The organism is Shimazuella sp. NTD250 (assembly GCF_059510375.1).
On the sequence record NZ_JCAJZS010000007.1, the window covers coordinates 1 to 57,671 of the forward strand.

The window sequence follows — 57,671 nt, forward strand, 5'->3', positions numbered from 1 at the left end:
GTGCGATTGGTTCCAAGTGAAACCGGCTGGAAGCAATACTACCGAGCAGAAGGGGAAGCAGAACTGGAAGTAGTGGACCTGCGAAGAGAAGAAAATCCCATCGAGTGGTTGGAACAGAGAACAGAAAAAGCCCAAGCGAGCTTACATCTAACGGAGGGACCAGTATTCCGGGCGATCTGGTTCCGCTTCTCGGAAACGGAAGGAAGATTGTTCCTCCTTGCTCATCATATGGTGATGGATGGCGTGTCTTGGCGAATTCTAATAGAAGACATCGAGATGATCTACCAACAACTTGCAGCTGGAAAACCAGTACAGTTACCCCAGAAAACCAGTTCCTATCGTCAGTGGGCGGAGTATCTTCAAAAATTAGCAGCTGCGGAGGAAATCGAAAATCAAAGGGAACAGTGGCAACAAGTAAAGGATACAGTGATCCCACAAGATAGGTATGGGAGAAATACGGAAGACTCTGTGGAACAAGTACAATTACTGTTAACAGCTTCTGAAACAGAGCAATTGTTATCCAAAACAACTGCTAGAACTCATGCAACGGTAGAAGAACTATTGTTGACGGCACTTGTCCAATCTCTACAAAAGTGGACCGGGGAAAACACTCATACCATCCATTTAGAAGGACATGGGAGAGAGGAACAAGAAGAACTAGATTTATCTCGGACAGTTGGTTGGTTTACTTCCCTCTATCCTGTGATGTTCCTACTACCATCATCAAGCATGGGAGAAGCAATACAAGTTGTCAAAGAAGCTCTACGTGATCGCAGCAAAGAAGCATTAAGCTATGGATTATTGGCTCACTTGCATCTATCTCCTCTTAAAAAAGTAGAGGCAGCAATCAGCTTTAATTATTTGGGGCAATTTACTCCGGTGCAGAAAAGTGAAATCTCAAGCCTTCTAGAAGGGATAGCTACAGAAACTACAGGTAGAATGAGTGCTCTTGAGGCTGTTCGCCCTCATCTCATCGATATTGTAGCAGTAGTAAATGAAGGGAAAATGCGGATTACATGGTTGTATAGCCAAAATATCCACAATAAAACGAGTATGGAGTTGTTCAAGCAATACTTCCATTCCAAACTACAAAATCTGATTTCAGGAAATGAAAAAAATGTTGGAATGACAACATCTGATTTTCCAGAGGCAAATCTTTCTAAAAAAGATATGCAGAAAGTACTTCAACTTCTTCAAAAAAAATCGAAGGGGAGATAAAGGTTGGAAGAAAACGATATATCTTTAAATCTTGAAGATATGTATACTCTCACACCACTACAACACGGAATGTTACTGCATTCCGACATGGCAACGAGCGATGGTATGTACATCGCTCAACTATCTTTTTCGATTCAAGGAGAGTTTCAGCTCCCCGCCTTTCTTCAAGCATGGCAAGAGGTAATCGATCGTCATGCTATTTTGCGAACTGCTTTTTTGTGGGGAGAAAATGTAGAGCCTCAGCAGCTTGTATTTTCGGGGGTTTCGACACCATTCCTCCAAGTAGATTTGAGTCATTTGTCCAGAGAGGAACAGGCAGTTGAAATAGAAGAGACAAAAAAACGTGATCGTAAGCAAAAGTTTTTATTAGATGAACCTCCATTGATGCGCTTTACCTTTTTACAAACGGATCATGATGCTGTTACATGTATTTGGAGCTACCATCATGTTCTAATGGATGGTTGGAGTCTGCCCATCATACTTGGAGAGGTATTTCAATATTACGAAGCTATCTCTAATGGTGACTCCTTACATCTTCCAACACCTAAAGCCTATCGGGATTATATTGCATGGTTAAAAAGACAAGATCATTCGAAAGCAAAAGCATTTTGGCAAGAAATGCTCAAAGGTTATGATACGCCCCTGTCTTTGCGTTTTGATCGTAAAGAGACAGACGAACAAGGTTATCAATCTATCACGAAGATGTTATCAAAGGAAACGACAAATCTTATCCAAGAGATGGGCAAAAAATATGGGCTAACCATAAGCACGATACTTCAAGGTGCATGGGGATTGTTGCTAGGAAGGACACATCATACAGAGGATGTGTTGTTTGGAGCTACCTCATCTGGAAGGCCTACTGAGTTAGCAGGCTCAGAAAATATGGTGGGATTGTTCATTAATACGGCACCAGTTCGAGTTGCCTTAACATCCGAAACGATCTTGACATGGCTTTTAAATCTTCAAGCCAAACAAGTAGAGGCCAGAGAATATTCTTTCTCATCGTTAATAGATATACAGAATTGGAGTGAGATTCCAAGAGGTTCTCATCTGTTTGAAAGTATTGTCGTCGTCGAAAATTACCCAATTCGCCAACAGGCAGCAAATGAATCTGCAAAATGGGGTATAACAGATGTTGATGGGAGGGAAGAAACTAACTATCCCATTACCTTAGTTTGTACGCCTGGCGAAACAACGCAATTAAAAATCATGTACCAAGCTGATCGATTTGCTCCATCTACTATCGAAGATATTTTATTTCGTTTGGTTATTATTTTAGAACAGATGATTTGTCATCCTGAGCAAAGGGTTGATCAAATCTCAATTCTTACCAAACCAGAAGCAAAATTGATGCTAGAAGATTGGAACCAAACTACTGTTGCAACAGAATCCAAGTTCATTCACCAATGGTTTGAAGAACAAGTGAAACGAACTCCTCATCAGATTGCCGTTACTTGGGGACAGGATTCACTCACATACGAACAATTAAATCAAAAATCCAATCAATTAGCTCATTATTTGATCTCAGCAGGGATTAGTCAGGAAAAAATCGTCGCTGTTCTGCTGCCTCGATCCACTGATTTGCTTGTCAGTTTGCTTGCAATTTTAAAAGCAGGCGGAGCATATGTACCATTTGATCCAAAATATCCAAAGGATCGTATCACCTATATGCTAGAAGATTCTAAGGCTCAGATGGTGCTGACAACAGAGCAATTATCTTCCCTCCTAACCACCAATATGAATCCATGTTGTATGGATAGACTAGATTTAAGAAGTTATGCAACTGACAATCCTAATCTAGACAGCAGTACAAAACAACTCGCTTATATCATTTATACTTCAGGATCAACAGGAAAACCAAAAGGTGTCATGGTTGAGCATCATAGTGTTTCCATGTTATTTAGTTGGGCACATAGACAGTATCACCCTGACGAATATAGTGGAGTTCTCGCATCTACGTCTATCTGCTTTGATTTATCTGTGTTTGAGTTGTTTTTTCCACTGAGCTGTGGAGGAACAGTTGTCGGCGTGGAGAATGCACTGTATCTTACCATCGCCTCTGATCTGGTTCCTATCACCTTGATAAATACAGTTCCATCTGTTGCAAGCGAATTGATCCGAATGAATGTTATACCTGATACGGTAATTACGATAAATCTGGCAGGTGAACCTTTGTCCAGAAATCTAGTGGATGAATTTTATTTGTTGCCACAGATCGAGAAAGTATATAACTTATATGGTCCAACTGAGGATACCACTTATTCTACATTTGCCTTAATAGAAAGAGAGAGTGGACAGACTCCATCTATTGGCGGGCCAATAGATCATACAACCGTATTTGTTCTTGATTCACAAGGACAAGCAGTCCCAGCAGGAATTCCCGGTGAACTCTATTTAGGTGGAGAAGGTTTAACAAGGGGATATCTCCATCGCCCTGATTTAACAGATGAAAAGTATGTTCCTCATCCTAATGATAAAGAAAAACGTGTCTATCGAACGGGTGACTTGGTCAAGTATGAAACAGATGGTACCCTGCAATATATTGGCAGGGTGGATTATCAAGTGAAAATAAGAGGATACCGAATCGAACTAGGGGAGATTGAAGCTGCTTTACATGCTCATCCTTATATCGAAAAGGCGATCGTAGTGGAAAAAGATAGCCGACTTATCGCTTATGTCATTACGACAGATCGATCAACGGATTATGAGACATATCTCAAGCGATATATTCCAGTTTACATGATCCCTAGTCAATTTGTTTTCTTGGATGTTTTTCCGTTAACTCCTAATGGCAAAGTAGATCGAAGTAATTTACCAGCACCTAGTCAGAGCAGTTCTCCTGCACGAAAACAAGAATTATCTCCATCTGAAGAGATCGTAGCTGGAGTTTGGGAACAAGTTTTAGGAGAAAAACCTATTCAAGCTGATGATAACTTCTTTCAGGTAGGTGGGCATTCCTTACTAGCAACACAAGTTATTTCAAAACTAACGGAAATATGGAACAAAAAAATACCTTTGACTTATATATTTGAGTTTCCTACTGTTAGAGAGCTTGCAGCCAAAATAGAAGGAACACAAAGGGAACAGTCAGAACTTACTGCTATACCGGTATACGACCGTTCGAATCAATTCGCGCCAGTTTCTTATGGACAGCGAAGATTGTGGTTTCTTGATCAAATTCTCGATGATCGTTCTACGTATCATCTTCCCTACTCGATAAGGATAGATGGAAGTTTTGACATATTAGCATTTCGGAGATCGTTGCAAGCAATAGCGATTCGTCATGAAAGTTTACGTACTACATTTACTGAACGCGAAGGAATTCCAATTCAAGTCATCCATCAAGTTCCACCTATCGACTTTTCTTTTACGGATGTCAGGCAGGAAGAAGAATCACTGGAAAAATTGATCAACCATGCTTATCACCAGCCATTTTCTCTCACTACAGGTCCTTTGTGGAGAGTACATCTCTATCAAGAAACAGAAGATAAGTGGGTATTGCTGTTTACGTTTCATCATATTATCATGGATGGCTGGTCACTTGGAATTTTTGGAAACGAGTTATTTCGATTATACGAAGCCAATAGCAGAGGGAACTCGGTTGAAATCGATGCTTTACCATTGCAATACCGAGACTATAGCGCTTGGCAACAAGATTACATCCAAAGTGATGATTTAAAAACTCACCTTCATTACTGGAAAGACAAGCTAGCGGATGTTCCTGTGCTTGATTTGCCAACTGATAAAACAAGACCAGCAGAACAAACCTTTTACGGAAGAACGAAATCTTTTGAGATTCCGCTTTCCTTGTCAGAAGGTTTAAAACAGCTGAGCAAAGAAGAAGGTGTTACTTTATACATGAGTTTGCTCGCATCTTGGCAGACTTGGTTATCTCGTTACAGTGGACAAGAAGACATTGCAGTAGGCAGTCCAATCGCAGGAAGAACAAGATCAGAGCTAGAAAATATCGTTGGTTTTTTTGTCAATACACTTGTATTTCGAACAGATTTAATCGGTAACCCTAGTTTTCAAGAAATACTTGGTCGGGTACGGAAAACTTCGATGGAAGCTTATGCAAATCAGCATGTTCCATTTGAAAAAATGGTGGATGAATTGTCTCCAGATAGAAATTTACAACATTCGCCTTTGTTTCAAGTGATGTTCGTCTTACAAAATATGCCTGTTCAAACAGAAGGATCGATAGATCTAAATTTGTCCCCTTTTCCATTAGAGCACGAAACAGCAAAGTATGATTTAACCTTAACTTTCATGGATACCCCACAAGGTTTGCAAGGAGCCTGGGAGTATAATGCTGACTTATTTTGTGAAGTAACAATAGATCGTATGATCAAACAATATGTCCAAGTATTAACAACTGTAGTAGCAGATCGGACGATACCCATCCGAGAAATCTCATTGCTCACCAAGGAAGATGAACGATTTTTGGCAGAACAAAATCAATTGGTATCAAATTGTCCAGAAAAATCTATTGCGACATTGTTTGAAGAGCAGGTAGCTCTTTATCCTGCAAAAATTGCGTTGCAATCAGCAACCGTCTCCTTAACTTATGAAGAAGTCAATCAACAAGCAAATCAGTTGGCTTACTTTTTACAGAAAAAAGGGTTAAAACCTGATACAAAAGTAGGGGTATGTCTTGATCGATCTATCGAACTTATTCTCACAATGTTAGCAATCGTCAAAACAGGTGCAGCGTACGTACCATTTGACGTTTCTTATCCAACAGAGCGATTTCAGTACCTTGTAACGGACTCAGCGGTGTCTTTTGTAGTGACAACACAAAAATGGGCAAATCGATTTCAACATAAGCAAATGGATTGTTGTATGTTGGATGAGGTAGAGAGGATGATTAGGCAAGAATCAACATCTAATTTAGTCACCCAAGTTACGACAGATTCTCTTGCCTACGTAATGTATACGTCTGGTTCGACAGGCAAGCCAAAAGGGGTAGAGATTCCCCAAAAAGGTATTATTCGATTGGTGAAAAATCCAGACTATGCAACTTTTTCAGCAGATGATGTATTTTTGCAATTGGCACCTGTAGCTTTTGATGCTGCTACCTTTGAAATTTGGGGAGCGCTTTTGAGTGGAGCCAAACTGGCAATCATGCCAGCAGCTCTCCCCTCTCTCTCTGAATTGGGAGAAGCTGTCCAATCCTTTGAAGTTACTACCTTATGGCTGACAGCGGGATTATTCCGTTTAATGGTGGATCACCAATTGCCTGCTTTAAAAGGATTAAAACAATTACTGACAGGTGGAGATGTGGTATCCCCTGTACATGTCCAAAAAGTGCTCCGTATGGGCGGTGTCCAAGTGATCAATGGATATGGTCCTACGGAAAATACTACTTTTAGCTGTTGTTACCAAGTGCCGCCAGATTGGTCTGGCGATGTTTTGCCTATTGGGAAATCGATAGCAGGAACAACTGCATATGTTCTAGATGATATGCATCAACAAGTGCCGATCGGTATAGTTGGGGAGTTATATGTTGGTGGAGATGGTTTGGCGAAAGGTTATGCAAATCAACCGCTACTGACGCGAGAAAGGTTTATCGAGCATGAAGAGTTTGGACGACTGTATCGTACAGGAGATCTTGTCCGCTATTTGTATGATGGGACAATGATGTTTTTAGGTAGAAAAGATCATCAAATAAAAATTCGCGGCTTTCGTGTTGAACTAGGGGAAATCGAAACGACTCTGGCTCAGTTTCCGAAAGTAAAGGATGCAATTGTAATTCAAAAGGAAGGAAGGCTGATTGCGTATCTTACTTCCATGTCCCCGATTAATGCGAATGAATTAAGAGATCAATTAGTACATGTTTTACCTGATTATATGGTACCCTCTTCTTTTGTTTTACTTGATGAACTACCATTGACCGAGAATGGGAAAGTGAATCGAAATGCCCTGCCAGCCCCTGCTGCGATTCATGTCTTAAAAGAAATGCCCAAAGGTGAAATAGAACCAAAAATCGCTGCGATTTGGCAAGAAGTACTAGGTGTTTCGATGATCAACCGCAACGATAATTTCTTCCGTCTTGGTGGAGATTCCATTCTCAGTTTGCAGGTAATTGCCAAAGCAGCACAGCAAGGTATCAGGGTCACTCCAAAGCAAATATTTCAATTTCAGACGATTGAAGAGCTGGCTAAAGTAGCGATTCAAAAAGATGTCTTAGAAGTTGAACAAGGAGTAATCAAAGGTAAGATAAACTTGACACCGATTCAATCTTGGTTTTTTGCCCAAAAACCGGCTAATGTTCATCATTTTAACCAAGCAGTAATGGTGCAAATAAACATTTCCCTTTCTCCAGTCCAAATGGAAGAAGCCTGGCGCAAATTGCATGAGCATCATGATTCCCTTCGTCTGCAATTTCAAAGGATGGAAGATAGCTGGCAAGCTAGTTATGGAGATGAAACAAATATCGTTTCGATGAAAGTACATGATATTTCCAACTTCGATGAACAAGAACAAATGATGGAGATGGAACGATTTGCTGATTACTATCAGCGCAGTCTCGATCTTGCTCATGGTCCTATTACGAGGCTGGTCTATTTTCATCTAGGAGTAGAACGCAAACCTCGCCTATTGATCATTGCTCATCATTTGGTAGTAGATGGTGTATCATGGCGGATCATTTTAGAAGATTTAGCGACACTGATCCAGCAATTAGCCGGAAAACAAGCGATGGTATTGCCAGCTAAAACGATCTCCTATCAGCGTTGGGCACAGTTGATCCAGCATGAGGGACAGCTTAATCAAGTTCACAAACAGATAGATTTTGAAATACCAGTTGATCAAACTGGAGAAAATACAGAGAAATCTAGTCAGTTGGCAACTTATGCTTTTAGCAAGGAAGAGACGGAAAAATTAGTAAAGTCATCGGTAAAAGCAGAAGATATTTTACTCACTGCTTTTGTACGTACATTGGTGAAGTGGACTGCAAACAGCAATATATTCGTCGATTTAGAAGGACATGGGCGAGATATGCTAGGAGATGACATCGATGTTTCAAGAACGGTGGGATGGTTTACAAAACTGTATTCAGCTTCTTTCCAAGTAAAAGAAAATGTAACTGCTTTGGAAGCACTACGATTAGTAAAAGATCAACGATATACAGCATTTCATCAAACCAAGTTTGGTCAAACAAAGAGCATTAGTCCCGTCAATTTCAATTATCTAGGACAATTCCGCGAGCTCAACGAAGATACTGGCGTCCTGATTGGATCAGAAGAAACAGTGGGAGATACAGTGTATCCTAACATGATTCGAGCCTACATCCTAGAAGGGTTTGGAGTTATTTCAAAAGATCAACTCTCCTTGACTCTGCGTTATAGTAAAAATATTCACCGAAAAGAGACGATTGATGAGTTACTCTATCAAGTATGCCAAGAGATTCGCATTTTAGTTTCCAAATTAGTTGAAACTTCCGAACAAATCTATACTCCAGCTGATTTTCCACTAGCTTCTCTTTCCACACATGAGTTTAACTTGATTCCATCTAGAGGAGTGGAAGATATATATCCCTTGTCACCGCTGCAAAAAGGAATGGTGTTTCATTCTCAATATGCGAAGACAAAAGGAGAGTATATAACGCAGCTCGCGATGACGTTAGAAGGACAGTGGTATCCAGATAGATGGACAAATGCTTGGAAGCAATTGATAGCCCGCCATGAAATTTTGCGAACTAGTTTTTGGAGTAAAGGGTTAAAAGAAGCACATCAGGTCGTACATGACAGGGTTTCATTAGAGGTTAAACATATCGATTGGCAGCAAATAGCACTAGATGAGCAGGAAACATGTCTGGATAATTGGCTCAAAAGTGATCAAGAAGAAGCCTTTGATCTTTCATCCGCTCCACCGATGCGCATTGTCTTTATTCGGTTAACTCCAGAAAAAGTCATCATGGTGTGGACACATCATCATATTTTGTTGGATGGATGGAGTATTCCGATGGTTCTGCAAGAACTTATGCAACTCTATCATCAGCAAAAATTACCTAAATCCGCTCCGCCTTACCGTCGATATATCGAGTGGTTGAGGCAGCAGTCAACTGAAGAAGCAGAGCGATATTGGAAAACACAGTTGAAAGGAATTTCAGCAGCGACGTTGACGAGAAAAACAGATGGAATTCCCTCCGCTCATAGTGTAAAACGATTTGTAAACAAACAATTGACAGAATCGATTCAGCAATTTGCCAGAGAACATCAATTGACGATGAGTACCGTAGTTCAAGGCGCATGGGCAGTGCTTCTTAGGCAAATGACTCAGGAAACTGATCTGTTATATGGGACGACAAGTTCAGGTAGACCAGCAGAATTAACAGATATTGACAAGATGGTAGGTCTGTTCATCCAATCTCTGCCAACAAGAGTGAACTTGGACACAGACCAAAATGTAGCAGAATGGTTGCAAACCTTGCAACTACAGCAGCTAGAACAGCGCAAATATGAATATGTATCGCTTGTCGATATGCAAGGATGGAGTGATATTCCAAGAGGTACACCACTGTTTGGAACATTATTTGTATTTGAAAATTATCCGACTGTTGGATCAGAAGAAGAGTCTTCACAGGAAATTCGTATTACCGATTTGGTAGTTCAAGATCAAAGTAATGTTCCGCTGGTGCTGATTTCCGGTCCTGGAGAACAGTTATTACTGAAATTCCAATATTTATCTCCTTGTTTCACCAAAACAGAAGTAGTGAGATTTTTAGATGAATTGGTTTTTTTACTAGAAAAAATGATTGCTATGCCAAGCAGACCTGTAAAGCGGCTGTGCCATATAGGTGATGCAAAAGAAGCAGAAAGCCCATCCTTACAAAAGTACCGTCCTATCTCAAAGAATAAAAAATTGCTCATAGGGATGACAAAAATTTGGGAAGAAGTATTGTCGCAGGCACCTATTGGGCTTGACCAGAGCTTTTTTGAACTCGGTGGTCATTCCTTTGATGCCCTAGCTATCGCATCAAAAGTAGAACAAGATTTGAGTTATCCCTTTTCCTTGTCTCTGCTTTTTCAGTACCCTACGATTGGGGAATTGTGTTATTATTTGGAACATCAGCATGCTATCCATTCCGTGATCAGTCTACAACAAGGAAATGGCCGACATACTCCTCTGTTTTTGATTCATGCGCAAGGCGGGGGAGTACTGAGTTACAACGATTTAGTAGCACAATTGGATGATGATTTGACGATTTATGGTATCCAAGCAAGAGGATATGAGGGAGAAGCAGATATTTTTACTTCGATGGAAGAGATGATCGATTATTATGTTTCCTTGATCAAACAGGTACAACCTGTTGGTCCATATCGGCTGGGAGGATGGTCGCTGGGTGGAGTGCTGGCACATGGTGTTACAGTGAAATTAGAACAAATGGGAGACACAGTAGAACTCTTGGCAATGATCGATTCTACTTGGTTAGACCAAGAAGAGAGTGAACTTCTCTATCAACAGTTGAAATCAGGAGAGTTTTTGCCGACAATAGATTCAGAAAAGAATAAATTGTGGCTTGAAAATGGAATTGCTTTTGCTCGTTACCAACTTTGTAAAACTGTTCAGACACCTATTCACCTTTTTGTAGCTGAAGACCGATCCCAGACCATTGGCTCCTCCAATTGGGCACTTTGGACAGCATCAACAGTTCATGCCGAAATAGTGGATGGAAATCATGTAACCCTATTGGAAAAAGCCAATGTAAAAAAATTGGCTGATGATATGGGGAGAGCTATTCAAACAGCAGATAAAAGGCTTGCTGGCAAGGGGGATTAAAAATGTTAAGCCTTTGGTTACCTTTTACCAAAGCGATCAATGCCGATACGCATGTTTTGTTTTGTTTTCCATATGGCGGGGGAAACCCCGCTTTTTATAACAATTGGGGAGTCTTTTTATCGGACCATTTCCAGGTATGTCCCGTTCAGTTGCCTGGGCGTGGGATGCGTTTTACAGAGCCTTCTTATACTGATTTTCATTTGTTGATACAGGATATCACAGAAGCCCTTACCCCGCATTTATCAAGTAATCGGTTCTCCTTTTTTGGTCATAGCATGGGGGCCTTAGTAAGTTTTGAAGTAGCAAGGCTGCTCCAAAGAAAGGATTTGCCACTGCCGGAGACTCTATTTGTTTCGGGCTATCACGCAGCCCATTTGCCAGACCCAGGAAGGAAAATTCATCATCTGTCAGACGAAGAATTTTTAAATGGAATCATTGAGATGAATGGATTGCCTGAAGAATTGGTAGAAAATCGAGACTATTTATCGGTTTTTCTTCCAGCATTACGAGCGGATTTCACCATGTGTGAAACATACGAGTATGAACTTGGTCAAAAATTAAAAAGTGCCATTGTTGCATTAGGTGGAAAAGAAGACCCAGAAGCGGGAGAAGAACACCTAAAGGAGTGGAAAGAACAGACAGCAAGTGAATTTGCTTTGTATATGTTAGAGGGGGATCATTTTTATATTCATCAAAAAGAAACCGAAATAGTGAAAATAATTGAAAATCAATGTAAGACATTGTATTTTTAAAAAATATAGTGACAATATATTGAGGAATATGTTACTTTGAGATTATAGGTCCACACACAGAGAGGAAAAACGTGGATAACGTCAACGGTCATCTTGGAACGTTCCAGCCGGCAGGTAGTACTTCATTCAAGCTGGAGCCCGATGCTCACCGGACACAGCTCGTCGGAGTTGGTTACCTTTTCGATAAGCAGGGAAACCTGCCCCTTCTCCTGCGAGCCGCAGGAGACCCGGGTACTGGAGCCCGAGTCGAGAATGCTGGGGGAGCAGTAGATCAGTTCGAGCTGATGTTTGATGCAATTCCCCGGGAGATTCGTGAAGAGCTCAACTACAAAAAGCTTGCTGAAGGGCTTTGGCCGGAAGATATCGAGGTCTTCCGGACCTTCATCGGTAAGGAAGAAGTGAAGCCGATCGAAGGTGGTTATGCCACCCTGCGCATCTGGAAGTTTCCTTGTTTGAGCCGTCGTCCGTTCAGTGAGGTTGAGTTCAGCCTTTCACCTGACCATGAGCAGTACGCGGTGGTTGTTCCGAATGCGGATATGGTACATATTCCGTACGAGGACGGCCCGCTCCTATTCAGCCATCTGCCACTGGAACGACAGAAGGATGCACTGGAGGCCCGTGAGGTTATCTTCGGCTCCAAGCTGAAGTAATCTTGACGGACTCACTGGACGCCGGGTTCCCCCGACGTCCAGCCGTAAATAATGATTGACAACATAAAAAGGGCTCCCTTGCTAGCAAGGGAGTTTTCTCATTGAAAAAATATCCAAAATAAGAGAAAATATCTATGAATTTGAAAATGACAACAGTAAGTGATTTCTTTTGCATCGTTTAAATGGTGATCACTTTTATATCAACATAAACTAAAATAATTTAACAATTTAAAGATTAGGTATTAGATACTTTATTTTTTTATTAGAGGTTGCAACAGGCTCTATATGTATTAACCAAATAAAAAACAATGCATCTGCTCTATTTTACTTTTGATCTGCTTTTTTACTGCTGAATCTACTTTTTCAAATGTCATCCAATCCAAGTTTCTTTTCGTTTTGTCTATTGTCCAAACTCCAATTGCTTCTCCGTTCAAGATAATACTAGCTCTAGACTCCCCAATTTTATTGAACAATAATTCATAATACTTTTGGTCCACATATAAAAAACGACTCTCATAATACCCTTTCAAAGATGGGTCTTCATAAGCTAAAAGAGTTAACCAATTATCCTTTTGAAAAAAAGAGTCTTGATAATGTGTGAAACCTTTTTCAGTCATGAAATACACTGTATTTGTTGTATCTAATTCAACCGCGATTACTTCAATCGCTAATTCCTTTATCGAATCCCGGATGACTTTTATACTTAACCCAGACCACCATGCGATGTCTTTGATGGAAACAGGTCCAAAACGATCAATATGATAGTAGACTAATTTCTTTTGAGCTTCTTTTAAATCCATCTGATTCAAATGTAGATTTGGATAAATAGATGGGGTGTATCCATAGTAGCGTTCTTCTTTTCCCCAATGGTTGCTTTTGTTTATATAGCACAGTTCGCCACCTTCCCATAATTCTTTTATCGCTGTAGTAATTACTTTGTTATCTTCATCCGACAACTTTCCCAATTCGAATTTGACCAAACTGACAATTTCTTTTGGAGTTATTGGTTTACCCTGCACAAAGGATATGATGATTTCTTTAATTTTAGCAACATAATCCATGTTTGCACCCAGTTTTTTATATAGAGTGTAACAATCCGCTAATCGAAAATGCATAGTGGCTCGATGTGCAATAGGAGCATATTCCAACGGTAAGATATGTAGTGTTCTTCTCATACAACGAAGTTTAATATGATCATTCTTGACATATAAGTGATTCCAGAGGGTTTGCGTTTCAAAACTAGGGACTCTCGAAAACAACGTAGTAAATGGAGTAGGTAAACGTGCAGCATGAAGACCAAAGAGATTATCAATTGCATTTCTTACATCTTTTGATTGGAAATTTGGGAGAACATTATGTTTCATAAATACATAGTTCATCACTTTTGATCTATCTAATTTTTCTTTTATAGCTGTTAAACTGCTCATCTTATCCCTCATCTTTCAAAAACTAAAATGGATTCTTTTTCATTCCCATATTGAAAAAGAATCCGTCCCTTGTAAAAAATTATTCCATACTTAGCTTGTTTTGTCCTCTAGTTCAACAAATAAACAAATGTTCTATCAATGAAAATCAAACCCGCATTCCCTATTCAAATGCTCACAAATTTGATGTACAACTAGATGGGTATATTTCAATCCATTTAATTTAACAAAGTTCTCTGTTTCTATTAATGATGAATAAGATTCAGTTAATTGTTGGTAATAACGTTTAAAAGCATCTTCATTTGACAATTCTGACCAGATATCAGCTCCTGAATTATATCCAAAATACGGCTTGGTTAAATAATGACGTTGAAGTGCAACCTCACATGGAACCTCTACATAAAATGTGATATCTGGTTCCCTAGCGAAACGATAGCAATCACGAACATATTCATGAGAAACACCCCTTGCTGCATCTCTAGTAAATGCTGTGTATACCCACCGATCAGCAATGACTATCTGCCCATTCTCAAGGGCTGGTTTAATGATTTCTTCATAACGTAAAGCAAATTCCGATAAATGCAACAAGGAATACGTTAATGGAGAGAAAGTAAAATGGGTTTTCTTGTGGTTAATGATTTCTTGTAAAGGTTCATAAGAGTTCCACTCTGTAAAAATAGGATCGTATCCATATGCCTTTAGCTTATCTCCAAGCATGTTAATCAACGTACTCTTCCCACTTCTAGCTACACCTTCAAAAACAAGTAGTTTACCTTCCATGACAGTCTCCTCAATTCACTCTCTCTTTGATTGGTTTTCCTGTTAAAACTTTTACCTCTGCTACATGCATGGTATTCAAAATATCTTGTTGTTTTGTATAAAACCCAAGTGCATTCTGTAGTTCTTCAATGCGATCAAACAAACCATTTGTCATGTTCTCAGCTTCTTGGAAAATCGATTGAGATTTTTCTACCCACTTCTTTTCCTCTGACTCATGCCACACTTTCTCAATGGTATCTATTGTGCCTTCAACCAAAGAAAGCATCATATCTCCATGCTCTTGAATGAAATTTTCCACATCTTTACGCAATACTTGATATTCAAGAAAGGCTTTTGTTTTTTCCTGATCCATATTCATAAAATGGGATTCAATTTTTCTTATTAAGCTATCCATTTTGTAAATAGCTTTCAGACTTGGTTTTGCATGTTGGTAATAGGTTCTAACCATCTGATACAATTGTCCTACTTTTGGATCAGTAAAATCATAAGTGCCAATATCGTACCAACTCTTACGTTTAATCCTACCTTCTTGCAATAGCTGCTCCGTTAATGGTGTTCCTGCATAAGGTAAGAAACGACCAGTAACATCTCTAATATCAAAAGTTCCTAGCGTTTTAAGGAACTCAATGTTCTCACGCATCCCATTAAGAGAAACATCTGGTTCAAAGGGCATCATCCCAATGGAGATTTCAGGAATACCAACCTGCTTTAGAATTTGGACTGCTCTGACATTTTGCTCAGGAGTAATATCTTTTTTATATCTTTTCAAGGTATCGGCATGTCCAGATTCCAAACCTAAAAATATTTTTTTGAGTCCAATTTCTTTCAGAGCTACAAATATTTCTTTGCTGCAACATACCGCTCTTACTTGCATCCACAGATTCAAATCATCTAGATTTGCTTTCTTAATTTGACGGCAAAACTCTAACACCCATTGCTTACTTCTTTTGCTTGGGTCCATAAACAAGTCATCTACAAACTTAAATTTTCTAACACCTTGTTGGTATAGTAAAGAAAACTCTTCCACAACATTCTCAACGCTCCTAACTCTTCTCGGACGATAATTAAAGAATGTTTGTATCGAACAAAAAGAACATCTTGCATAGCAACCTCGACTTGCCAACATCGAAATACGACGATTTTTATTTAACAAAATAGGCATGGTGTCGCGATGTGGAAGAGGAATGGTATCCAAATTTTCTACTAAGGGACGATCCTCATTGACCACTATTTTTCCATCGGTTCTACGATAAGTAATACCTTTCACTGTTGAAATGCTTTTATTCTGTTGGATGCATTGAGCTAACTCTACAACAGTTGCTTCACCTTCTCCACGAACTACACTATCAATATGATGGATGTTCTCCAAAAATTTATAGTGTTCATAAGTCGGGAAATGACCGCCAATAGTAATATGACCTGTATACCCTGCTTGACGTAACTGTTCCATCACTTCAAAAGTTGCAGGAATCGTATCTTGAGCAGATGCAGAAAAGCCCACAAGCCAAGGGTTATGATTCATGATTTCTTTCACAACTTCGTCTACTTCCAGCATTAATAAATGAGCATCTAAAATACCAGTTTGAAAATTGGCATCTCTAAGTGATGATGATAAATAACCCATTGCAAGGTTTTCCGACTGATAACGAGAATCAAACAATTCGTTTTTTGGTTTACATTGCACGAGAATAATTTTCATGAAAGTCCTCCTAAATAACAAATAAATTATACAAATATTCCAATAATAAATTCTGTATTTTTTCTTTATCCGTTTCAAACAAAAACACTTCACCACTACGAACTTTATCTTTATATAACTGAGTGAATTCATTTTGCACCATTTGAATGAGTTTTGGAGATTCAAAATACTTGTGATGGGCAACATCCTTAGAATCTAAACGCTTACAGATTACATCCTCTGAGGCATAACACCAAATAACTGCATCAGGAGTTTCAATGAGTCCCATTTCCTTATACAAAGTCATAACCTGTTGGATATCGACATCGATATTTTTTGTTCTAGCAAAAGCTCTTACATAAGAAATGATGGAGTCAGAATAACGATCCTGAATCACCACATATCCATCTTCCAACCAAGGCTTAACGTAACGTACAGTAAGCTGCACTAGATCAGCCATGTAGTAAGAAGTGGAGAAAATCTCTGGATAAGATTGAGTTATCTTTTTAAATTCTCGACCAATTTCCGTAAAAGAAAGTGATCCATGACTATAAATGGTTTTCATGCCTCGTGATTCAAATGAAGTTTTTAGATCATGAGCAAGTGTGGATTTTCCAGTACCACAACTTCCCTCTAAAACAATTAGCTTCCCAGCTTTCACCAAATCACCTTACCTTTCCTATTTTACTAACTCAGCAACCTTAATAAATACCGTTCTTGTTCACGAATCTTCTCCAATTCAATCGTAGAGATATAAGTACTAAGAGAAGTGTGAAACCGACTCACCTCTTCTTTTTTTCCCTCACGGATAAAATGAAAAAGCTCTTCCATTTTCTTTTTACTTATGCCCTCAATACCATTTTTCAAATGTAATCGCCCATAACGTAAAAGAATACAGATAGCCATCAGAACATTGGAACGAGTATTTGATCCCCTTAAATGGTCAATCAACTCTACATAATGTTCTCCTTCGCCACAACAATAGACAAAATACTCCGCTAATTTTCTTCCTGTTTTTATTGCTTCGTTTAATTCCAGTACTACCACCTCTTTTTTCCAAAGAAGATACATCCTGCTTTGTTTTTTAATGAAATCATAGAGATAAAAAGATTTATGGTCTACAGCAGTAACTTATCTCTCAAACGTTGTACAATAAATTTTTGTTTTCTTATGAGATATCTCTACTTTACAAACTCTAGATATTGGAACTTTTATAATCTTTCCACCCACACTCTCCAGTTGTAAAACTTTCTGCAAAGGAGTATAACCACTTTCACACTTTATCACTTTGAATTCTTCTGTCTTCATTTTGCCCACCTCGATCTCTCCATCTTTACTTGTTCACTGACTACTATTGTTGGAAGAAAATCCTTGTTTACGGGATTCATTCTTCTTAAAGCTCTTTGAATCAATGCTTTTTCCTCCTGATACAAAGCAACTCTCAATTGACTTTTTTGTGTCGGTATTCTTTCATCGATCTCTTTTTGGTACTTTGTTAGTGCTAAAGTGAAAAGACGCTTGAATTCATCCTCTAACGGAAACAAAACTTTCCCATTTTGCAACATGAAGTATCCCCCAATAGTCTCCGTAAATTAGCTTAACAACTCATTCATTGTTGTTAATACAATGTGGGAATAGTTCCCAACATTTTGTGTCTACATCATATATTTTTTTAAAAACATATGCAATTCATTCGAATTGTTAAATTATAAAAGTTATTTCATGATATTTCATTCATAATCATATTGAACACCAACTTTCTTCCATTTAATAAATTCATTTCATGAAAATCGTTGGGTAATAGAGGTTTTTAATCAGAATATGGCGAAAAATAAAATTAAAATATTTTTTAAGAGGTGATTACATTTGAATAATCCAGAATTAGGAGCTTCATTGAAAAAAATTCGTAAATCAAAAGGGTTGCGGATTACAGATTTAGCAGATAAAGAAATTTCTACAACTACCATCAGCAACATAGAACGCGGATTATCATCTGTGCAAAAAGAATTCTTAGATCGATATTGTAATAAACTAGGTGTTCGATTTGACGAGATTCCTGATTTCTTCGATAGAGAAATCAAACATCTAAAAGACAAAATAATTTTTATTGAGTCAGATATAAACATAAACGAAACAAAAAGAGCACTTCAAAACATTAGGGAAATCATGAAACTAAATGAAAGTGAAATGTTTAAAGATACACTTTACTATCTCAAAGCCCAGTGTCATTTCAATCCTCGTAGCAGTAGAAAGGACTGGGCTAAGGCGGAAAATCTTTTAAATCAAGCGATGACGGTAACAACAAATCCTCACAAAAATATACGTGCATTGTGTCTAAAGGAATTAGCAAGAATCGTTTATTTTCGGGACTATGATCTAAACAAAGCGGTGCAATTCACTACTGATGGTTTAAAGGCATATAATGATGATGGAGATAAAAAAGAAATCAAATACTCCCTATTAGTAGGAAGAGCCTCTTACCTTGAAAAATTAAATGAGACAGACAAAGCACTTCAAATATTATTAAATCTCTGGAAGGAAATTCAGTATATTGATAATTTGGAAGTGAAACTGACTATGTTTGAAATTCGCGCACTCTGTCACATTAAAAAAAATGAGTTAGAAGATGCCCTAAAATATGCAATCGAAGGTTATGAACTAGCTCACTCTAATCAAAAATATGAAAGAATGGTTGAACTACTTACCACATTGGGAAATATAAATGTGAAGAGAGGGGATTTCCAAACCGCTGAGGAATGTTACAACCGTTCATTAGAATTGAAACCCAAACTCAAAAAAAAATATTTATGTGTATCTTCCTACACTCAGTTAGGAAAATTATTTACTTTAACAAGGGAATGGAATCAAGCGAAGTTCAATCTGGAGCTAGCTGTTACTGAGGGGGAAAAAGCTAATATCCACAGAGATGTTCATAGACTTAATGAAGCACTTATAGCGAATGGAGATTATTATCTTGCACAAAATGCATACTTTAAAGCTATTACTCCCTATAAAAAAGCACTTTCAATCGCCAAAATGCACAATTTTGAAAATCACCAACAAATCATTCTTCTAAATCTATCTGAATGTTGGGATAAACTAGGCGATAAAGATATGTATCTTGAAACAAGTCGTGATCTTCAGTTATTATTAAGAAAAGACATAAGAGAGGTGTAAAAATTGAAAAAATTCGAGCATGAACCACCTAAATATATGAATATTGTAATATTTACAAGCTAACCTACAATTTCAATTATTAGACTAAACACCTTTACATTAAGCCTTGAAAAAACCTTACTGCCAAATTAAGACTTGATATTATCATATCGTCATAATCAATAATAGGAAAAGCCCTAGGTTGTACTGAACCCCAAAAGCGCAGATGTGAGTGGGTGGAGCGTCCTTTGTGTTTTTCAACAACAGACCGGAAAACACACACATCAAGCGACTTTATCCAGTGTTCAAATTTATTTATGCAACAACCTCATTAATATAGTGACAAATTGTTCATTTATGTGCTACTTTTAAACCGAAGGTCCCATAAAGAGAAAGGAACGACTGTGTGGACCAGGTGGATTGAGTTCGTCTGGATGTTGATCTTCAAGATTTACATCCGAGTAGTAGCTGTCTTCGTCATCAGTAAGGATGGTTACGTCCTCGTTCTCCAGCGTGCCGAGGATGACATCTCGGCCCTCGGTAAGGATCAAGATAAGGAACCATCCTGCGGTCATATCGACAAGGGAGAAACACCTAGGAAGGCCGCTGTCCGGGAACTCCGAGAGGAAACCGGTATTTCTGCCGATCCTTCCGAGTTGATCTACGTCGAAACAGGCTGGATCAAGGGGAAGTTTCCTCGCGGCGGAGTTGTTCGATATGTCCTTTACATGGATGAAACACATGAAAACATCCATGTGACGCGTCGGTTGAGCGAGCACAAGGGTCATGTTTGGGTTGAAGCCACTCCCAAGATGTTGGCGAAGCAAAAAGGACTTCCAAATGTTTACCAGGCGTACGCCATCAAGGCATGTTGGAAGCTGGTGAAGCGAGGAATGCTGAGCTGATCGCACTGGACGACGGGGGTCACCCGCCGTCCAGCAGTTAACTATGATTGACAAGATAAAAAAACTCCCTTCAATCAAGGGAGTTTTCTCTATTTACTCCAATAGGTCCAGTTTCCAGCAATGCATGACGATACATAAAGGATTTCACTTAGCGATATGTTTTTGTTTTTATTATCTTATTTTTAATGAATCTAAGCCTTGCTTGATTTGTTCCATTTTTACGATATGTGTTATTCCATATAGCACATCCGTTTCCTCATTGGAGGAATGCTCTTTTGAAGCTGGAGTTGGATTCGTGTTATTAGAAGTAGTGTCTTGCTTTTCAGACACAGTGCTTTGATTTTCTGGAGCAGTATTTGGGTTCACATTACTAGGGTTTTGCTTTGTTGCCGCTTGGTATGTATTTGTTTTTTTCGAACTCGAATCGGCTGTAGTACTCTTCTTATTTTCTTGTTTAGATGGCATCGTACGATTCTCCGATTTTCCCACCTGAACGGTTTTCCTAATAGCTTTTGGATGTTGGACAGACGTTTGTACTGTTGCTACTTGATTAGAAGAATGTCCACCTGAAATGGTAACAGTTGTCGTATCGATTGGTGCTTCCCCTATATGCACAGAAGGCGCAGCTTCTCCTGTTGGCTGCCCAAATGGAATCAGCAGAAGTGGAATTGCTATGATAAATGCCAAACGCATCGAATCCCTCTTTTCTATAAATGAGTTTACGGTTATATAGTATAAATCATTTAGTTGTATTTGGATTTTCCAATTAATAGGAATGTGATTGTGCTAAAAATCAAAGTAATCCAAAGTACAATCTTTGCACAAATGACCAGACAGCATTTGAACCGCGCAAACCCTTTTAAATTTGTAGAAAAGGTGTAACATATAAATTAGCTACATGATCCGTACAATTTCTGCACAGTCTAGGTAGAAAGGAGGGAACGGATTGGATGAACGAAGTGTCCTTCTCTTATCGCAACTAGTTCATCACAAAGGTTACTTACCTATCGAAGAAATAACTGATAAGCTACAGATTTCTAGACGCACCTTATACTATGACTTGCAAAAAGCAAATCAATGGCTCAAAGATCAAGGGTTGGAGCCAATTGCGAATGTTCGATCATTAGGATTGTCTCTGTCCGAAGACTCCAAGCAGAAAATTCCAGTACTCATGAAAGATATGAATACACAGCAATACTACTTTTCTGAAAAAGAACGCAAAAATTTATTGGCTGTTTCCTTGATTACGACTACTGCCCCTCTGTTTTTAAAAGATTTGATGGACAAAATCAAGGTGAGTCGAGGAACTACGATTCAAGAGATACACCGTTTAAAAGATGAATTTACTTCCTTTCCATTAAAACTGGAGTTTCATCGAGTAGATGGATATGTTATTGAAGGGGAAGAAAGGCAAAAACGCAAAGCGTTACTGTATTATTTATCGCACATTCTCACTAATAATGGTTGGCATCAGCTATTAAATGAAATCCAAGTGTTATTAAACGGAGAGTTGGATACAGAAGCATTGCATCTGGAGAAAGATACATTGTCGTTCATTCATGAATACTTTCCTTTTATCGAACAATTGGTAACAGATAGTGTTACCAAGTACGGATTGCAGATTACGGATGAGATGTATCAACAATTATCGCTGCGACTTCTGGTATTTAGTAAGCGCTTACTCGAAGGTAACTTTGTTCAGATCGAAGAAGAAGAGAGTGAGGTACTTTGTACAACTCCAGCGTATGAAGTAGCAACTTATATAGCCAAACAACTGGAGCAAAAGTTTCAAGTACCTTTTCCAGAGGATGAGATTGCATATCTGACCATGCATCTTTTGGGGATATCGATTCGCATAGATCAATATGATTTGGATCATAATGAAGTAACAGAAAACTTAAAATGGATTATCGAAAAGATGGTGTTTGATTTTCAACGATATGCTTGTGTGTTTTTTCAGGATTCGCCCCAATTAAAAGAGAACTTACTCAAGCACTTAAAACAAACCTATTATCGTCTCAAGTACGATTTGGCCATCGATAATCCATTAATCGGTTCCATTCAAGAATCATATGGTGAAGTTATGCAATTAACAAAAAAAGTGGTACATCATTTAGAAGCTTACATTGAAAAACCGCTAAATGAAGATGAGATTGGTTTTTTGGCAATGTACTTTGGAGGATGGCTCAAGCGGGAAGGGACAACTCCCCAGGCACGAAAAAAAGTCATGATTGTCTGTGGAAATGGTGTATCCACTTCTCAATTGCTTCAATCTCAAATTGAAAATCTACTAACAACAGTTGATGTAGTTTCTATCTTATCTTTACGTGAATTTAATGAACACGCCCCTTATGATGTTGATTTTATCGTCTCTACCATTCCGATTAAACATCATATTCCTGTTTTTCATGTCAATCCTATTCTGACGGATTTAGAAAAAGAAACCTTATTGAATCAATTTAATTTGTTCATCCAACGAAAATCAAAGTCACTCCATTATTCGATCCCTGCTTTGATGGATATTATCCAAAAATATGCCGACATCAAAGATGAGGCAAAATTGGTGGAAGACCTAACTCAATTTTTATCGTTGGAGAAACGGACACTATGGAAAGGGGTGAAACCTGTGTTAGAAGATTTATTGACAAGAGATATGATCCAATTGAACCGAGTGGCCGAGGATTGGAAATCGGCAATCCGAATAGCCGCACAACCTCTGGTAAAAAAGGGCGCTGTTCAAGAGGAATATGTTGAAGCAATGATTCAAAATGTACTAGAACTAGGTCCTTATGTTGTATTAGCACCGAAAATCGCTATCCCTCATGCTAGACCGGAACAAGGTGTCAAACAAATGGGGATGAGCCTGCTCACTCTGAAAGAGGGGGTATTATTTGAGAAAAGCGACAACCCAGTACAATTGATGATTGTGCTTGCAGCAGTAGACAAAGAGTCGCATCTCAAAGCATTAGCACAATTATCAACGCTATTATCAAACGAAGAAGATGTCAATCGAATCATAGAAGCGATAGATAACAAGACTGTTTTGGATTTGATCGAAAAATATTCTCAAGTCTAGGAGGATGAGGAAGATGAAAATTTTAGTGGTATGTGGATCAGGATTAGGAAGCAGTTTTATGTTGGAGCTCAATGTGAAAAAAGCAACGAAAGAACTTGGGATAGATGCTGACGTATCTCATACGGATTTAACAACAGCTAAGTCAGAACAAGCAGATTACTATATTGGCTCTGGAGATATTATGGATCAACTTAGTGGAGGAACCAGAAAAACGATTTCTTTAAAAAATATGTTTAGTATGGACGAGCTCAAACAAGCACTGCAAGCAAACATCTTAGATGCTTGATCTTCTAATTTATTTCATATAAGGGGGCCTTTACTATGCTGGACTTGTTAATGAAAGACATCTTAGGTACACCTGCAATACTAGTAGGCTTATTTGCACTCATTGGATTGTTGTTACAAAGAAAAGGTGCAGCAGATACCGTTTCAGGTACGCTCAAAACAGTGATGGGATTTTTTATTCTATCAGCTGGGGCTAGTGTCATTACTGGGACACTAGATTTCTTTGGAAAGATGTTTGAGAAGGGCTTTCACATTCAAGGGGTAATTCCAAATAACGAAGCAATTGTAGCACTTGCTCAAAAAACATTCGCAACGGAAACAGCTATGATTATGCTATTTGGGATGATTGTGAATATCATTTTAGCTCGCTTCACCCGTTTTCGTTATATCTTTTTGACTGGTCACCATACATTATATATGGCATGTATGATCGGAGTTATTTTGTCTACCGGTGGAATAAAAGGTGTTCCACTTGTCGTTATCGGTTCTATCATTCTTGGATTGCTCATGGTTCTTATGCCTGCTCTGCTTCAACCTACAGTGAGAAAAATTACAGGGTCGGATGACATTGCTGTTGGGCATTTTGGATCAGTCGGATACTTTGTTTCTGGATTAGTAGGTAAATATTTTGGAAATCCGAAAAAATCATCGGAAGATGTGAAAGTTCCAAAGGGATTAGGATTTTTAAGGGATACCTCTGTTGCGATTTCTTTGACTATGGCTATCATGTTTTTTATTGTCGCATTCGCAGCTGGAAAATCCTTTATTGAATCCCAATTAAGTGGTGGACAAAACTTTATCGTATTTGCCATCACGCAAGCGATTACATTTGCTGCTGGGGTATACATTGTTTTAGCTGGGGTTCGACTAGTCATTGCAGAAATCGTACCAGCATTTAAAGGAATTGCCGATAAAATTGTTCCAAATGCTACACCAGCACTAGACTGTCCAGCAGTATTTCCATTTGCTCCTTACGCAGTAATCATCGGTTTCTTAGCCAGTTTTGTCGCTGGGGTAATCAGTATGTTCTTGCTGCCTGTATTTGGATTAAAAGTGATTGTCCCAGGACTTGTACCACATTTCTTTACAGGTGCAACCGCAGGAGTATTTGGTAATGCCACTGGAGGAAGAAGAGGAGCAGTACTTGGATCATTTGCAAATGGTCTAATCATCAGTTTCTTGCCTGCCCTGCTGCTGCCTGTTCTCGGTTCCTTAGGATTCCAAGGAACAACCTTTGGAGATGCTGACTTTGGAGCTGTTGGTATCATATTTGGAAACTTGATCAAATTAACACCAGTGCTTGTTTATGCGATTCCAATCATTGTGGTTATTCTGCTTGTTGTACTTGGTATTATCAAAAATAGCAAAGAAAAAACGACTGCATAACCCACGATTGTTTTTAGACCCCATTGATTACCTGATACATGTGTAGGGTTGGTGGAGTCTTCTACTTTAGACAAAGGAGAGGAATAAATATGACACAACACAAAGATTTGGATCAACTGACCATCGATACGATACGGACTTTGTCTATCGACATGGTGGAACAAGCTAATTCTGGTCATCCAGGTATGCCATTAGGAGCAGCACCGATGGCCTATGAGTTATGGACAAAATTTATGAAACATAATCCATCCAATCCCGATTGGTTCAATCGAGATCGTTTTATTTTGTCAGCTGGACATGGTTCTCCCCTCTTGTATAGCATCATGCATTTACTTGGATACAATTTATCAATGGAAGATTTAAAAAGTTATCGTCAATGGGGAAGTATCACTCATGGACATCCTGAGTACGGGTATCCAGCAGGAATGGAAGCAACAACAGGACCACTTGGCCAAGGAATTGGCATGGCTGTTGGCATGGCGATGGCAGAAGCACATTTAGCCAAAGTATATAACCGGGATCCATATAAGGTAGTCGATCACTATACCTATGTGATCTGTGGAGATGGGGATTTGATGGAGGGTGTAGCTGCTGAAGCTGCTTCTTTAGCAGGACACCTCAGTTTAGGAAAATTAATTGTTCTCTATGATTCCAATGATATTTGTTTGGATGGTGACCTCGATCAAGCTTTTACAGAGAAAGTCTCAGATCGGTTTGGCGCCTATGGCTGGCAGTATTTACGTGTAGAAGATGGAAATACTGCATCAGCGATTGGAGAAAAAATCAAAGAAGCAAAAGCTGATCGAGAACGTCCTACTTTAATCGAGATCAAAACAGTGATTGGTTTTGGAAGTCCAAATAAAGCCGGAAAATCAGCAGCGCACGGAGCACCACTCGGTTCCAAGGAAACCGAATTGACAAAAGAAGCACTTGGTTGGGAGTATCCTCCTTTCACTATACCAGATGCAGTGAAAACGTTTGTTGAGACCTTTATAGAAAAAGGGGTACAGGAAGAAGAGCAGTGGAATCAATTAGTGAAAAGATATGAACAATCCTATCCTGAGCTTGCAGCACAATTCAAAGGAATTGTAGCAGGAGAGTTGCCAGATGGATGGGATGAACTCTTGCCTGAATATGATTCCTTTTCGAAACCCTTAGCTACGCGTGAAGCATCAGAAGTGGCGCTAAATGCACTCGCAAATCGAGTTCCATCTTTGATGGGAGGATCAGCAGATTTAGCATCATCCAATAAAACACACCTCAAAGACTATTCGATTTTTAGTAAAACTGCTTATGAGGGTAGAAATATTTGGTTTGGAATTCGAGAGCATGCGATGGGAGCAGCATTAAATGGTCTGTCTCTTCATGGAGGAATCCGTCCATATGGTGCAACATTCTTTGTCTTCTCTGATTATTTACGTCCTGTTTTTCGACTTGCAGCAATGATGGGTCTGCCAGTCATGTATATTTTTACACATGATAGTATTGCGGTGGGAGAAGATGGACCGACTCACGAACCAGTTGAACATTTAGCCTCTCTGCGTGCGATTCCGAACTTAACAGTAATTCGCCCTGCTGATGCAAGTGAGACATTAGCTGCCTATCGATATGCATTGAGCCAATCAGATGGCCCTGTCGCTTTTATTTTATCGCGCCAAAAACTGCCCCATCTCACCTTGGATAAAGCAAACGATGGAGTAACTCGAGGAGCCTACATACTCGCTGATCCAACAGATGGGAAACAACCCGAAATTATTCTCATCGCTACCGGTTCAGAAGTAAGTCTCGCTGTAGAGGCCCATCAAACATTAGCAAACGAAGGCATTCCAACACGGGTTGTAAGTATGCCAAGCTGGGAATTATTTGAAAAACAATCAGTAGAATATCAAAAATCGGTATTATCTCCATCCATCCCCCATCGGTTAGCAATTGAAATGGCTTATCCACTAGGTTGGGAGCGTTATACGGGAAGCCAAGGAAAGATAGTCGGTGTCACTGGCTATGGTGCATCTGCACCTGGTGAAGTAGTGATGGAGAAGTATGGCTTTACCGTTGCTCATATCGTAGAGGAAGCTAAGAAATTAAAAGTAAATGAATCTTAATCATAACTGGAGGATTTATGTATGCAGGAATATGCTAAATTAATAGATCACACTTTGTTAAAAGCTGATGCGACTACAGCAGATATTCAAAAGTTAGCGAAAGAAGCTAAGAAATATCATTTTGCTTCAGTTTGCGTCAATCCTAGTCAAGTTCCTACTTCATTTGAAGTGTTGAAGGATACACCAAGTGTGAAAGTCTGCACCGTTATCGGATTTCCTCTTGGAGCTACTACAACAGAAAGTAAAGTTTTTGAAACCAAGGTTGCTACCCAGCAAGGAGCAACGGAAGTAGATATGGTTATTCATCTCGGTAGTCTCAAACAAGGAGATGATACCTATGTACGAAATGATATACAAGCTGTTGTAGAAGAAGCGAGAGGAAAAGCATTAGTAAAAGTAATTTTGGAGACATGTTTGCTCACAGAGGAACAAATTGTCCGTGCTTGCAATCTAGCAGTCCAAGCAGGTGCAGACTTTGTCAAGACTTCTACTGGTTTTTCTACAGGAGGTGCAACAGTAGAAGCAGTAGCACTCATGAGAAAGACAGTTGGAGATCAGTTAGGTGTGAAAGCATCTGGAGGAATTCGAAGTGCTGCTGATGTAAAAGCGATGATCGAAGCAGGAGCAAGCAGGATCGGAGCTAGTGCAGGTGTAGAAATTGTCACAGGTGGAAAAGCTACAACTGACTACTAATACGTCTAACTACCAGATTTCTCTCCACATACTAGGATTGGAGAGAAATCTTTTTTATTTCAACTGTAGAGTCTTTTGGAATTGCTACAGCTCCAAGGTAATCCTCATGCTCGAATGATACGATGGACAGTTTTTCAACATTCATTGGATTTGCTCTATCTTCTAAAAGTTGAGGTTGTTCATCAAAACTGATTGTTACCTGTTCTACAGGGTAGGATAAACCCATTCCAATAGCTTTAATGTATGCTTCTTTTCTCGTCCAAGCTCGATAAAAAGCAAGCTGTTGTTCAGCGGCATTCAACTGACAAAAAGAATTACGTTCCTTGATAGATAAGAAATGTCTCGTCAAAGAAACATAGTCCTCAAGCGGTTTTATCTGTTCAATATCGGCCCCAACTGGACGAGCTGCAATTGCTATTGCTGCTAATCGTTCCGAATGACTGAGGTTAAAATGTAAAGAGCAAGAAGGGCTGACCAACTCAGGTTTTCCAAATGCATTGAAATGATAACGAATGTCTCTAGGGTTACAAGCTATATAAGAAGCAATAAGCTGACGCATCATACCGTGACTAATTACATATTTTTTCTGGTGGGCTGGAAAGTGAAATTTTTTCGCTTTCTCTTGTTCTTCCACTGATAATATGGAAAGGAATTCTTTTTCATTGTAATCATTTGGATCAATGGAAAATAAATAGAGGTCTACTTGTGTAGGGCAAGGTAAGTTTCGCATAAAAATCCTTTCTTTACAGGGATATTTCTTTATTCAGAAATTAAATCTATTTTAAGTTTTCTCACTTTTCCATCTTCCTTTATCGTAATATTTTGCCTATAATAATACTTCTCGTCAAGTGTAATAGGTGAAAAACACTTTGACTTAAATGATAATTGATGCTATTCTTTTGCAAAATAGGATAAAAAGCAGTGAACAAGAAAAGTACACTTTATTATCTTTTTGCAGAGAGCTTGTGGATGGTGGAAACAAGTAAAGGAATTTAGTGGAATGGGCTTGGGAGCTTTTTCGTTTGCTCACGTTACGAGTTTAGAGTGATTTTCTACTACAGAAAATAACTAGGGTGGCAACGCGGTCTATTTCGTCCCTAATCGTGGGATGATGTAGGCTTTTTTTATTTTGAAGGAGGAAAAGGATCGATGGCAGTAGTTTTTTCTGGTGTTCAACCAAGTGGAACGCTAACTTTAGGAAATTATTTAGGTGCAATTAAACATTTTGTCGATTATCAAGAAGAAGAACAAAGTTATTTTTGTATTGTTAATCAGCATGCGATTACTGTTCCACAGGATCCAAAGGAATTACGAGAAAATACGAGGAGTTTGGCTGCACTTTATTTAGCAGTTGGACTAGACCCTCAAAAGACGACTTTATTTGTACAATCAGACGTAGTAGAACATGCTCAGCTCGCATGGGTGATGCAGACAATTGCCTATGTAGGGGAATTGGAAAGAATGACTCAATATAAAGAAAAAGCGGCAAATAAAGGGGAATCGATCCCTGCTGGATTGCTTACCTATCCCCCATTGATGGCAGCTGATATGTTACTCTACAAAGCTACGGATGTACCAGTAGGAGAAGATCAAAGACAACATATTGAATTTACCCGAGACTTGGCGCAACGATTCAACCACCGTTATGGTGAACTGTTTCCTCTGCCCAAAATGCGAGCACCGAAAGTGGGAGCAAGGATCATGTCTTTGCAAGATCCGACTAAAAAAATGAGCAAATCAGACCCAAACCAAAATGCAACCATTCGACTATTGGACAACGAAAAGGACATATTGAAAAAACTAAAACGGGCTCAAACGGATTCAGATAATACAATTCGTTTTGATAAGGAAAATAAGCCTGGAGTTTCCAATCTCCTAGCGATTTATTCTCTGTGTTCCGGAAAGAGTATAGATGAGCTCGAGCAAGAATACGATGGCAAAGGATACGGTCATCTCAAAGTAGATACAGCAGAAGCAGTGATCGAAATTCTTCGACCCGTTCAAGCTCGTTATCAAGAACTTATTTCCACATCTGAACTGGATCGCATTTTAGATGAAGGTGCAGCCAAAGCAAGAGAAGTAGCAGCAGCAACGATGAGAGAAGTAGAGCAAGCTATGGGCTTAAAGCGTTAAAGGTTTTTAGCGATAAGTAAATATTTACAAAATAACAAAAGACTAGTAGAGGAGAACTTTGCTAGTCTTTTGTGTTTTGTGAGATGGAAAACTAAAAATGAAATAAGAGTTTCTTTCTTTTAAAGAATATAATAATATTTCATATAATAAGTCTATTATAGCTCTTCTCATCTCTGTGATGACACCTTAGGAGTGATAACGATGGCAAAAGCTTTGTTTTCTTCAGATGTAAAAACAAAAACAAGTGAAATGATGTTCACCTATGGAATTAGTTGCCATGCCATTTTGGTTCTGCATGCTGTTGGTTTACTACCAATAATAGAAAAGAGACCGATAAAAAAAGAGGAGCTTACAAAAAACGAAAAATTTCCTCAACCAATGGCGATCATAGGAGCATTTCAAGCATTGACTTATGCAAATATCGTAAAAGATGATGAAGATCAATATGTTTTGACAGAGTCTGGGAGAGATGTAGTGGAAAATATCGATATGTTTATCCACTGGTATAATGCATATGGAAATTTAATGGCTAAAAGCGTGGATATCGCCAAAAATTTATATGTTCCTGCACCTGAAAAAGATTATGATTTAGATCAAGTGGCATACTCTGCTTCATTGATCAAGAAAAGATTAATCAAACCAGTCTTAAAAGAGATCATTTCAGAACTAGAGCCACAAGGTGTTCTATGTGATATGGGTTGCAGCTCAGGAGAATTATTGATATCCCTATGTGAGGAATTAGAGATAGATGGATTAGGTTTTGAAAAAAGTCCAAGAATGGTAGAACTAGCAAATAAAAATATTCAGATGAACACAGTAGGAAATATCCATGCTTATTATGCGGATTATACCAGTATCAGAGGTGTATATCCGGAAGTAGATCTATTAATCTGTGACTTTTTCATGCATCATATAACGGATGATCGAACTTGTGTAGAAATGTTACGATCGTTTAAGACCACCTTTCCAAATAGTCGTTATATGCTTTTTATGGACAACTATACGCCAGAAATAGGTGCACAGTCAGCAGAGTCATTTGCTCCAGCATTTGATTTTGTGCATCGTCTACAAAATATTGATACACGAAATTACTCATCACTGGAAGGGATCATTAACAATACGGGATATGATTTAGTTAAACGAATCGATTTAGATATTGCCAATAGTTACTTATGGCTGTTAAAAATGAATTAAATAAAATACAAGGGTGACTGGCAGGAATATTTCTTGCCAGTCACCTTTTTGATAAGATGAAAAAAATGCGAATATCGTAAATCATTTGGAAAGGCAGGATATTTTATGAGTGGCGATTTGATAGGAAAAAAATTTTCTTATACCTGGAGCATGCAGAAGGTTGTAGGATAAATTCATAACCCTTTTTATTTTTTGATAGAATATGTTATGAAAGATTACAATAAAAAATATCCTTTAGACAGATAAAAGTTTTCCAAAAACTATTTACAAAAGTAAGAATTAATCAAATAATAAATGGAAATAGGGTGATAGGTAGTGAGGAAGTTTGGGTTTATTTAGGAACATCTAGTTTATAAGAATGAAGAGGTAATGCAATGGAGAAAATTACAGAAATAGCAAATGTATATCATGACTTTTTAACTGATGCCAATCAAGAAGATGAGAAAGCGGTTTCAGCAATTGAATTACTTTATTCAGAATTAGAAGATACTAAAATAAGAATGGAGTTATTATTTCTTAGGCAATTTGCCCTTTATTATATTTTGTTCAGAAGAATAGAAGATTCGTCCGTTGCCGATATTATTTTTCAAGAAGTACATGCTCGGACTTTTCAAAATGTATGGAGATGGGATATAGACAGTAAAAATAAGAGCATTTTAGTAGCTAAGGAATATACCAATCGAACAAATGATATGGAATTTAATTCCGAGGAAGAAAAGTTAGAAGCAATTGGACGCTTATTTAGTGAAAGGTTAGTAGAAAAACATTCCGATCCTCTTATCCAGCTAGGAAAGAGAGTTTCCATGAGGAATTTAGCATTTATCAATACAACACTAGATTATGCAAGAGAAAAAGGCATGTCATTTATATCTTACTTTTTTTAATTAAATAATGAAGATAGAATTTCCCATAAGCTGTAGGAATTAAAAAAATATGCAATTCATACAAAACGAATGTTTGTTTTTTTGTGAATTGTGATAAAATAACATATGTAAGGGTGACGAACCAGGGAAAGGTGATCTCACAGAAATCCGAGAAAGACCCTCTCGGAATGTTGTTTTTAACATTTGTCAATTAACTTTGTTGTTTCTGTTGGAGGTTTCCTATGGGTAAGAAGATTGGTAGCAACGAAGAGGGCGATATCGTCATCGGTGATGACGGCGTCATCGACGTGGAGACCAATGACTGATTCGTGACCCGGTGTTCCCTTAGACCGTAAGGTTTTGAGGAAGCACAGACCGATTGATATCTACGAAAGTGGATGTCGATCGGTCACCTACATTTCATAATAAAGCTGAGGATTTCCTCTTGGATCATAAACTGGTTAATACGAATACCTAAATAGAACAGTCTTCGGACAAATGATTCATCAAGAACAACACTGATTTATATTTCAGTGTTGTTCTTTTTCCGACAGCTTGTATATTCCGCCCAGAAGGGCTACGAACAGAACCAGAGCGATGATCTTCAGGCACTTGCGACGGTTTTTCATTTTTGGATTCCCATGGGGATCGACCTGCAATGTATAACATTAGATGGAGGTGAGAAAATTATAGAAATAAAAGAATTTTCCGATTTTATGAGTTCATTCTCTAAATAGCTAATTATTCCCAAAATTTCCGATCCAGTGCCCGATACTGGATCGCCTCTGCAATATGGGATACCTCTATGTGTTCCATTTCTGATAAATCGGCTATCGTTCGAGCTACTTTTAAGATTCGATCATGGGCTCTGGCACTTAGGCCTAGCCTGTCAAAAGCTTGGCGCAGAAGTTCTTGTGATGCTATATCTAACTCGCAATACTCCCTAATCTCAGATGGGGTCATGGTACTATTACACAAGGTGGCAGACCCAGTAAATCGTTCACTTTGTACTTTTCTTGCTTGATTGACACGCCCCCGTACAGTGGCAGAAGATTCATTTGCAACACGGCTAGATAACGTTCCAAAATCTACCCTTGGGACTTCTACGTGTAAATCAATTCGATCCAAGAGAGGTCCTGATATTTTGGCGCGATATCGCTGGACTTGTTGAGCATTGCACGTACATGATCGATCTTGGTCATATCCAAAATACCCACATGGGCATGGATTCATCGATCCCACGAGCACAAATTCTGCTGGAAAAGTGAGGACCGCCCGTGCTCTTCCCAAGGTAACTTCTCGGTCTTCCAATGGCTGACGTAAAACTTCTAAGGAAGATTTAGAGAACTCCGGAAGCTCATCGAGAAATAATACTCCACGATGGGCCAAACTTACTTCCCCTGGTTTCGGAATTGCTCCTCCCCCTACAAGACCTGCCTGGGAAATGGTGTGGTGAGGGGAGCGAAAGGGACGTTCCGATATCAACCTTCCCCTATCTTGAATAAGACCTGCTATACTGCAAATCTTGGTAACTTCCAATGATTCCTGAATATCCATGTTTGGCAGAATGGAGGAGATTCTTCGAGCTAACATGGTCTTTCCAGATCCTGGTGGACCGATGAGGAGCAAGTTGTGTGAACCTGCAGCTGCTACTTCCATTGCTCGCTTTACATGTATTTGACCTTGTACATCTGCTAAATCTAGTAATGAAAGGTAAGTGTTTACTGTTTCTTCCATCGGCAGTGGTTCTGGCTTCCATTCCCCTTTGAAGTACAACATTGCTTGTTGTAAGTTTTCTACAGGAATAACTTCCATGCCACTAACTAGTTTTGCCTCATTAGCGTTTTGACGAGGGAGTACTACTTTTGTTAAGCCTTTTTCTTTCGCTGCCATAACCATGGGTAGAACTCCAGATAAAGGACGCAGCGTACCATCTAAAGCCAGTTCTCCTACAATGAGATATTGATTAAAATTAGGAATCTCACCTTGTCCACTCGCCACAATCACACCCAGGGCGATTGCTAGGTCAAAGATAGAACCTTCTTTTTTTATATCTGCTGGTGCTAGATTAGTAGTAATCCGTTGCAGGGGAAAGTTAGCATGGCTATTTCGAATCGCTACTCTTACTCTCTCTTTTGCTTCTCTTACCGCAGAGTCAGGCAGCCCAACAATATCAAACATCGGTAAACCGTTGCTGATATCTACTTCAACTTCCACTAGAAACCCATCCACTCCAAGAACACTAGCACTCATCATTTTGGCATACATATCTCCACACCACCAGAACATATTTTCTATATGTGTATATTCATTCCACACATATGCTCGTATTTCCTGTTTATAGAAATGGGAAAGAACAACACTGAGCGCCTCAAGGAAAAGGAGAGTTACCTGAGGGGTTACTCCAATGGTCATGAGGATGGCTACCAAGAGGGCTATACCTTCGGTGACGTCGAGGGTCACACCAATGGCTATGTCAAAGGTGTAAAAGCTGATGGGAAGGCGAAAGCGGAGTGTGAGATCAACTATGACATGGGGATTGAGCTAGTAAAAAAGATTTTCTAGAAAGATCCGTAGATGTGCGGACGATAGTTTTAATAGGGAGGCAGAATGAAGAATTAATTGATCCAAATTACCTAGAGGAAACTTTATTGCTGAAAAAGAAGCTAATTCAACAAGAACCTGATACTACATCACAAAACTGGAAGTTGTATGGAGTGTTTGCTGATGAAATTGAATTTTGGCAAGCTGATTCAAAACGTAAATATACTTTAAATAAATATCAGTGATGTGGAAAATCAATGGGAACATAAACATTTATGACCTTAATAGTTTTAGAATTCTAGATATATCTTACTATGCAATAAATTCAGGGAAGCGGAGTGCAACATTATGAAGCCTCTTTGTAAAATCATTCTTTTTATTATATAAATAATAATTAAATGCGAAAAATTCCATTTGTATTAAATGTTGTTTATAAGTATACTATTTATACAAAATAGATTATTAGGCCAAAGGAGGTTATGGCAAATGTTAGCTAGGTTTCACTTAAAGAAATCGCTTGCTTTTGTCGTTTTGTCGTTTATTGCCTTGGTCAGCGCATTGTTACCTGTGAATGACGCATATGCATTTTATTACAGACTTTATGATAGCTCATTTAGAATGTATGATGATACTCCTGTATTTAAATATTCTAAAGGTGGTTTGGGGGTTTATGTCGATTGTAAAAATTCAAAAGGAAACTACCAAACCATGAATCTATATCGTAAGATTAATGGGCAATGGAGTCTTCGTGCCACACAAAAAGTATACTGTTCAAAAAGTACTAGAAAAGAAAACTATTTTTATTATTCTAGCGCAGTATCTGGTTCCTATTATTATATAAGACTTTATAATTCTGGATATACTGGTTACACTTCCACATCCAGCTTAACCACTGCTAATGTGGATGTAAATCCAACCTAAATAAAACCTCAATATTTTCTGTTATATTCAGAAGATATTGAGGTTTTTGTTTTGTTCGCCCAGCAAGCAGTGTACATTCTATCCTTTTTTTAAATCTCTAAATACATCAACTATTATGAATGGACAATTAAGAGGTGAATACAAGACTTGTATCCAATATGGAAATTAGCCTATATGAGTAATCTCTAACAATGCTAATACATTTTTTCGCAAAATTGTAAAGTGATTTTTGAAATTTCTCTATTGGAAAATGAGCATTACTTTCCTCCATTTTTCTCCATATCATTTCGTATTATGGAGGCACGTACCTCAGTTCAGGCTGTTTCGTTGATAAAGAAGTAGCCTGTCGAGCTAGACAGTATTTCGATGAAACAGGGAAATCCTTCAATATGGAACATAGGAGGTATGAGATATGAAGATCAATAGAATAGATCATGTGAGTATAAACGTAAATGATCTTTCAGAGGCTAAAGCGTTTTTTCTTGATTTAGGACTTGAAGTGCAGGCGGAATGGGAATTGGATGGAGAATTGTTGGACAGAATAGTTAGGCTTAATGATGTTAAAACGGCATGTGTAGGATTGAGGATGCCAGATGGTCAGGCATGGATAGAGCTGGTTAAATTTTATTCGCCGTCAGATGAAAAAGATATTCAGCAACCTTTTGCAAATACGCTGGGTATCCGTCATATTTGCTTTGCTGTTGAAGATATTGAAGCTATTGTTGCAAAATTGAAAAAGAAGGGCACGGAAATCTTTAGTGAGATACAGCAATATGAAGAAAATTATAAGTTATGCTACGTTCGTGGTCCAGAGGGAATTATTTTAGAGTTGGCGGAGAAAATCAGATAAATATTGAATGGGACTTTAAATGACATAGATCTTCAACTTTAAAGGTTTCTTCTTAGGCATCGCACGGAAGATCGCTCATGTATGTGCAATGCACAACAAACCAGCGATATCGTGACAAAATATCAGGACCACTCTTGGACCATACCAGATATCATTTATTGCAAAAGGTTCCATGTCATCGCCTCCTAGTAATTGTAATCTGCTTTTCGTGTAATGATAGGACTTATTAAGATTAAAAAAATCTGCGGTTAAGGGATTTCCCTAACCACAGATTTTTTTAATAAACTACATTGAATTTTTCCTTTTTTCCAATAAATATTTTATTAGCCAGCAGTTTTTCATCTGTTACAGTAACCCATCTGCAAGTTAATCTGGATTTCAAGGACATAGTAAAGTCCCAATTTTTATTAGCAATGAATTCTTCATTTTCCCCAATTCTTTTTGCAGTTGCAGAAAGAATCCCTTTAGAATTTACCGAGAGGTATTTCCCGTTGGAAACAGAACGAAAGGCATGATACTTCTCATTCACCACGATTACTTCAAATTGCTCTGATTTACCTACTTTTTTTGAAGTAACAGTAATACTTCCATTTGCCTCAACTGATACATAAAACTGGTTGTAAGCTTGAAAGTAAGTAACAAGATGATCATTTGCTGCATCTGTTTTAACAGTGTTGAAAACTGGAAAGAGAAAACTAAAAAAAATAGTTACAATCCAAAACTTTTTCCAAACACTCTGCAATAGGAGTACCTCCAATTTGAGGATATTAGGTAGTTACCTACTTGTATTATCTCCTAATAATTGCAAATTGTCTAATTGGTTTTAGTAGTGAGCAATGAAGCGATTTCAGGAGATGCATCGAGCTATAATTGGTGTAGATGATTCTAAAATAAATTGATCATATTAATGGTAATAAATTAGACAATCGACGATATAATCTAAGAAAAGCAAATCGATCACAGAATACAATGAATAGGTTGTACTTCATACAAATATTTCTGGTTAAAAGGTGTATCATATGACAAATGGGAAAAGTAATTTGGTGAATATATCACTTTCAAAGGTAAACAAAAATGTTTAGGTTATTACAAAACAAAAGAAGAAGCAGCGTTTGCTAACCATTACGCAGCTTCTTTTTATTATGGGGAATTTGCTAATTAAATGAAGCTAAGGGGATGGTCGGATGATAGGACCTGCAATATTTTTTATAGCTCACCAAGATGACGAGACTCTACAAGCATCAGTTGATATCTTAAACTACTTAACAGCAGGGCGAGAGGTAATAGTTGTCCTATATACGACTGGCAAAGGCTCATTTGTCCAAAATGTACTGAATGGAAATGAAACATCCACATATTGGGGTACTACTCATAATCCTTATCTAGAAGGATATATGGAACTGACCGATGATGAGTTTTCCGCAGCTCGTAACCGTGAGTTTTGTTCTGCTCTTGGTCAATTGGGGGTACCTCCTGAGAGTATTCATATTCGGCCAGTAGATTTAGAGGGTGGACCCGTTACCAAAGATACGGTTAAATCTCTCATGCTGGAATATGTCAATAATTACGGAACAGCAGGAGTATCCTATAAAGCAATGAGTTATTATGATACAAGCGATTCCCATAAATACAGCGGACAGGCTTTGTTAGAACTATATAACGAGGGAATTGTTACGGACGCAAGATTCTATATTGCTCGCTCCGATTGGGCATTGAGTAGACCAGGTACAACGTACACGGCTACAGCGACGCAAAAGGAAAAAATCAAGAGAGCTGCTCGATGTTATGAGGCCTGGAATCCTGTGAGCGGAGCCTTCGCCATTGGATACCACAGTGTATATGCACAGTTCAATGCATATTTAACGAATCCTCAAAATAAGATTCATAAGCCAAATGAATAAAGGGGAAAACGTTTGGATAAATCATGAATTTTATCTATATCCACTTGATCTGGCTTTTGTTGTTTACGCTGTGGTTATACCTGTTTGCATGGATTTGGACATTTGCAATGATATGGGCGCTAAAAGTATGCAGCTTCCCTTATGCACGTTATCGAAAACAGTTTCATCAATGAAGAGAAGAACAGAAATCGAAAGCCAAGGATTAGGCTTTTTTATTTTGCATTTCTTCATTCTCAAATCCTCACTAGTTATAACTGGTGAGGATTTTTTCTTATATCTAGTTGAGTCAGCATGTAGTTCGTTTTATTGGTTTGGTGTGAGGTATTTGTGTTCCTTTAGTTTTTTCTCCATATATTTTTTACCCCATTCCTTCATCATGTCCAGTGCTGGGATAAAGCTTTTTCCATCTGGTGTTAGTGAGTATTCTACTTTTGGAGGCACTTCTTTAAACACTTCTCTGTGAATCAGCCCATCTTCTTCTAATTCTCTCAGCTGCCTTGTTAATATACCTTTTGAAATGCCCGTTAACAACCTTTGAAGTTCGTTAAATCTTCTCGTTTGCTTACTTAAATGCCATAAAATAATAATTTTCCATCTCCCAGCAATTACATTTTGGGTAAGTGTGAGCGGACATACTTCTTCTTGTTCTTCAGGAGGCGTTTCTATTTGGAATTTAAATCGAGCCAATGTATCTCCCCCTTTCTTTACACCATGGTATTATTTTTAGAACTATGTAATAAAAAAATACCTACTTTTATATTTAGTACTACTAGATATACTATATATCTGTACTCAGACATGCAAATGCATTTGATGTTCATCTAGAATTTCATAAAAATATATTGGAGGAAATGAAAATGAAAATATTAGTCACGGGTGCAACTGGGAAACTAGGGTCAAAAGTTGTAGAAACGTTATTAAAAACTGTTCCAGCGAGTCAAATAGCTGCTAGTGTTCGGAATCCAGAGAAAGCGGAAGCATTGCGAGCTCGAGGAGTAGAAATTCGACATGGAGATTTTGATCAACCAGAAACATTAGATTCTGCTTTTTCAGGCATTGATCGACTTTTGCTTATATCTACGGCTGGCGATGATGTGACAATCCTGAGACAACATATGAATGCTGTAGCTGCTGCTAAGCGTGCTCAAGTGAAATTTATTGCTTACACTAGTGTAACAAATGCAAGTGAAAGTAACTTATTTCTTGCCTCATCCCATCGAGCTAGAGAAGAAGCAATTTTGGAATCGGGTATTCCCTACTCATTTTTACGAAATAATTGGTATTTAGAAAATGAAATTGGGAGTATACAAGGAGTGATGGCAGGTGCGCCTTGGGTAACATCTACAGGAACAGGGAAAGTAGGATGGGCACTTCAACAAGATTATGCGGAGGCAGCAGCAACCGTATTGACCGGGATTGGACACGAGAATATAGTTTACGAACTTTCCGGTAAACTGATGACTCAAGAGGAGTTAGTATTTGTTCTTGGGACAGTGTTAGGGAAAAAAGTATCTGTAAGACAAGTAGATGATGCTGCCTATGCTGATATTATGAAAGATGCAGGGGTACCCAAGTCCTATATTTCCATGCTCGTTAACATGCAAAAAGGGATTAGAGATGGTGAATTAGAGAAAGAAAGCAATGATCTAGAAAAATTACTTGGTCGTCCTGTTACATCAATCAGGGAAGCACTGACTCAAATTGTTAATGGAATCTCTCAAGTAAAATAATTGAACATAATGTAAGAAAAAAAGCCCACAAAGATGTGGACAAAGAATTACCTCTTTCCTTTTTCTTTTTGGATTTGAGAAATAGTCTCTAGGATGTGGATTTGTCCCTTTTGTAATTCGATAAGTTGCTCCATAATTTGTTCATTCGTTGTTGTGAGTCGAGTAGTGATATGTTTTAAATCAGTAATCAAATTGTGAGTGCATCTGGAGATCTTTAGAAATTGATTGACTATATCACCAATCATTTTTTCTGGCATACAAGTTTCATCCTTTCTCTATATGTATTCTTTTTAAGGTCACAAAATCCTGTCAGAATAAATCGAATCTTGGATTTTTTTGTTATAAAAATGAATAAGAAGAAATGTGGAAGAGGTAGTAGTAGTACCATGAATAGGCACCCTCCCAGAGAATCGTGCATAAGTTGAGGTATAAAAGCTATGAAGGGAACGAGGGAAATGAATTATCATCCATATCTACATCCATACTCTTATCCTTATCCAGTGAGTATACCGATGTATGATGATGAAAGTTATGATTATTGGAATACTTCTTATGTTAACGATGATTACTCTGATTTTTATACAAACGCTATTCCATTAAAGGATTATGGCTCAAAACCATTTGTTGTAAATATCAACAAGGCAGCAAAGCAAAATCGTACCTTTCGTACAGCTTTGTGGACGGGAAAACATTTGCAGGTTACTTTGATGAGTATCCATGTCGGGGAAGATATCGGTCTAGAAGTTCATCCTAATGTGGATCAATTTTTGCGTATTGAACAGGGGCACGGTGTAGTCCGCATGGGGGATACGAAAAATAATTTATATTTCAAGAAAAGAGTAGCTGATGATGATGCGATTATGGTTCCTGCGGGTACTTGGCATAACGTCATTAATACTGGAAACAAACCGCTCAAACTCTATAGTATCTATGCACCGCCAAATCATCCATTTGGGACTGTGCACAAAACGAAAGCAGATGCCATGCGTGAAGAACATGCTCATCACTAGGTGAAAAATCAGCGACCGACTGGAGGTCATCTGAGATGAAATCCAGTCGGTCTTTGTGCTCGGCAGTGCTATGACTGTGTCGAGTCGGGGTTTGGATTGTTGCCCAGAACTTCAGCCTTTGCAGACTGATCAGCCTTGGCCTGGTCTACAGACGCCTGCTGTTCGGGGGTCAGAGAAGGCTCTGCCTCCTCCTCCGAACCAGTACTCCAAAATACCATCTTTTTCCCTTCTGTGTCAGGGGCCGAGCTAGCTCTTATATCCTATCATAACATGAAGAAGAATGGCATGCTGTAATGTACATAAATAACTTCTTGCATGATAAAATGTATCCACAGTGCAGTCAACTTGAAAGGGATGAGCGTGGGACTCATAGAACAGTTCTCCCAAATGCCAGCGTCGAAGATATGTTTCACGATGGGAGCCCTCTTGCTTTTCCCGTTGATTGCCACCCTCCAAGTGGGGCAATGGATGGAGAAGAAGAAGCCTCGTCTCAGCATGGTCTTTCGATGGACTGGAAGGTTCTTTGGAGGATGCTGTGTCATCAGCTTTATTGTTGGTGTTTTCCTCCTCTGGCTCTCTGACTGAACACTGGTAGTTCCTTCGGGAGCTACGCGACCGTCTGAATCTTAGGATTTGGGCGGTCGCAGGCTTTTTGGTCAAAAAAACTTATGCAAGAATCAAAAATCTTTAATTAAGAATAATTAAAGATAGAGTAATAATAGATAAATGAATGTGGGATGAATATTCTGCTTTTTTAATAATAAATAAAAATGTTTTTGAACAGGAAAGAATGCTATTATAAAATCAAACCGGTGTTGAGTGATCCTTCTGAGGGACCAAGATGGATAAGATTATTGCCTTTGTAGTTGTGGTGATTGCTCTTGTCAGTATTGGCTCGAGCCATTTCCATTAGAAGTAGCATCACTTCTGGTGATACACTGCGCCTGGCTGACTTGTCTGAGAAAACAGATGAATCAGCCGGTCGTAGTCAATGAAAATAAGAGTGATACCTTATTATTTCTTTTTGTAATATTTATAGGGAGAACTCGTTTTGAATATTTAGTAAATAACATTCATAAATGTAAGAAAACAAATGTATTAATTTAAACAAGTTTGCATAACAAACTAACTCTCCTTATCTTTCGCTGTTCAAGTAAAGATAAGGAGAGTTTCATGTAATTTTGCTGTAGAGGAGAAATAACAAGCCCCTCTTTTTATATATCCAGAACGTAGGTAAAGATTTGTATAGAGAAAGAGAGAAATAAACTCTACCAAAATAGTATATCGAAGAGGTTCTAGAGCAAAAATGAATAGAAATAAGCAGTTTGAAACTTTTAATTCATCAAGTTGAAGGAGTATCAAATGATATTTGATTGTGCGATCATTGGAGCGGGTCCAGCTGGATTAAATGCTGCGCTTGTGTTGGGAAGGGCACGTAGAAGTGTTGTATTGTTCGATAACGGAACCAATCGTAATAGGGTAACGTTAGAATCTCATGGATATTTGACCCGCGATGGAATAAAGCCAGCAGAGTTTAAAAGGATTGGGATACAGGAGTTAGAGCGATATCCATCTGTACAATTGGTAGAGGGAACTATCACTCAAGTGATGAAAAAATCGAGGCAAGAACGATTTCACATTGTTACATCGGAAGATAAGGAATACAAAACAGAGCGGATTATTTTAGCAACTGGTGTTCAAGAAGAGCATCCTTCGGTTCCAGAATTAGAGAATTATTATGGGGTCACGCTTCATAGTTGCCCATATTGCGATGGTTGGGAGCGTAAAGATCAAGCTCTTATCGTCATAGCGGAGAAGGAAAAAACGGTTCTCCATTTGACAGAGTTGGTCTTTAATTGGTCAAAGGATTTGCTAGTTGCAACAAATGGACATACCCTTTCCGCTGTTGCACATGCAGAATTAAAAAAACGAGATATCGCGATTGTGATGGAACCAATCAAAAAATTACATGGTAAGGAAGGTTATCTACAGAAAGTGGAGTTTGCATCTGGATTAGTGAGAGACCGAGAAGGTGGATTTATTGCGCCGCAATTTTATCGATCCAATCCCTTTCTTGAACAATTGGGTTGTGAGTTAAAAGCTAATGGAGCTGTAGAAATGGATGCTCTCGGAAGAACTTCGCAGAAAAATATTTACGTTGCAGGTGAATTTGGACAACTTGGACCTTCGGCTTTAATCCTAGCTGCAGCAGATGGTTTTAATGCTGCCATCGCTGTAAATACAGATATAACAGAGGAAAGGTTTTAGGTTAAAAGTAAGTCATTCTTTGGAATGGCTTATTTGATATGAATTCAGGCAATTCATTATAGTGGGTTTCTTTTTGATGGATAGGTGGTTATGATAAATATAACCACAGATCGATCTCCCGGGAGTTTCCATGAGGGTAGTTTGTGCTGTTGGATGCATCATGGCATTTTCTGCTGCACCATTCCTGCAGTCCCTTGGATACGGCATGACAGCGGTTGTATGCTCTATTGCCGGCGGTTTTCTGACGGGTGCAGTGACTCTTAAGAACACTTGAGCGGGGATTTCTGCTGGTGGCTCCAAAATGGAGCCATGTGACAGCCTGGTTCACTTCGACGTGTTCCGGCCTGTCACCAGCATCATAGAACGATTGCATATATTGCAAGGAAAGAAGGTATTATTATCTCTTTTCAATATGTGTTGGATAAAGGTTATGTTCGTTTGGTCAACAATATGGGTTCTGATTTGACTGTTGTAAATGCTGCTAGGGTATCTTATGCCAAAGAATCAAAAGAGCTTAATGATCAAGATAAACGATTGATTGCATTTCTGGCTCGAGAAGGCCATACTTCACCATTTCGCCATGCAATGTTGCAATTTGAAGTTTATGCGCCTTTGATGGTTGCGAGACAATGGTGGAAATATGTTATAGGTTCTGCTCATTTTGAAGGGACTGGAGATAGTCTAGAAGCTTGGAATGAGTCCAGCAGACGATATATCACAGAAGAGCCAGTATTTTATATACCGAAACCAGAAGAGTGGAGGAAAAAACCAGAGAATTCCAAGCAAGGAAGTGGACAAGCAGTAGTTTGGGAACTAGGGAAGACTTATACGAAAAAGTTGATGGACTATGTAGAGTTTGGAGTAACCTTATATGAGCAAGCTCTTAAAGATGGGATATGTGCGGAACAAGCTAGGCTGTTTTTACCTTCGTACGGGATGTATGTTCGCTGGTATTGGACAGCTTCGTTACAGTCAGTGTGTCATTTCTTAAATCAGCGGTTAAAACATGATGCGCAAAAGGAAATTCAACTATATGCAAAAGCTATTTTGGAAATAAGCAAAACATGTTTTTCTAACGCTTTGGAGGAACTGGTCGATGGATAAAACAACCACTTACACTTAGTAAATGGTTGTTTTAATGACGATGGATTAAGCGAGGTATGAGATCATTCTCTACCTCTTTTTTGTACATATGGCTGCAAAATACAACAAGGGAAAGGAGGATATTAGAAAAAATTTTTTTCTTCGCTTTTTTATTTATTAAACAATCGAGGAATGATTCTACCTGTTCGTTTCATATACGATTTATATTCGTCTCCAAATCTATCTACCATCATTTGTTCTTCTTTTTTTACTCGAAAGAGATATAACAGTAAGAATGAAACAAAAGGAGAGAGACCTACAACCCAATTTGCTAACATCCAGAATTGTGCTATTCCCCAAAGGAGTGAAGATGCATACATGGGGTGTCGAATATAACGATATACGCCTGTTTGAATCAATTGGTGGCCGGAACGAATCTCTAAAGTGGGGGACCAGTTAAGTCCCAAGTCTTTATGAGATTTCCAAAACAACCTGAGAGCAGCAATCGATAGAAGTAATCCACACAATCTCCCCCACATGGGAAACGCAAAATCTTTAGAGTGAAACAAAGCAGTGATGGAATAGAGAAATGGAATTACCAAGACGCCGATGATCATGACCGTCACTATAAGCACTTCTAATGGCGTTTTTCGTTTATCGATAATATCGTTTTTACTTATTTGTTTATTAAATGGTGTGCGGATAATCATCATAGCTATTAAACCTAAGATGTAAATGTAAGTAAACATTATTTTATCTCCTCCAGAAATTGAAAATTAATGAAAAAAGATAGAAGTCAGTGATAGCCGTTCCCTTCCTGAATCATTAAATCTATCATAATAGAGAAAGGAGTTGAGGAGAATGGAGATAAAACAAAAATTTATACCAAAGAGCAATACACAAACAAGACCTGGTATTCCGATGAATCCTAAATGGATTACTATACATGAAACAGATAATACGGATAAGGGCGCAGATGCGGATGCCCATGCGCGATTACAAGTCTCAGGGAATAATAGAACTGCTAGCTGGCATTACTCCGTTGATGACCATGAAATTTGGCAGTCTATACCTGATAACGAAGTAGCTTGGCATGCGGGTAAATATTTGCCCCTCTGTATAGTAATATGCAGATGATAACCCCTTTAATTGCTGGAACACCCTTTCAAGGGCAATCAGCAGCCAATACCTATTTCGGTTCTCTTTTAATAACCGATAGGTAAGGTTCAACGACTATCCCGAAAGGGAGTACACTATAAGCTTATGATAGTGGAAACAGGGGGCATCCTGTTAGGGATGATGATATAGTCTCATCTTATAGGTAACTATAAGCAGTTTCGATAAGGAACGGGTGTGACGTTGCGAATCACACTGAAGGCAAATGGATGGTTCAAATGGAACAGGGAACAGAAAAAGTTTAGCGATAGAAATATGCGTGAACCAAGATGGGGATTTTTCAAAAGCAAAAAAAAATGCTGTTTGGCTTACCAAATATCTGATGAATAAACATAATATTCCGATTAATAATGTAGTTCAACACTATCATTGGAGCAAAAAAAATTGTCCACGTAAATTGAGAGTAAGTGGCTGGGATGCGTTTATCTCTCAAATTAAATCGGAAAATGGTGATGATATGGTAGACAATATGTATGATCTTTCTTATTTTAAAGATTACCAGCTCATTGGTATTCGCAGCAGCAAACATCCGAGTGAAATCAATGAAAAAGTAACTTGGGCAATGGAAGCCAATGCAAACTGTGTACTTTTGTTAAAACGAGGGTTTGATCTTCGTGCATTGCAAAAAATGTTAAATGATATGTATCCTCCAACCACATAGTGAAATACCTGATATTCAGTCTGAAAGGCTATCCTCTTGGATAGCCTTTGTGAGTTACATATGACTTTCTTGAATTACATATGAACGATACTTTTCCACATCAGCTTGCCTACACTCCGCAATAACTTTTGCACCATTCTCCTCATACTCGGTCGATAAAATAGTTGCTTTGCTTTTTAAATGCGCAAGGAGATGATTTTGCGAATAAGGAATGAGCATTTCGTATTGCTGATAGTCTTTATAGATTTCAGTACGGATCATTTGCAGTAAATCTGTTATTCCAATTCTCTTTTGTGCAGATAAAGTTACTGCGCTTTGTTCTACCAGTGGAATGCTGAAGTTGATTAAGTCTGCTTTATTATAAACATAAATAACAGGGATATTTTCCACACCTATTTCTTTTAATACTTGATTGGTGACATCCATCATCTGCTTATAATTTGGGCTGGAAAAATCGACGACATGTAGTAATAAATCTGCTTCTTTTACTTCTTCTAGTGTAGATCGGAAAGCCTTGACCAGATGGTGTGGAAGTTTATTTACAAAACCGACTGTGTCAGTTAGCAAAAAGGATTTTTGATCCGGAAGTTCAACCTTTCTTATCGTGGTTTCCAAAGTAGCAAACAACATATCTTTTTCCAATACTTGTTTTGCAGGAATGTGTTGAGATTGCTCTACGATAGCATTCATGATCGTTGATTTTCCTGCATTGGTGTATCCAACGAGTGAAACGATGGGAATACCGCTTTTTTTTCGCTGTTTCCGCTGTGTTTGTCGGCTAGAAACGAGCAACTTTAATTCCTTATTTAAACGATCAATTTGTTCTTCAATTTTTCGTCTATCTAGTTCTAGCTTTTTCTCTCCTATTCCTTTATTACGAGTTCCGACACCACCACTTTGTCTGCCAAGTGATTTTCTTAGCCCTACTAAACGTGGAAGCATGTATTGCAACTGTGCAACATCGACCTGTAGTTGAGCTTCTTTTGTTTTTGCTCGTTGAGCAAAAATATCCAAGATCAAAATGGTACGATCGATGACTTTACAATCCAAATCTGCTTCTAAGTTACGAATTTGAGTAGGAGAGAGTTCATCGTTAAAGATGACAAGATTTGCTTCTTTTTCCTCGATCTGTCGTAAAACTTCTTTTACTTTTCCTTTGCCAATATAATGAGATGCTTGGATGTGATCGAGTTTTTGCACTACTTCTCCGACAACTTCCACATCACATGCCGCAGCTAAATCTGCAAGCTCTATAAAAGTCGTTTCGAAATCATCCTGATGTTGTAGTTTCACTCCGACAATGATTGCTTTTTGTAATGGTTCCAATTAGCTTACCTCACTTTATTCTTCATTTGTTTTTTATGGATAGAAGTTCTATCCTTGCTAATGGATGTGTCGCAAAGCAATCAATTTTAGGGTTGCCTATCCTTGTTGATAAAAAGAAATCTGCGTTGATGAACTTGAGTTTTTTTATCTATTTGATAAAAAAGCGCAGCAAAAAGAGGGTAGATTTGTCTTATCATACCCTCTTTTTGTATGCAAATTCTGGTTTCCCATCGAAAAAGGTAGACGAATCCCACTAACTCTGTGCCTGCAGAGTTTTTGATCACTATTCAGTTAGCGACACAAGTGATGAGACGCAATTTTACCCATACCAATGGAAACCCCTCCGCTCTAAATTTAAGTGAGTTAACTATAGCACAATTTTAATTCGTATACAATATTGAAATTTTCCTTTTTCTCCAACAAAGGTGCTGTCATCATAGAAAAACCGACCTTTAATGGTCGGTTTCAGGGTTAGGCGGATTCTTCGGTTAGGTTTTCTTGTTTTCCAAATGTAAAGAAATACAGGAGGGCGCTAGCTAAGACGATTAAAGTAAAGATTAACATGAGATTGCTGAACAAATACGCATTAGGATTGGATACTAGTGGGTGTATGGCTACTTTTAGAATAGGTAATTCCATTGCCTTGGATACAAGTGCAGTTCCAATAGCTCCAGAAACGAAAGTAATCAAATTATAAAAACCCATACCTACTCCGATTTGTTTGTTTGGCAATATATTCGTCACACTTTCGATCAAAGCTGTCTGTAGGAAAGAAAAGCCCACATACTGAACAACTAGAACAATACCGAAATACCATACCCATGCTCCTACTACGGAAGATTGTAAAAAGAGACTGAGGGTAATAAGTCCTAATCCAAGATAAACAACAAAGTGGCTTCCTTTTTTTACTGTTAAGTTCCCAGCCACGGTTCCGAATATAACAGCACTAAAAGCTCCTGGGAACATAATAAGACCAATAGATTGTGTTTTGAGTTGATAAAGGTCATGTAGCATGAGTGGGAGAACAAACATTACAGCCATCACGGTACTAAAAATGAGAAATCCAATGATCAATCCATTACGATAAAGCCGATTGGAAAAAAGTTCAGGTTCCACAAAGGGGTTGGCTGTACGACGTATATGGATGATAAACCAGATCAAAGCAACTACAAACACAGGGAGATAAAACCAGTCAGCTTCGGTCAAGTAGAGAATAAGAGAAGACACTGTTATCCCCATGAGTAGTGTACCAAAAATGTCCAATGTTCCTCCATCGCCTGCTTCATCTGGCAGTATCCGATGGATAAAGGGTAGAGACACTAATGAAAATACTGGAATTACAAACAGATAGGACCAATGGTACGTTCCAGATACATAACCTCCTAAAACAGGTCCTATACCAATAGCAAAGGATACAGTAGAGGTAATTATTCCAAACAGTTTACCTCGTTGTTCTTTTGTAAAATATCTTGCGATAATGATCATGACCAATGCTGGAATAGCGGAAGCTCCAGCACCTTGAAGAGCTCGTGCAACGATAACGATCGGGTAGTTGGAATGAAATATAAAACCAACAACGGAACTCATACTATATAAGAGGATACCAAAAGAAATTAGCTTTTTAATGCTGAAGGTATCTGAGAGTTTTCCATAGATTACAGAACCCATTCCAAAAAAGATGATAAATATGGTGATGATCCAACTTACTTGGGAAGGATTAAGGTGAAACTGACTTGCGATATTTGGAGTGGAGACATTGAAAACTGTCTCATTTAGTACAGCAAAGAAGATAATATAAATGATCCAAGGAACCAAGCGTTGCATATTTGGTTCTTGGTGATTGTTCGAAGTCATCGATATCGTCCTTTCCATTTTTTCATTTATCAAGGTTATGTCGAATTTTGTATTTTCATTCTTACGTAAATAGAAATGTATGCAATTTTTGAAACGTTTTATAGGCTGGAATCCATAAAAAAGTTTCTATTGCATGGTTCATGTAAATAGACTAAAACACAATAAAAATTCCTTTCTTTTCTCTAATCCGTTAGTATTTGTTTATAAAATTGAATAGAGGATAGTAGATTAACACAGATAAATTGTATATAATTCATACTGTGCTATGTTAGATAATAAATTATTGTTTACTAAATGTCAACTTATTTTAAATTGAAAGGGTTGTTTGATAATGACAGCAGAAATAGGGTGTGTTGCAGATAATTTTATTAGACTATTACCCCTGTTTTATGAAAAGTTTCACACTCGAAAACGGTCTGATTTGACATCGTTGCAAATTCATCTGTTAGAAAGTCTACTTCAATGTGAGTCCAATATTTCCATGACACAGTTATCCTTGAAAACGGAAATATGTAAGCAACAGTTGACTACTTTAATATGCAAATTGGAAGAGAAAAAATATGTCATAAAAGAACAAGATGCGAAAGATAGACGAATTGTAAACTTATCGATTACAGAAAAGGGAAAAGAAGTAGTAAGAGAACATTGGAAAGAAATCTGTGAGAAATTGCAGTCATTGGATAAAGAAGATCTAGAGGATTTGGAATACGCTGCTTCTAAGATGATTAAAATTGTCAATAAGATTAACTAGTTGACATTCCATAAACTCAAATGTTTCTTTGTGAAAGTGACATTTCAATATCATCGAAACTCATAACGGTCATTGCAAGTACAAAAATACGAACCAGTAGGATGATTAAGTAGATCGTATGTTCCACTATATAAAATATTTGTTGCTCTTGCAACTCTTTTTTTCAACGAAAAAGGGGGATGATATGAGATCATCCCCCTTCTGATAATTAAATGGAAAGATATTTATTTAATTCTTCATCCATAAGTCGGCAACCTGTATAGAAAGAGCCGAAGTCTCCAAAACGAGCACTCACTTCATCAAAACGCATTTCTTGAACGATTTTCTTAAATTGAAGGGGATCTTCTGCGAATAATGTAACGCCCCATTCCCAGTCATCTAGCCCAGTGGAACCAGTAATGATTTGTTTTACTTTTCCAGCATAAGAACGGCCAATTAGCCCGTGGCTCTTCATCATACTGCGTCTGTCTTCCATCGAAAGCATATACCAGTTATCCTCACCATCACGGCGTTTGTCCATCGGATAAAAACTTATATATTTACTTTTTGGTAAGATTGGTTTTAAACGGGCTTGGATATGGGGGTCTGTATCTGGGTCTGTACCAGGCCGCATTTGATATCCACTTAATTCAACGACAGAGGTATAAGAGTAAACAGGAAGAAGAAATCCTGCAAAGTCAGTTTTATCAAATTGATTTTTAACTTCGTTAAGTTCTTCCAATGTAGGGCGTAGATGTACAAAGAGTAAGTCCGCTTTTTGACCAAGGATGGAAAATAGTCCAAAACTACCTTGTTGGTTATCTTCTATTGCACGATAAGAATGAGTTAAGTCAAGTAATTGTTGTATTATTCTTTCTCTTGTTTGAAGGTCAGTCGATTTCCAACTTGTCCAATCCATAACGCGAAAATCGTGGCTTACATACCAACCTTCAAAGGTAGTAACCATTTCACCCATGTATTCCACTTCCTATTTGCTATTTTTAAAACCATCTTTACCATCTTATCAACTCGATAGTCGAATGGAGTAAAAAATGCGCACAGATATGTGTACTTTTTATGAAATCTAACACTTTTTCTATTTAATGTTTTAGCTTAAAGGTATCAGCTAGTAGTCGATAAGAATTTATTTTTTGCGCTTGATCATTCAGAAATGATACGATCATAACTTCTTCTGTCTGATAAATATCGCATAGATTTTCGATTTGTTTCTTTACAGTAGAAGGACTGCCAACAACCATTCGTTTTCGGTTTATTGCAATTCGATATCGATCATGATCCGTATAAGGATAGGAAATTGCTTCTTCTATAGTAGGGAGACCTTGTGATGATGCTCCTTTTTCTAATAACAATAAAGCTAGGTCACCGCTCACTGCCAGTTCTTCTGCCAATTCATCTGTTTCTGCACAAAAAACAATTATGGCAAGTAATGTTTGAGGTTTTTCATTTATAATACTAGGTTGAAAATGCTCGCGATAATAGTGAACAACATCTGCTCCGCCTTCCCCATTTATAAACTGGGCAAATGCGTAACCTGTTCCCCTTTGTGCTGCTAGAAGAGCGCTGCCCCCGCTTGATCCTAACAGCCACATTTCTGGTGCAGTTTCGATTTTTGGGGTAGCAAAAAGGGAAGGGAATCGAAAATCTTTATCGGCTGAATCGTGCAAGTAAGTAATTAAGTCGTCTAATTGCTCCGGATACTTATCTGTATATGTATTTCTATATTCTTGCAAAGCTCTGGTTGCTAGATGTGTTCCACCCGGAGCTCTTCCAAGTCCTAGATCAATACGATTGGGAAATAATCCTTCCAGCACTCGAAAATTCTCTGCCACTTTATAAGCGCTATAATGAGGAAGCATGACACCTCCTGAACCGATTCGAATCTTATCGGTAACAGTAGCCAAATGGCTCATCAGAACTTCTGGACTTGAACCAGCCAAATTTTTAGCAAAATGGTGTTCTGATACCCAAAAACGTGTATATCCCAATTTATCCGTTTCAGATGCTAATCGTACTGTATTTTGTAGTGCATCTGCGGCTGTTGAACCAGCCGAAATTAAGGATTGATCTAACACACTAAGTTTTATCAACCTGCTCACCTCTTGTATCTAGTATTTATTTATTGGAGTAAAATATAAAAAATAATGGTCAACAAAAAGACAAAATATATTGCAGGTATTTCTATCGGCTATATGTTATTTTATTTCTTCTAAATATACAATGGTATTCCTTGACTGGAATATTCCTAATTGGTAATATTTGAATATGAAAGAGACATTTCAAGCATTAGCTGAACCAAATAGATTTAAAATTGTAGAATTGTTAAAGAATGGGCCACTTACGGTTGGTGAAATTGCAGATCAATTGCATCTACGGCAACCACAAGTATCGAAGCATTTAAAAGTTTTGAGTGAAGCTGGTCTTGTTCAAGTGCAACCAGAAGCAAATCGACGTATCTATAAACTTCGTGCTGGGCCATTTCAAGAATTTCAAAATTGGTTGTATTCTTACCAGCTGATTTGGGAGGAGAGATTGGATTCTTTAGACGATTATTTGCAAAAACTGCAAAATCAAGAGAAGAAGTAGGATATGGGAGGAGGGAAGATGAAAGTAACGCAGTAGGAGTAGAGGGAGAGAAGGCTGATTTTGGTATTTTCAATCCATTAAATGAAAAAAATGACTTAAATTGCAACATGCAACTTAAGTCATTTCGTGTTTATACGGGAAACTTAGGGATCACACGTTCATATTCGTACTGAGTATTGATTAAGGCTAACTTAGACGATTGCCTGCTTGCATGTCTTCCGGAATAAGGCTGGATGAAGGCATCATCAATTCCTCGCTTTGAGTATCTTCCCTATAAAGTGTTACTTTTCATCCCCACTTCTGTTCCCAAAGAATTATTGTTTTCAATCCATTTTTGTTCGAAAAATCAAGTCTTCCGAGGCTGTAATAAACTCACTCACATAATCATCTGTCATATTCGCAGAGGGGTGGATAGCAAGACCTTTTCGGTTAAACATCGCGCCGCTATGATGCTCAATATTTGGAGATACAAAGAGCGGTACGATACGCTTGGCATACTTCTCGGGACTTTGCGACATGAGACCAATCAGCGACTCTAAGAAACGGAACTTAAGGCTATTCTCACCAAGCATATTGCTACGAATATTAGTTTTCATCAGTCCTGGATTGAGACCAAAGAAGTTGACATGTGGATAGCGTTTGGCTGAATCAAGCACGAGTGCTTCGTTACCAACTACCGTATTCATGTGTGCAGACATGGTGCTGTATGCGTGCTCGGAATTAAGATCATCTATCTTGGCGGACTGGTTGGTACCAGGAAAGCCCATGATAAATACCCTTGGCTTTCCATTCGTGTTAGAACGAACTTTGCCGAGTCTTGGGGCAACTTCCCTTAGTAGCACTAACCTATTCAGATAACTTACCGCCATATCTCGCTCCAAACCTTCACTGGTTTCTTGGCGCTTCGGTGCGGCAAAGATGCCTGTTGTTATGACAAGCAGATCCAGATCTTCTGCAGGTAACAACTTCACGACACGCCGTACTTCTGTCATAAGGCTCAGATCAGCTTTGATAGACGATATGCCTGATATTCCCGCATCACGGAATGTCTGACCTACGACAGTAACATTCGCTCCACGTGAGGCCATCATACGACTAAGAGCTCGGCCTATGCCGCCGGTTCCACCAACAAACACAACGTTCATTCCCGTGAGGTCAATCTGCTTTGCGATATTTGCATTCCACTTTATGTTTGTATTTCGTTTCATAAGATAAATCCTCCCTGATCCGCTTTTATTTTGTTCGAATTTAAAGACTCAAGCTCAAACATGAAATTGATTTTTTTTAGATATAATTTTTAAATTTATAAATTATTCCAAAATCTATATTTGGAAATAATGTTGATCGAGCTTTCACATCCGCCAAATCCTCCAATCTTTCGAGGAAGATCTTCGTCACCCCTATCATTGGATTCTCCCCTTTGATTTTGTAAAAATGGTAGCAAAGTGATAATTTTTCAACTTCCTGGCTGGATGTTTGTGCTTTTGCCTCTACTGAATTGGAAATAGTAAACTCCTAGAATTACAATATGCGAAACAGCAAGAACAGCATAGATATTGCTATAAATAAAGCCAGCTGAGGGGATGTTTATTGGATTCCAGTGGACATGAGAGCCAAGATCCACTACTTTGGTGTAAATCCCGGTAGCGATTGATTGCGAAATAAAATTCAACATCTGCAGCATTCCCATTCCCACTCCAGCCTGATTCTTTGGTAATGTCTGGGATACTGAATTGTTCATCGCGATTTGCATAAAGGATTGTCCTACATTACCAAGAATCAGAAATATAGCAATGAAGAAAGGGGAACTTCCTGTAAAGGTAGAGAGTAAAACAAAGCAGGTGAATAACAATCCCGATGAAAGAAAGAATAGAAACGAATTTCCTTTTCGATCTGCCAGTTTGCCACCTTTTCTGCCAAAAATAGCGGACGCTGTTGCTGCAGGAACCATTGCAAATCCAATCCATGAAGCTGAGAGTCGTTGCACATGGGAGAGTAGCAAAGGACTTAGCAAATAAAGAGAATTACCAATCCCATTTATAAGAAAAACAATGGTTAAACCAAGTGTATACCTTTTGTTTAGAAAGAGTTCCGGCTTCACAAACGGTTCATTAGTGAAGCGAATTCGAATGATAAATAAACCGAGAGCAAGCAAACCGATGAGGATAAACCAGATCGTTCCATTTGTAATACCAAGTAAAAACAATGCGACTGTAGCCGCTAGCAAACTTCCACCAATCCAGTCAAATTTTCCAGAGGGCTCTTGTTGCTCATCTTCCAAATATTTACGGTAAAAAGGTAACGTGATCAAGATGAGAAGTGGTACAGCAAATAACCAACGCCAGTTAGCTATACTGACAATGAATGCAGAAATAACAGGGCCGAGAGCGCTGCCAAGAGCCAAACCCACAGCAGTCATTGCCAATGCTTTTCCTCTACGCTCCGGAGCGAAATAGCGTATAGGAATCAGTACAGCTGTTGCGGGAATAGCTGCTGCTCCAACGGCTTGAAGACACCTTCCGGTCAGTGCCATCCAAAATGTTTGGGAAAAAAGACCAAAAAGGGAACCAATCGTAAAAATGAGTAAGCCAAACGTCAACAAATTTTTAAGTTTGTATCTATCCGTCAGTTTCCCATACGTAACTGTTCCAATAGCGTAAATCAAACTGTAAGCAGAAGAGAGCCAGCTTGCCTCGGCAATCGTTAGGTGAAACTCTTTACTAATATCAGGAAGCACATAAATGAACATTAATACACTCATAGAGGAAAGGGTAACGGTGAACATTACGATGCGCATCAATATTTCCCCTGTATGTTCTGTTACTTTCGTTTCCATTTGCTGTTTACCCCTCCTTCTCATGAATATTTCCGTTTTATCTAATATCTTCCGATGCTAAATAGGAAGTGAATCCCTATCTATTTTTGAATAGGTAGGGATTCATTTAAACGAACCTTCTATTTCCTACAATCGTATTGATTTGCATTAATAACTTTTAAAACTTGTATATCCATCGTCAACATTCACAATCGTACCATTAATGACATTTGCAGTTTCATGAATTACTCTGTAATGGAAGAGTGAATGGTAGACACCATTTTCCGTGCCAAATGGAGGAATAACATCTTTTCTTCATCTGAAAGTCCATCAGTAGTAATTATTTCTAGTGTGCTCCAAGCCTGTAAAACATCGTCTTTCAAATCACGACCAGCTTGTGTGAGAGAAACGATCGTGACACGTTTATCTTTCTGCGATCTTCTTCGGGTAACGAGCCCCGAATCCTCTAGTCGTCGAACGGATTTTGCAACAGTGGAATGATCGAGACATAGTATTTTCCCTAAGGAGTTTTGAGACTGATTGTCTTGCTGCCATAACTGCATCAACATAAATTCTTGTCTAGGAAACAAACCTATCTCCCGAAGCAGCTTAGACGCTAAAGTGTAATGAGCACGTGTAAGGGCAAGGATAGAAAAACCTACTGGGAATTCAGGGAAACTCATAATCCCTTGAATTTCTGGTATATTTGGCGTGTTTTTATCTCTATCCATACAACCACCTCAACGTTTTTGAGTTTCTAGTTCCGCTAATGTTGGATAATCAGTGTAACCTTTACTTCCGCCACCAAAGAATGTCGTCCGATCGGGTTCGTTTAATGGAGCACCTTGTTGGAGTCGATCAACAAAATCTGGATTTGCCAATGCCCATGCACCAATAGGAGCGACGTCCGCAATGCCAGCTTCGATATCGACATCAATATCCTCAAGAGGTCTTCCTGAACGGTTTACCAGCAACGCATTCGACCAAACCGAGAGGGCATGAATTTCTCGGAGAAATTTATCATTTCCAGCATGCATGACATGCAAATAGGCAAGATTCAGTTTCGCTAACTCTGGTATGAGATATCGATAAACGTCTAAACCATGTTCGCCTTCATCAATGCCCATAAAATCAAAGTTTCCTGGTGAGATACGGAAACCTGTACGATCTGCACCAATTTCATCTGCAACTGCTTTTGCTACTTCAATTGCAAAACGAGCACGATTTTCGATAGAACCACCATATTCATCGGTACGACTGTTTGCATTTTCCGCTATAAACTGATGAACCAAATACCCATTTGCACCATGTATTTCCACTCCGTCAGCTCCTGCTTCAATTGCACACGCATCAGCATGAACAAAATCTTGAATGGTGGTTTGAATTTCTGCTTTTGTTAAGGCACGTGGTGTTGGAATATCTTGCATACCTTTTGTTGTAAACATTTGAACCCCAGGTGCAATAGCTGAAGGTGCTACCCCTTGACGATGGTGAGGGGTATTGTCAGGGTGAGACATTCTCCCTGCATGCATTAATTGAATGAAGAAATAACCACCTGCAGCATGTACTGCATCTGTTACCTTTTTCCACCCTTCCATATGGCTATTGGTGTAAATTCCAGGTGACCACAAATATCCTTGTCCATCGTCAGATGGTTGTGTTCCTTCGCTGATTAGCAAACCAAGCGATGCTCGTTGACTATAGTAAAGGGTACTAAGTTCACCCGGAGTCCCATCTTCCTGTGCTCTACTACGAGTCATTGGGGCCATTGCTAGTCGGTGTGACAGATTTAATCTTCCTACTTTTACTGAACTCCACATTTTTTTCATAAATAACACTCCTTTAATATTAGTTGACGACCACATTTATTATGTCGGCAACGTACTATTCACTAATCATTCTTTCAATCCCCACGGCTTCGCCAGTTACAACTATTGGATACAATGCTGTTGCTTTTCCAATACCTGATGCCCCGCCAGTTACGATTGCCACTTTATCTTTAAGAGAAATCAATTCGCTAATACTTTTATTGGTTACATCACCGATTGCCATTCCAAATACCTCCTAATCCTTTTAAATATATAAGTTGGATTGATCGTTTCCAATTTTGTATATCCCTT

52 protein-coding genes and 1 other annotated feature are annotated in these 57,671 nt (G+C 38.5%); of the genes, 29 read left to right on the forward strand and 23 right to left on the reverse strand.

From position 1 onward, the window contains the following. The 4 genes from AC5WOF_RS15875 to AC5WOF_RS15890 form a co-directional block, all read left to right on the forward strand. The coding region (locus AC5WOF_RS15875) for a condensation domain-containing protein (protein ID WP_496050932.1) at nt 1-1,218 on the forward strand (1,218 nt) is incomplete at its 5' end. 3 nt (nt 1,219-1,221) lie between these two features. Next, nucleotides 1,222-11,001, forward strand: a complete 9,780-nt coding sequence (locus tag AC5WOF_RS15880) for a non-ribosomal peptide synthetase (RefSeq protein ID WP_496050933.1) — start codon at nt 1,222-1,224, stop codon at nt 10,999-11,001. Between the two features lie 2 nt (nt 11,002-11,003). After that, nucleotides 11,004-11,753 (forward strand): thioesterase II family protein, encoded by a 750-nt coding sequence (locus AC5WOF_RS15885; protein ID WP_496050934.1) that lies wholly within the window; start codon nt 11,004-11,006, stop codon nt 11,751-11,753. Between the two features lie 71 nt (nt 11,754-11,824). After that, nucleotides 11,825-12,403 (forward strand): hypothetical protein, encoded by a 579-nt coding sequence (locus AC5WOF_RS15890; RefSeq protein ID WP_496050935.1) that lies wholly within the window; start codon nt 11,825-11,827, stop codon nt 12,401-12,403. A 290-nt stretch (nt 12,404-12,693) separates the two neighbouring features. Here the strand turns inward: AC5WOF_RS15890 and AC5WOF_RS15895 are convergent, their stop codons facing one another. The 7 genes from AC5WOF_RS15895 to AC5WOF_RS15925 form a co-directional block, all read right to left on the reverse strand. Then, nucleotides 12,694-13,830 (reverse strand): DNA glycosylase AlkZ-like family protein, encoded by a 1,137-nt coding sequence (locus tag AC5WOF_RS15895; RefSeq protein WP_496050936.1) that lies wholly within the window; start codon nt 13,828-13,830, stop codon nt 12,694-12,696. A 135-nt stretch (nt 13,831-13,965) separates the two neighbouring features. After that, nucleotides 13,966-14,607: a dTMP kinase gene (locus AC5WOF_RS15900; RefSeq protein WP_496050937.1), complete on the reverse strand. Its 642-nt coding sequence runs from the start codon at nt 14,605-14,607 to the stop codon at nt 13,966-13,968. 10 nt (nt 14,608-14,617) lie between these two features. Further along, entirely contained in the window at nt 14,618-16,306 is a 1,689-nt protein-coding gene (locus AC5WOF_RS15905) for a B12-binding domain-containing radical SAM protein (RefSeq protein WP_496050938.1), read from the reverse strand. A gap of 10 nt (nt 16,307-16,316) precedes the next feature. Next, nucleotides 16,317-16,946 (reverse strand): dTMP kinase, encoded by a 630-nt coding sequence (locus AC5WOF_RS15910; RefSeq protein WP_496050939.1) that lies wholly within the window; start codon nt 16,944-16,946, stop codon nt 16,317-16,319. Between the two features lie 26 nt (nt 16,947-16,972). Then, nucleotides 16,973-17,356, reverse strand: coding sequence for a hypothetical protein (locus tag AC5WOF_RS15915; RefSeq protein WP_496050940.1), 384 nt, complete (start codon nt 17,354-17,356; stop codon nt 16,973-16,975). Nucleotides 17,357-17,416: 60 nt separating this feature from the next. Further along, nucleotides 17,417-17,593, reverse strand: a complete 177-nt coding sequence (locus AC5WOF_RS15920) for a hypothetical protein (protein ID WP_496050941.1) — start codon at nt 17,591-17,593, stop codon at nt 17,417-17,419. Beyond that, the gene (locus AC5WOF_RS15925) at nt 17,590-17,850 is read right to left on the reverse strand and encodes a hypothetical protein (RefSeq protein WP_496050942.1); all 261 of its coding nucleotides are present in this window, start codon (nt 17,848-17,850) and stop codon (nt 17,590-17,592) included. The genes AC5WOF_RS15920 and AC5WOF_RS15925 overlap by 4 nt, the downstream gene beginning before the upstream one ends. Before the next feature lie 301 nt (nt 17,851-18,151). On the opposite strand from AC5WOF_RS15925, the gene AC5WOF_RS15930 reads away from it, so the two are divergent. Both AC5WOF_RS15930 and AC5WOF_RS15935 read left to right on the forward strand, forming a co-directional pair. Continuing rightward, nucleotides 18,152-19,462 (forward strand): helix-turn-helix domain-containing protein, encoded by a 1,311-nt coding sequence (locus AC5WOF_RS15930; protein WP_496050943.1) that lies wholly within the window; start codon nt 18,152-18,154, stop codon nt 19,460-19,462. Between the two features lie 413 nt (nt 19,463-19,875). Continuing rightward, on the forward strand, nt 19,876-20,346 hold the full coding sequence (locus AC5WOF_RS15935; protein WP_496050944.1) for an NUDIX hydrolase: 471 nt from the start codon (nt 19,876-19,878) through the stop codon (nt 20,344-20,346). A gap of 171 nt (nt 20,347-20,517) precedes the next feature. Here the strand turns inward: AC5WOF_RS15935 and AC5WOF_RS15940 are convergent, their stop codons facing one another. Then, nucleotides 20,518-21,039, reverse strand: coding sequence for a hypothetical protein (locus tag AC5WOF_RS15940; RefSeq protein ID WP_496050945.1), 522 nt, complete (start codon nt 21,037-21,039; stop codon nt 20,518-20,520). 253 nt (nt 21,040-21,292) lie between these two features. Here AC5WOF_RS15940 and AC5WOF_RS15945 point away from each other — a divergent pair, with 253 nt between their 5' ends. The 5 genes from AC5WOF_RS15945 (at nt 21,293) to deoC (ending at nt 27,888) form a co-directional block, all read left to right on the forward strand. Further along, nucleotides 21,293-23,422, forward strand: coding sequence for a BglG family transcription antiterminator (locus AC5WOF_RS15945; protein ID WP_496050946.1), 2,130 nt, complete (start codon nt 21,293-21,295; stop codon nt 23,420-23,422). Nucleotides 23,423-23,435: 13 nt separating this feature from the next. Beyond that, nucleotides 23,436-23,708 carry a PTS sugar transporter subunit IIB gene (locus tag AC5WOF_RS15950; protein WP_496050947.1) on the forward strand — a complete coding sequence of 91 codons (273 nt, stop codon included), beginning with the start codon at nt 23,436-23,438 and terminating at the stop codon, nt 23,706-23,708. Between the two features lie 35 nt (nt 23,709-23,743). After that, complete coding sequence (gene ulaA / locus AC5WOF_RS15955) at nt 23,744-25,093, forward strand: PTS ascorbate transporter subunit IIC (protein ID WP_496050948.1); 1,350 nt, start codon at nt 23,744-23,746, stop codon at nt 25,091-25,093. 89 nt (nt 25,094-25,182) lie between these two features. Continuing rightward, nucleotides 25,183-27,195 (forward strand): transketolase, encoded by a 2,013-nt coding sequence (gene tkt / locus AC5WOF_RS15960; protein ID WP_496050949.1) that lies wholly within the window; start codon nt 25,183-25,185, stop codon nt 27,193-27,195. Between the two features lie 21 nt (nt 27,196-27,216). Further along, nucleotides 27,217-27,888: a deoxyribose-phosphate aldolase gene (deoC, locus tag AC5WOF_RS15965; RefSeq protein ID WP_496050950.1), complete on the forward strand. Its 672-nt coding sequence runs from the start codon at nt 27,217-27,219 to the stop codon at nt 27,886-27,888. A 31-nt stretch (nt 27,889-27,919) separates the two neighbouring features. On the opposite strand, the gene AC5WOF_RS15970 is transcribed toward deoC, so the two are convergent. Then, nucleotides 27,920-28,618, reverse strand: a complete 699-nt coding sequence (locus AC5WOF_RS15970; protein ID WP_496050951.1) for a 4'-phosphopantetheinyl transferase family protein — start codon at nt 28,616-28,618, stop codon at nt 27,920-27,922. Between the two features lie 182 nt (nt 28,619-28,800). Continuing rightward, nucleotides 28,801-28,990, forward strand: a binding site (T-box leader). 47 nt (nt 28,991-29,037) lie between these two features. Between AC5WOF_RS15970 and trpS the strand changes: the two genes are divergently transcribed. From trpS to AC5WOF_RS15985, 3 genes are all read left to right on the forward strand, one after another. Next, nucleotides 29,038-30,021, forward strand: a complete 984-nt coding sequence (gene trpS / locus AC5WOF_RS15975) for a tryptophan--tRNA ligase (protein ID WP_496050952.1) — start codon at nt 29,038-29,040, stop codon at nt 30,019-30,021. A gap of 201 nt (nt 30,022-30,222) precedes the next feature. Continuing rightward, nucleotides 30,223-31,215 (forward strand): class I SAM-dependent methyltransferase, encoded by a 993-nt coding sequence (locus AC5WOF_RS15980; protein ID WP_496050953.1) that lies wholly within the window; start codon nt 30,223-30,225, stop codon nt 31,213-31,215. 374 nt (nt 31,216-31,589) lie between these two features. Next, on the forward strand, nt 31,590-32,099 hold the full coding sequence (locus AC5WOF_RS15985; RefSeq protein ID WP_496050954.1) for a hypothetical protein: 510 nt from the start codon (nt 31,590-31,592) through the stop codon (nt 32,097-32,099). A gap of 720 nt (nt 32,100-32,819) precedes the next feature. On the opposite strand, the gene AC5WOF_RS15990 is transcribed toward AC5WOF_RS15985, so the two are convergent. Continuing rightward, the gene (locus tag AC5WOF_RS15990; RefSeq protein ID WP_496051115.1) at nt 32,820-34,346 is read right to left on the reverse strand and encodes a YifB family Mg chelatase-like AAA ATPase; all 1,527 of its coding nucleotides are present in this window, start codon (nt 34,344-34,346) and stop codon (nt 32,820-32,822) included. A gap of 311 nt (nt 34,347-34,657) precedes the next feature. On the opposite strand from AC5WOF_RS15990, the gene AC5WOF_RS15995 reads away from it, so the two are divergent. The 3 genes from AC5WOF_RS15995 (at nt 34,658) to AC5WOF_RS16005 (ending at nt 36,393) form a co-directional block, all read left to right on the forward strand. Continuing rightward, the gene (locus AC5WOF_RS15995) at nt 34,658-34,867 is read left to right on the forward strand and encodes an FMN-binding protein (protein ID WP_496050955.1); all 210 of its coding nucleotides are present in this window, start codon (nt 34,658-34,660) and stop codon (nt 34,865-34,867) included. 241 nt (nt 34,868-35,108) lie between these two features. Beyond that, on the forward strand, nt 35,109-35,543 hold the full coding sequence (locus tag AC5WOF_RS16000) for a hypothetical protein (RefSeq protein WP_496050956.1): 435 nt from the start codon (nt 35,109-35,111) through the stop codon (nt 35,541-35,543). A gap of 412 nt (nt 35,544-35,955) precedes the next feature. Further along, nucleotides 35,956-36,393 carry a VOC family protein gene (locus AC5WOF_RS16005; RefSeq protein ID WP_496050957.1) on the forward strand — a complete coding sequence of 146 codons (438 nt, stop codon included), beginning with the start codon at nt 35,956-35,958 and terminating at the stop codon, nt 36,391-36,393. A 277-nt stretch (nt 36,394-36,670) separates the two neighbouring features. On the opposite strand, the gene AC5WOF_RS16010 is transcribed toward AC5WOF_RS16005, so the two are convergent. Beyond that, nucleotides 36,671-37,135 (reverse strand): fascin domain-containing protein, encoded by a 465-nt coding sequence (locus tag AC5WOF_RS16010; protein ID WP_496050958.1) that lies wholly within the window; start codon nt 37,133-37,135, stop codon nt 36,671-36,673. 161 nt (nt 37,136-37,296) lie between these two features. On the opposite strand from AC5WOF_RS16010, the gene AC5WOF_RS16015 reads away from it, so the two are divergent. From AC5WOF_RS16015 to AC5WOF_RS16025, 3 genes are all read left to right on the forward strand, one after another. Further along, the gene (locus AC5WOF_RS16015) at nt 37,297-37,416 is read left to right on the forward strand and encodes a hypothetical protein (RefSeq protein ID WP_496051116.1); all 120 of its coding nucleotides are present in this window, start codon (nt 37,297-37,299) and stop codon (nt 37,414-37,416) included. Between the two features lie 161 nt (nt 37,417-37,577). Continuing rightward, on the forward strand, nt 37,578-38,294 hold the full coding sequence (locus tag AC5WOF_RS16020) for a PIG-L family deacetylase (RefSeq protein ID WP_496050959.1): 717 nt from the start codon (nt 37,578-37,580) through the stop codon (nt 38,292-38,294). Between the two features lie 23 nt (nt 38,295-38,317). Then, complete coding sequence (locus AC5WOF_RS16025; RefSeq protein ID WP_496050960.1) at nt 38,318-38,467, forward strand: hypothetical protein; 150 nt, start codon at nt 38,318-38,320, stop codon at nt 38,465-38,467. A gap of 130 nt (nt 38,468-38,597) precedes the next feature. Here the strand turns inward: AC5WOF_RS16025 and AC5WOF_RS16030 are convergent, their stop codons facing one another. Then, complete coding sequence (locus AC5WOF_RS16030; RefSeq protein WP_496050961.1) at nt 38,598-38,981, reverse strand: winged helix-turn-helix transcriptional regulator; 384 nt, start codon at nt 38,979-38,981, stop codon at nt 38,598-38,600. Between the two features lie 170 nt (nt 38,982-39,151). Here AC5WOF_RS16030 and AC5WOF_RS16035 point away from each other — a divergent pair, with 170 nt between their 5' ends. Further along, on the forward strand, nt 39,152-40,024 hold the full coding sequence (locus AC5WOF_RS16035) for an SDR family oxidoreductase (protein WP_496050962.1): 873 nt from the start codon (nt 39,152-39,154) through the stop codon (nt 40,022-40,024). 47 nt (nt 40,025-40,071) lie between these two features. On the opposite strand, the gene AC5WOF_RS16040 is transcribed toward AC5WOF_RS16035, so the two are convergent. After that, complete coding sequence (locus AC5WOF_RS16040; RefSeq protein WP_496050963.1) at nt 40,072-40,281, reverse strand: hypothetical protein; 210 nt, start codon at nt 40,279-40,281, stop codon at nt 40,072-40,074. 198 nt (nt 40,282-40,479) lie between these two features. On the opposite strand from AC5WOF_RS16040, the gene AC5WOF_RS16045 reads away from it, so the two are divergent. From AC5WOF_RS16045 to thyX, 4 genes are all read left to right on the forward strand, one after another. Beyond that, nucleotides 40,480-41,034, forward strand: a complete 555-nt coding sequence (locus tag AC5WOF_RS16045) for a cupin domain-containing protein (protein ID WP_496050964.1) — start codon at nt 40,480-40,482, stop codon at nt 41,032-41,034. A gap of 360 nt (nt 41,035-41,394) precedes the next feature. Continuing rightward, nucleotides 41,395-41,619, forward strand: coding sequence for a hypothetical protein (locus AC5WOF_RS16050; RefSeq protein ID WP_496050965.1), 225 nt, complete (start codon nt 41,395-41,397; stop codon nt 41,617-41,619). A 777-nt stretch (nt 41,620-42,396) separates the two neighbouring features. Further along, complete coding sequence (locus tag AC5WOF_RS16055; protein WP_496050966.1) at nt 42,397-43,302, forward strand: NAD(P)/FAD-dependent oxidoreductase; 906 nt, start codon at nt 42,397-42,399, stop codon at nt 43,300-43,302. 438 nt (nt 43,303-43,740) lie between these two features. Continuing rightward, nucleotides 43,741-44,406, forward strand: coding sequence for an FAD-dependent thymidylate synthase (gene thyX / locus AC5WOF_RS16060; protein WP_496050967.1), 666 nt, complete (start codon nt 43,741-43,743; stop codon nt 44,404-44,406). 149 nt (nt 44,407-44,555) lie between these two features. Here the strand turns inward: thyX and AC5WOF_RS16065 are convergent, their stop codons facing one another. Then, nucleotides 44,556-45,134, reverse strand: a complete 579-nt coding sequence (locus AC5WOF_RS16065) for a protein-S-isoprenylcysteine O-methyltransferase (protein ID WP_496050968.1) — start codon at nt 45,132-45,134, stop codon at nt 44,556-44,558. 112 nt (nt 45,135-45,246) lie between these two features. On the opposite strand from AC5WOF_RS16065, the gene AC5WOF_RS16070 reads away from it, so the two are divergent. Continuing rightward, a complete protein-coding gene (locus tag AC5WOF_RS16070) occupies nt 45,247-45,522 on the forward strand; it encodes a peptidoglycan recognition protein family protein (protein WP_496050969.1) in 276 nt (91 codons plus the stop codon). A gap of 244 nt (nt 45,523-45,766) precedes the next feature. Beyond that, the gene (locus AC5WOF_RS16075; protein WP_496050970.1) at nt 45,767-46,222 is read left to right on the forward strand and encodes a peptidoglycan recognition protein family protein; all 456 of its coding nucleotides are present in this window, start codon (nt 45,767-45,769) and stop codon (nt 46,220-46,222) included. Between the two features lie 54 nt (nt 46,223-46,276). Here the strand turns inward: AC5WOF_RS16075 and hflX are convergent, their stop codons facing one another. Continuing rightward, nucleotides 46,277-47,548 (reverse strand): GTPase HflX, encoded by a 1,272-nt coding sequence (hflX, locus tag AC5WOF_RS16080; RefSeq protein WP_496050971.1) that lies wholly within the window; start codon nt 47,546-47,548, stop codon nt 46,277-46,279. Between the two features lie 471 nt (nt 47,549-48,019). Further along, a complete protein-coding gene (locus tag AC5WOF_RS16085) occupies nt 48,020-49,402 on the reverse strand; it encodes an MFS transporter (protein WP_496050972.1) in 1,383 nt (460 codons plus the stop codon). 331 nt (nt 49,403-49,733) lie between these two features. Between AC5WOF_RS16085 and AC5WOF_RS16090 the strand changes: the two genes are divergently transcribed. Next, nucleotides 49,734-50,153 (forward strand): MarR family winged helix-turn-helix transcriptional regulator, encoded by a 420-nt coding sequence (locus AC5WOF_RS16090; RefSeq protein WP_496050973.1) that lies wholly within the window; start codon nt 49,734-49,736, stop codon nt 50,151-50,153. Nucleotides 50,154-50,361: 208 nt separating this feature from the next. Here the strand turns inward: AC5WOF_RS16090 and hemQ are convergent, their stop codons facing one another. Then, on the reverse strand, nt 50,362-51,108 hold the full coding sequence (hemQ, locus tag AC5WOF_RS16095; protein ID WP_496050974.1) for a hydrogen peroxide-dependent heme synthase: 747 nt from the start codon (nt 51,106-51,108) through the stop codon (nt 50,362-50,364). Nucleotides 51,109-51,232: 124 nt separating this feature from the next. Next, nucleotides 51,233-52,240: an LLM class flavin-dependent oxidoreductase gene (locus AC5WOF_RS16100; RefSeq protein WP_496050975.1), complete on the reverse strand. Its 1,008-nt coding sequence runs from the start codon at nt 52,238-52,240 to the stop codon at nt 51,233-51,235. Nucleotides 52,241-52,415: 175 nt separating this feature from the next. Between AC5WOF_RS16100 and AC5WOF_RS16105 the strand changes: the two genes are divergently transcribed. Continuing rightward, nucleotides 52,416-52,736, forward strand: a complete 321-nt coding sequence (locus tag AC5WOF_RS16105) for an ArsR/SmtB family transcription factor (protein WP_496050976.1) — start codon at nt 52,416-52,418, stop codon at nt 52,734-52,736. A 323-nt stretch (nt 52,737-53,059) separates the two neighbouring features. Here AC5WOF_RS16105 and AC5WOF_RS16110 read toward each other — a convergent pair whose 3' ends face one another. The 5 genes from AC5WOF_RS16110 to AC5WOF_RS16130 all read right to left on the reverse strand — a co-directional run bounded on the left by AC5WOF_RS16110 (nt 53,060) and on the right by AC5WOF_RS16130 (nt 57,603). Continuing rightward, nucleotides 53,060-53,944 carry an SDR family NAD(P)-dependent oxidoreductase gene (locus AC5WOF_RS16110; protein ID WP_496050977.1) on the reverse strand — a complete coding sequence of 295 codons (885 nt, stop codon included), beginning with the start codon at nt 53,942-53,944 and terminating at the stop codon, nt 53,060-53,062. Between the two features lie 248 nt (nt 53,945-54,192). Continuing rightward, nucleotides 54,193-55,572: an MFS transporter gene (locus tag AC5WOF_RS16115; protein WP_496050978.1), complete on the reverse strand. Its 1,380-nt coding sequence runs from the start codon at nt 55,570-55,572 to the stop codon at nt 54,193-54,195. Nucleotides 55,573-55,796: 224 nt separating this feature from the next. Next, on the reverse strand, nt 55,797-56,282 hold the full coding sequence (locus AC5WOF_RS16120) for a MarR family winged helix-turn-helix transcriptional regulator (protein WP_496050979.1): 486 nt from the start codon (nt 56,280-56,282) through the stop codon (nt 55,797-55,799). A 9-nt stretch (nt 56,283-56,291) separates the two neighbouring features. After that, nucleotides 56,292-57,380 carry an alkene reductase gene (locus AC5WOF_RS16125; RefSeq protein ID WP_496050980.1) on the reverse strand — a complete coding sequence of 363 codons (1,089 nt, stop codon included), beginning with the start codon at nt 57,378-57,380 and terminating at the stop codon, nt 56,292-56,294. 55 nt (nt 57,381-57,435) lie between these two features. Next, nucleotides 57,436-57,603: a hypothetical protein gene (locus AC5WOF_RS16130; RefSeq protein ID WP_496050981.1), complete on the reverse strand. Its 168-nt coding sequence runs from the start codon at nt 57,601-57,603 to the stop codon at nt 57,436-57,438. Nucleotides 57,604-57,671: the final 68 nt, after the last annotated feature.

Bases quoted from the DNA above. Each gene is read 5' to 3' on its own strand.
- AC5WOF_RS15885 (WP_496050934.1), top strand. From the start codon at position 11,004: ATGTTAAGCCTTTGGTTACCTTTTACCAAAGCGATCAATGCCGATACG.
- AC5WOF_RS15895 (WP_496050936.1), bottom strand. From the start codon at position 13,830: ATGAGCAGTTTAACAGCTATAAAAGAAAAATTAGATAGATCAAAAGTG.
- AC5WOF_RS15900 (WP_496050937.1), bottom strand. From the start codon at position 14,607: ATGGAAGGTAAACTACTTGTTTTTGAAGGTGTAGCTAGAAGTGGGAAG.
- AC5WOF_RS15905 (WP_496050938.1), bottom strand. From the start codon at position 16,306: ATGAAAATTATTCTCGTGCAATGTAAACCAAAAAACGAATTGTTTGAT.
- AC5WOF_RS15915 (WP_496050940.1), bottom strand. From the start codon at position 17,356: ATGTATCTTCTTTGGAAAAAAGAGGTGGTAGTACTGGAATTAAACGAA.
- AC5WOF_RS15920 (WP_496050941.1), bottom strand. From the start codon at position 17,593: ATGAAGACAGAAGAATTCAAAGTGATAAAGTGTGAAAGTGGTTATACT.
- AC5WOF_RS15925 (WP_496050942.1), bottom strand. From the start codon at position 17,850: ATGTTGCAAAATGGGAAAGTTTTGTTTCCGTTAGAGGATGAATTCAAG.
- AC5WOF_RS15935 (WP_496050944.1), top strand. From the start codon at position 19,876: ATGTTGATCTTCAAGATTTACATCCGAGTAGTAGCTGTCTTCGTCATC.
- AC5WOF_RS15940 (WP_496050945.1), bottom strand. From the start codon at position 21,039: ATGCGTTTGGCATTTATCATAGCAATTCCACTTCTGCTGATTCCATTT.
- AC5WOF_RS15950 (WP_496050947.1), top strand. From the start codon at position 23,436: ATGAAAATTTTAGTGGTATGTGGATCAGGATTAGGAAGCAGTTTTATG.
- ulaA (WP_496050948.1), top strand. From the start codon at position 23,744: ATGCTGGACTTGTTAATGAAAGACATCTTAGGTACACCTGCAATACTA.
- tkt (WP_496050949.1), top strand. From the start codon at position 25,183: ATGACACAACACAAAGATTTGGATCAACTGACCATCGATACGATACGG.
- deoC (WP_496050950.1), top strand. From the start codon at position 27,217: ATGCAGGAATATGCTAAATTAATAGATCACACTTTGTTAAAAGCTGAT.
- AC5WOF_RS15970 (WP_496050951.1), bottom strand. From the start codon at position 28,618: ATGCGAAACTTACCTTGCCCTACACAAGTAGACCTCTATTTATTTTCC.
- trpS (WP_496050952.1), top strand. From the start codon at position 29,038: ATGGCAGTAGTTTTTTCTGGTGTTCAACCAAGTGGAACGCTAACTTTA.
- AC5WOF_RS15980 (WP_496050953.1), top strand. From the start codon at position 30,223: ATGGCAAAAGCTTTGTTTTCTTCAGATGTAAAAACAAAAACAAGTGAA.
- AC5WOF_RS15985 (WP_496050954.1), top strand. From the start codon at position 31,590: ATGGAGAAAATTACAGAAATAGCAAATGTATATCATGACTTTTTAACT.
- AC5WOF_RS15990 (WP_496051115.1), bottom strand. From the start codon at position 34,346: ATGTATGCCAAAATGATGAGTGCTAGTGTTCTTGGAGTGGATGGGTTT.
- AC5WOF_RS16000 (WP_496050956.1), top strand. From the start codon at position 35,109: ATGTTAGCTAGGTTTCACTTAAAGAAATCGCTTGCTTTTGTCGTTTTG.
- AC5WOF_RS16005 (WP_496050957.1), top strand. From the start codon at position 35,956: ATGAAGATCAATAGAATAGATCATGTGAGTATAAACGTAAATGATCTT.
- AC5WOF_RS16020 (WP_496050959.1), top strand. From the start codon at position 37,578: ATGATAGGACCTGCAATATTTTTTATAGCTCACCAAGATGACGAGACT.
- AC5WOF_RS16025 (WP_496050960.1), top strand. From the start codon at position 38,318: ATGAATTTTATCTATATCCACTTGATCTGGCTTTTGTTGTTTACGCTG.
- AC5WOF_RS16035 (WP_496050962.1), top strand. From the start codon at position 39,152: ATGAAAATATTAGTCACGGGTGCAACTGGGAAACTAGGGTCAAAAGTT.
- AC5WOF_RS16040 (WP_496050963.1), bottom strand. From the start codon at position 40,281: ATGCCAGAAAAAATGATTGGTGATATAGTCAATCAATTTCTAAAGATC.
- AC5WOF_RS16045 (WP_496050964.1), top strand. From the start codon at position 40,480: ATGAATTATCATCCATATCTACATCCATACTCTTATCCTTATCCAGTG.
- AC5WOF_RS16055 (WP_496050966.1), top strand. From the start codon at position 42,397: ATGATATTTGATTGTGCGATCATTGGAGCGGGTCCAGCTGGATTAAAT.
- AC5WOF_RS16065 (WP_496050968.1), bottom strand. From the start codon at position 45,134: ATGTTTACTTACATTTACATCTTAGGTTTAATAGCTATGATGATTATC.
- AC5WOF_RS16070 (WP_496050969.1), top strand. From the start codon at position 45,247: ATGGAGATAAAACAAAAATTTATACCAAAGAGCAATACACAAACAAGA.
- AC5WOF_RS16075 (WP_496050970.1), top strand. From the start codon at position 45,767: ATGGATGGTTCAAATGGAACAGGGAACAGAAAAAGTTTAGCGATAGAA.
- AC5WOF_RS16085 (WP_496050972.1), bottom strand. From the start codon at position 49,402: ATGACTTCGAACAATCACCAAGAACCAAATATGCAACGCTTGGTTCCT.
- AC5WOF_RS16090 (WP_496050973.1), top strand. From the start codon at position 49,734: ATGACAGCAGAAATAGGGTGTGTTGCAGATAATTTTATTAGACTATTA.
- hemQ (WP_496050974.1), bottom strand. From the start codon at position 51,108: ATGGGTGAAATGGTTACTACCTTTGAAGGTTGGTATGTAAGCCACGAT.
- AC5WOF_RS16105 (WP_496050976.1), top strand. From the start codon at position 52,416: ATGAAAGAGACATTTCAAGCATTAGCTGAACCAAATAGATTTAAAATT.
- AC5WOF_RS16110 (WP_496050977.1), bottom strand. From the start codon at position 53,944: ATGAAACGAAATACAAACATAAAGTGGAATGCAAATATCGCAAAGCAG.
- AC5WOF_RS16115 (WP_496050978.1), bottom strand. From the start codon at position 55,572: ATGGAAACGAAAGTAACAGAACATACAGGGGAAATATTGATGCGCATC.
- AC5WOF_RS16120 (WP_496050979.1), bottom strand. From the start codon at position 56,282: ATGGATAGAGATAAAAACACGCCAAATATACCAGAAATTCAAGGGATT.
- AC5WOF_RS16125 (WP_496050980.1), bottom strand. From the start codon at position 57,380: ATGAAAAAAATGTGGAGTTCAGTAAAAGTAGGAAGATTAAATCTGTCA.
- AC5WOF_RS16130 (WP_496050981.1), bottom strand. From the start codon at position 57,603: ATGGCAATCGGTGATGTAACCAATAAAAGTATTAGCGAATTGATTTCT.